Here is a 56,807-nt window from a genome sequence, read left to right as displayed (position 1 = left end):
GGTGTTGGCGAGCGGCTTCTCGCAGAGTATGTGCTTGCCGGCCTCGAGCGCCGCGATCGCGATCTCGGCGTGGGTGTTGCCCGGGGTCACGATGTCCACCAGGTCGATGTCGTCGCGTTCGATCACGCGGCGCCAGTCGGTCTCGCTCTCCCGCCAGCCCCATCTGTCAGCGGCTTCCGCGGCGGGCTCCGCGTTGCGGCCGACGACCACATCCATCGAGGGTCGCAGCGGAAGATCGAAGAAGCGCGGTGCCACCCGCCAGCCCTGCGAATGGGCCGCTCCCATGAAGCCGTGGCCGATCATCGCGACCCTGAGAGCCGGCGTGCTGTCGTTCATGTCTCTCCTCGGTGCTTTCCAGGTGATCGGTGCTTACCAGGTGCTCGGCGTCAGGCCGAATGGCACCGGCTTCGGGCGCTCGACGGTGCTGTCGAGCTCGATCACGCGATGCTCGTTGCCGGCGCGGATGATCGCGTCCATTATCTCGAGCACATGAAAGGCGAGTTCGCCCGAGGCGCGGTGCGGCCTGTCGGTCTCGATGGCGCGCGCCAGATCGGCGAGCCCGAAGCCCCGGGCCGCGTCCACGTAGCCGGCGGAATCCTCGACCGTCTGCCACTCCCTCTCATCCTTCGTCCACACTGCCACCGGATCGGAGAAACCGTTCGGGTCAGGCACCGCGATCGTGCCCTCCGTGCCGTAGACCTCGATGTTGGGGATGCGCGAGGCCCACACGTCGAAGCTCACGGTGAGGCTCGAGGCCACACCCGACGCGTGCTCCAGAGTCGCAGTCACGTGGGTGTCGACGGCGACGGTGATCGGCGCACCGGCATTCGGGCCGGTAGCGACTGTGCGCTCCCGATCGGACCGCCCGACGGCGCCGGAGACCCGAACGACCGGGCCGAGCATGGTGACGAGCGCCGTGAGGTAGTACGGCCCCATGTCGAAGAGCGGTCCGCCGCCCGGCTGGTAGTAGAACTGCGGAGCCGGATGCCACAACTCGTGTCCGGGCGAAACCCAAAAGGCAGTGGCGCCGACGGCGGTGCCGATCCGGCCGGAGTCCAACAGCTGGCGCGCGGTCTGTATCCCGGTGCCGAGCACGGTGTCGGGTGCGGAACCCACGCGGAGCCCGTTGCGTTCGGCGAGTGCGAGCATGTCCACGGCATCCGCGGGAGCGAGCGCGAGAGGCTTTTCGGCGTAGACATGTTTGCCCGCCTCCAGCGCCCGCGTACCCACCTCGACGTGGGCGGCAGGGATGGTGAGGTTGAGCACCGCATCGATACGAGGGTGAACGAGCAACTGGTCGACGGTCAGCGCTTCGACGCCCTGCTCTGCGGCAACCGTCGCGGCGCGTGCCTCATCGAGGTCGGCGACGGCGACGAGTTCGAGGCCCGGAAGCGAAGGGAAAGAAGCGAAGTATTGTTCGCTGATTTTGCCGACGCCGACGATGCCGATTCTCAACGGGCTGCCCACAGCAGTCCCCTTTCGATGATGGTACGAACGGTGGGGTTCTCAACGATCTCGATGCGGTGCCCGGGCGTCGATACGAAGATGCGGCCCCTCCCCCACAGCCGGGTCCAGATCGCCGGCGACGTCACCGGACGGTGCCACGGATCCCACGGCCGCACGGCCTGGGTGGTGGTGGCGAGCACGTCGTTCAGGTCATCGTGCAGCACCCAATACTGCTCGGTCACGAGCTCGAAGTCGTCGATGCCGGCGGTGATCGGGTGATCGGCCGCGGCCGGAAGCATGTGGATGATGTGCGGCACGTAGTTGTCCGAGGGCTCCCCGGTGCGCTTCTGGGGATCGTTGCCGGGATGCGCGGCGAACTGCCCGCCGATCAGCTGGAGGTAGTCGGAGTTGTTGCGATACGAGTCTGCGATGCCGCCATGCCATCCGCCGAGTCCTGTGCCGTTCTCGACGGCCGTACGGAGTCCCTCGAACTCCTCGCGCTCGATGGTGTTCATGGTGTTGGTCTGCACGATGAGATCGACCGTCGCCATGTGGTCGGCATCCGCATAGATCGCGGGTGACTCTTCGATGCGCACCGTGAAACCGTTCGCCTCGAGGAAGGGGAGGAAGAAGTCGGTGGTCTCGACGGGCTGGTGGCCCTCCCATCCGCCGCGTACGACGAGCGCCGTGCGGGATGACGGACCGGGCGGGGGTGCGGCTGGCATGCGATTCTCTCTGGTCGGTGGACTGTGGACTGCTTCGCCTGCGCATGTGCGTTGTTCGGCTGGCTGCCGATAGACATCGGTGACCTCTACCGCTGCCGGCTCGAGGGACGCGATCCCGCAATAGTTAACATGGGTCTCGAAGACTGGTCAAGTTTCAGCAGGACATACGAACCCTTTCGCGAGGTGGACGCGGAGATTGTCGCCCCGGTAACCGGGGCTCCTGATATGTTTTATGAAGCAACAAATCATCGATGATGCTGAAAGACAGGAACCTCATGGCAACGCAGCCCACGCGCGAAGACAAGTTCTCCTTCGGACTCTGGACGATCGGATACAACGGCAGCGACCCGTTTGGCGGCCCAACCAGACCGCCACTCGACGTCGTCGAGGCCGTCACCCGTCTCGCGGAGCTCGGCGCCTACGGCCTCACCTTCCATGACGACGACCTCTTCGCCTTCGGCTCGACCGACGCCGAGCGCCAGAAGCAGATCGACCGTCTCACGCAGGCGCTCTCTGACACCGGCCTGATCATCCCGATGGTGACCACCAACCTCTTCAGCGCACCGGTCTTCAAAGACGGCGGCTTCACCTCCAACGACCGTGATGTGCGTCGCTTCGCCATGCGCAAAGCCATGCGCCAACTCGAGCTCGGCGTCGAGCTCGGCGCGAAGACCTTCGTCATGTGGGGCGGACGCGAGGGCGCTGAGTATGACACGGCCAAAGACATCCGCGGGGCTCTCGATCGCTATCGCGAGGCCGTCAACTTCTTCGCACAGCACGTCGTCGACAAGGGCTACGACATCCGCTTCGCCATCGAGCCGAAGCCGAACGAGCCACGCGGCGACATCCTGCTCCCCACTGTCGGCCATGCCATCGCCTTCATCGAGACCCTCGAGCGCCCAGAGCTCTTCGGCGTAAACCCTGAGGTCGGTCACGAGCAGATGGCCGGACTCAACTTCACTGCGGGCATCGCCCAGGCGCTCTACCAGGGCAAACTCTTCCACATCGACCTCAACGGCCAGCGCGGAATCAAGTACGACCAGGATCTGGTCTTCGGTCACGGCGACCTGCAGAACGCGTTCTCGCTCGTCGACCTGCTGGAGAACGGCGGCCCGAACGGCGGCCCGTCCTATGATGGCCCGCGCCACTTCGACTACAAGCCCAGCCGCACCGAGGACATCTCCGGCGTCTGGGATTCCGCCGCCGCCAACATGCGCACCTACCTGCTGCTCAAGGAGCGTGCTGCCACCTTCCGCGCCGACCCCGAGGTGCAGGAGGCGCTCGCTGCGTCGCAGGTCGCTCGCATCAACGAGCCGACGCTGAAAGCCGGCGAGAGCTACGACGACCTGCTCGCCGACCGCAGCGCCTTCGAGGATTTCGATGCCGATTCCTACTTCGGGGCGAAGGGCTTCGGCTTCGTGCGCTTGAACCAGCTTGCCCTCGAGCACCTGCTCGGCGCCCGCTAACTCACGCTTTCATCATTCAGGACGTGGCGAAGGGAACACGGATGACGCTGGTCGCCGGAGTCGATTCGTCGACGCAGAGTTGCAAAGTCGTCATTCGCGACCTGGAGACAGGCGCCGTCGTGCGCACCGGACGCGCTTCGCACCCGGACGGCACGGAGGTCGATCCGGAGGCGTGGTGGAGCGCACTCCGGTCCGCGGTTTCGGATGCCGGCGGACTCGACGACGTCGCAGCTATCTCGGTCGGCGGCCAGCAGCACGGCATGGTGGTGCTCGATGACGGCGGGAGGGTCATCCGTCCCGCCCTGCTGTGGAACGACACCCGCTCGGCCAAGGCGGCACAGGACCTGATCGATGAGGTCGGCGCCGGGGCATTCGCAGAGCGCACCGGTTCGGTGCCGGTGGCGTCGTTCACGCTCACCAAGCTGCGCCGGCTGAGTGACGCCGAGCCGGAGAACGCAGCCCTCGTCGCTGCTGTCGCGCTCCCCCACGACTGGCTCACCTGGCGGTTGCGCGGCTTCGGTCCGGCGAATCCGGTACTCGACGAGCTCGTGACCGACCGCTCCGACGCGAGCGGCACCAGCTACTTCGACCCGGCCACCGACAGCTACGACCGTGAGCTGCTGAAGCTCACCCTCCGGCGTGATGTCGAAAATTCAGGACTCGTGCTTCCGACGGTGCTCGGCCCGGCCGATAAACGCCAGGTCGAGGTCGCATCTCCTGAGTTTCCGAAGGGACTGGTGGTCGGCGCCGGCGCCGGCGACAACGCCGGTGCGGCACTCGGGCTCGACGCTCGCGAAGGCGATGCCGTCGTGTCCATCGGCACGAGCGGCACTGTCTTCGCGGTCACCGACACCGCGACTCATGACGAGACGGGAACGGTCGCCGGGTTCGCGGATGCCGCGGGCGGCTTCCTCCCGCTGATCGCCACCCTGAACGCGGCCCGTATCCTCGATGCCACCGCCGCGCTGTTGGATGTCGATCACGACGAGTTCGCCCGGCTCGCGCTTTCGGCGGAACCGGGATCCTCAGGGCTCGTGCTCCTGCCGTACTTCGAGGGGGAACGAACCCCCAACCTGCCGGATGCCACCGGCTCCCTGTTCGGTCTCACCCTCGCCTCCGCGACCAGGGCCAACCTGGCCCGGGCCGCGATCGAGGGCCTGCTCTGCGGACTGGCCGACGGACTGGACGCTGTTCTCACGCAGGGCGTCGTCGCCCAGCGCCTGTTGCTGATCGGTGGTGCCGCACAAAACCCCGCGGTCAGTGCCATCGCCGCCCAGGTCTTCGAACTACCCGTCGTCGTGCCGGAACCTGCGGAGTACGTTGCCGCCGGAACGGCACGGCAGGCGGCATGGGCGCTCAGCGGCGAACGGCCGGACTGGCCCGTGGCGCTCAACGCCGAACCGGCCGTGGACTACCGGCCGGTCATCCGCGAGCAGTATCGCGCCGCGGCGTCCGGTCTCCGGTAGCTGTTCCGTTTCGGGACATTTGTTCCCGGTCGAGCGGGATCGGATGTTCCGAAAGGGAACAATCACGAACGCACCCGCGAGGCTCAGCCGAGCAGTTCGCGCAACCAGGCCAACCGCTCCACCTCGTGGTGTTCCTGGCCGCCCTCGTGCTCGTTGAACGGATAGACGGCGATGCTCTTCTCTCCGCCGTAACGGTTGTAGGCGGCGAACACTGTCGACGGAGGACAGGTTTGGTCCATCAGCGCCGTTGAGAACAGCGCGGGAGCCGTCGAGCGGGCCGCCAGAACAGCACCGTCGAAGTAGGACAGCGTGCGATAGGCCTGCTCGGCGTTGGGTCGATTGCGGCGGAGATACCGCACGATCTCCTGGTACGGGTCGTTGTTGGTCAGGGTGATGGCCCGCTCGAAGTGGCAGAGGAATGGCACGTCGACGAGAGCGCCGGTGAGTCCTTCGACGAGTGAGGAAACCGCGATCGTGATCCCGCCACCCTGGCTGACGCCGGCGACGACGACGCGATCGGCGTCGACGGCGGGGAAAGCTTTGGCGGCCTCGACAGCCCGCACGGCATCCGAGTACATCCGGCGGTAGTAATAGGTGTTCGGGTCGAGGATGCCGCGGGTCATCACCCCGGGAGCCGCGGCCAGTCCGCTCTCGACAACGCCGTCCGGGGTATCGGACGCCGCCCAGCCCCAGCCCTGGCCGCGGGAGTCCATCACGAAGTGGGCGTATCCGGCGAGCGCGTAGGTCACCCGCGTGTGCGCGAGTCCGCGGCCACCGCTGTATCCGACATACTCGACGACTACGGGCAGCGGACCGCTCGCTCCGGCCGGCACATGCAGCCAGCCCTTCACGCGCTGGCCGCCGAATCCTGAGAAGGTCACGTCGTAGCTGTCGACCAGCGTGTAGCCATTGTCGACGGGCTCGAAAGTCGGGTCGAGGTCGAAGGCGCGCGTCTCGGCCAGGGTGTTCTCCCAGAAGGCGTCGAGGTCATCCGGAACAGCGAGAACTGGTGAGTACTGGCGCAGTTCCGCCAGGGGGAGATCGAAGAAGGCCACGGGGAAAACTCCTGGGTGCTCTGGCGGATGGTCTCAGAACAGAATACGGCCGGGCGCCGAAGGAGGTCGGTGCCCGGCCGCCGTCGGCGCTTTTCGCAGTCAGCGCCCCGCTGCTCGACTCTTGTTGTAGACGTCGAACGCGACAGCACAGCATGATGGTTGAAGAGATATTCGTTCCCGCCAGCCCGCAATCATCGGAGATTTTGTGCCATTACACCTCCATCTCTCGGCAACATCTCTCCCATCGGAGCGAAAGATGGTCCTGACAAAGTGGGGCTCACGATGATCTCGTTCGCGGTGATCGGCAGCGGCTTCCGTGCCGAACTCTTCCTGAGGATCGCACGGGCGCTGCACGAACGGTTCACGATCGCCGGGGTCGTCGTCCGGAATGAAGCGCGCCGGCTCGAGGTGCAGCAAAGATGGGCCGTGCCGGTCTTCGCGAGTGTTTCCGAGCTCACCCGCTCATCGCCGCCCGACTTCGTGGTGGTCGCCGTCCGCCCGAGTGACGCCCTCGAGGTGATCACCGAGCTGACGAGCGCGAACCTGCCTGTGCTCACGGAGACGCCCGCGGCACCGGACATCCCGTCCCTGCTCGCGCTCCACCGGCTGCAGCGAGCCGGGGCGATTATCCAGGTGGCCGAGCAGTACCACCTGGAGCCGCTCATCTACTCGCAGATCGCCATCGCCCGCAGCGGCCTCCTCGGTGACGTCACCGAGGCCTTCGTCTCCGTGGCCCACGATTATCACGGGATGAGCGTGCTGAGGCGGATGCTGGGCATCGGCTTCGAGGACGCCGTCATCACCGCCCGAAGCCGGGAATTCGATGTGCAGGCCGGACCGGATCGCGGTGGCGACCCGCAGGCGGACTCGCAGGTGCGTTCCGCGCACACCACGGCCTGGCTCGATTTCGGGCAATTGTCGGCGACCTATGACTTCGACGATCAGCAGTATCGCTCCTTCATCCGCTCGTCGTCTGTCCTCGTGCGCGGCACTCGTGGCGAACTTCGCGACACGGATGTGCACTATCTCGCCGACTACCGTTCGCCGGTGCACGACTCGATCGAGCGAATCGCCGCTGGCAGCCCCGGCAACCACGAGGGGATGTTCCTCCGGGCGTTCCAACTCGGCGAGCACCAGCTGTACTCCAACGAGTTCCTGCCGGCCAGACTGGCGGATGACGAACTCGCCGTCGCGACGATGCTCGCACGCATGAACGAGCACGTCCACGGCGGCCCGCCGGTCTACGATCTCGCCGAGGCCGCGCAGGATCAGTATCTGCAGCTCATGATGCGGCAGGCGATCAACACCGGACGACCGGTGAACACCGAGCGGCAGGGCTGGGCCGTTCCCTGACCGTCAGTCGATGTCGTGCGCGCACTGATGCCCGCATGTCGCGAGGCTTCACCGATCAGCCTCATCGGCGCTCAGGTCATCGTCGCTCAAGTCATCGTCGCTCAGGTCATCGTCACCCAGGTCACCTCCGTGGGTTGTGTTCATGGAAACCTCCTACTCTCATCCACGACCTTCTCACGGTGTCGAGGTCAAGCGCGATCCAACGCCGCGCCGATCTCCTCTTTCGAAAACGCAGGACATCCGCCCCTCTTGCTCCCCAAAGTGCGCGTTCGAGCCACCGATCGCACGTATCTCCTGCGTTTTCAGCAGACCCGACGGAGGGGCGGATTCCGCGGCAGAACGCGAGCGGCGGTCTAGGCAGGCGCACCCGTCGACGCCCGCATGATCAGTCGGGGTTCGGTCTGCACGGGCTCGGCGACGTCGATGCCGTCGAGCACCACCAGCAGGGTCGCCATGATGTCGCGTCCCAGTTCGGCGAAGTCCTGCCGGATGGTGGTGAGCGGCGGAATAAAATGCGCAGCTTCGGGGATGTCGTCGAATCCGACGATGCTCAGATCCTGCGGCACCCGCACACCGGCGTTGCTCAGCGCGTGCAGCAGCCCGAGCGCCATCTGGTCGTTCGCGGAGAAGATCGCGGAGAAGCCATTCTCACGAGCGAGCCCCACGCCGATCTCATAGCCGCTCTCCGGCGACCAGTCCCCCACCAGCGGCTCGCGCACGGCGAGGCCGCGGCGCTCCAGCTCGCTGCGCCATCCTCGTGTGCGTTCTGCGGCATCCATCGACTCGGCGGGGCCCGCCAGGTGCAGGATGTCGCGGTGCCCGAGATCGGCCAGGTGCGCGGTGGCGAGTTCGGCCCCGCGGAACTGGTCGATCGACACACTGTGCAGCCCTGGCCGCCCGCTGCTCTCCGCCGTCACCAGCGGCACGCCGAGGGAGATGCCCTGGATCGCTTCGATCGCCTCGTAGTCGGCGGCGATGAGCACCACAGCCTCGACGTGTTGGCGAAGCAGCACATCGACGGCGTCGAGCATCGACGCCCGGTCCGCTGTGGCCATGCTCGCGATCGTGACCTGGTATCCGGCCTGGCGCGCCGCTTCGTTGAATCCGAGGGCGGTGCTCGATGGTCCGTAGAGCGGATTGCCGGTGCTGATCAGTCCGACAGTGCGCGTGCGCCGGGTCACCAGGGCACGCGCAACGAGACTCGGGCGGTAGTTCAGCTCGGCGATGGCCGCCTGGACGCGCTCGCGCGTAACCGGACGCACAGTGTCCTGGTTGTTGAGCACCCGGGATACTGTCTGGTGCGAAACTCCGGCGAGGCGCGCGACATCGGTGATGTTCGCCACGTGCCGGCTCTCCTAGAATCCCTGCGCGAGGCGGTAGTACGCCTGGTTCCATCGCAGTTCTCGACTGAACTGCCTCAACGTCGTATTCTTGTCTATCACCACGAGTTCGTTCTTCGCGATCTCGGCGAAGTCCTCGAACACATCGAGACCGACGGCTGTGCTCATCACCGTGTGATGGGCGGCGCCCGCGGTCAGCCAGGCGGCCGCACTGGTGGCGAAATCGGGTTCCGGTTTCCAGAGCGCGCGGGCCACCGGCAGTTTCGGAAGCGGATGCGGCAGGTCGACTACCTCGACCACGTTGGCCACGAGACGGAAGCGGTCGCGCATGTCGGAGAGCGCCACGACGATGCCCGGTCCGGCATCCGTGTCGAAAACCAGGCGCACCGGATCCTCGCGGCCGCCGATGCCGAGGGCGTGCACCTCGAGGCGAGGGCGTGAGGTGGTCAGCGACGGGCAGACCTCGAGCATGTGGGCACCAAGGATCGTCTCGTCGCCCGGCACGAGGTTGTAGGTGTAGTCCTCCATCAGGGATGCACCGCCGGGGAGCCCTGCGCCCATCACCTTCGCGGCGCGCACGAGTACGGCCGTCTTCCAGTCGCCCTCCGCACCGAAACCGTAGCCGTCCGCCATCAGGCGCTGCACCGCGAGGCCTGGCAGCTGGCGGAGTCCGCCGAGATCTTCGAAACTGGTGGTGAAAGCGCTGAAGTCACCGGCCTCGAGGAAGGTGCGCAGGCCGAGCTCGATCCGGGCGCCGTAGCGCAGGGAGTCGTGGCGTTCTGCCCCGTGACGGAGCTCTGGCGCGATGTCGTAGAGCTCTTCGTACTCGGCGATGAGCAGGTCGACATCCGTCTCCGATGCGGCGTCGACGGCGTCGACCAGTTCGTTCACACCCCAGGTGTTCACCTGCACGCCGAACTGCAGCTCCGCCTCGGTCTTGTCGCCCTCGGTGACAGCGACGAAGCGCATATTGTCACCGAAGCGGGCCAGCTTGAGCTCGTGGGTGGCGGCCCAACCGGCCGCGGCGCGCGTCCAGGTGGCCACCTTCGCGGTGACATCCGGGTTCGACACGTGGCCGACGACGGTTTTGCGGGCCACGCCGAGACGGGTCTGGATGTAGCCGAACTCCCGGTCGCCGTGCGCGGCCTGGTTGAGGTTCATGAAGTCCATGTCGATGTCCGCCCACGGCAGCTCGACATTGGCCTGGGTGTGCAGGTGCAGCAAAGGCTTCCGCAGCAGGTCGAGCCCGGTGATCCACATTTTGGCGGGGCTGAAGGTGTGCATCCAGGCGATCACGCCGATGACCCCGTCCTCGGCGTTGACGTCGAGGGCGAGGCGGCGGATCGAATCTGAGTCCTTGAGCACCGGCTTCCAGACCACCGTGACCGGGATGTCACTGGCGGCATCGAGGGCACGAGCAATCTCCTGTGACTGTTTGGCGACCTGCTTCAGGGTCTCCTCGCCGTACAGGTCCTGGCTGCCGGTGAGAAACCAGACCTCGTACTCCGCAAGGTCGGGGATGATGCTCGTGCTCACTTCAGTTCTCCTGTCGGGAGCTGTCCGTAGACGTTCTGGTAGCGGTCGAAGAGGGAATCGATCGTGTCCTGCGGAATCGGGATGACCTCGCCGAGCTGCCTGGCGATGTGCACGGTGCGCGCGACATCCTCCGCCATCACGGCGGCCTTCACCGCGTCGCGGGCGTTCGTGCCGATAGTGAACACCCCGTGGTTCTGCATGAGGACGGCGCGCGATCGGTGTCGGGTGAGGGTCGCCACGATGCCCCGCCCGATGGAGTCGTCGCCGATGATCGCGAACGGGCCGACCGGGATCTCGCCACCGAATTCATCCGCCTGGCCGGTAATCACGCATGGCACTGCCTCGCCGCGCGCCGCCCACGCTGTGGCATAGGTGGAGTGCGTGTGCACAACCCCGTTGACGGCGGGCATGTTGCGGTAGACGTAGGCGTGAGCGGCTGTGTCACTGGATGGCGCGTGCTCCCCCTCGACCACGGTGCCGTCGAGATCACAGAGAATCATGTTGTCCGCCGTGAGGTCGTCGTACTCGACGCCGCTCGGCTTGATCACGAACAGGTCCGCGCCTGGAACCCGCCCGGAGATGTTGCCACCCGTCCAGATCACCAGGTTGTAGCGCACCAGCATCCCGTGAAGCTCCGCAACATCCTCGCGTACCTCGAGGATCGCCTGGTTGAGGTCGGTCATGCGCTCGCCCCTTCTCTCTTCATCGCGCCCTCTCTCTTCATCGCGCGGAGCCTGTGCATCACGTCGTTCTCGCCGCGCCCGAAGTAGTCGTGCAGGGTCGAGTACTCCGCGTAAAGCCTGTCGTAGGCATCCGCGGCATCCGGGTTGGGGGTGTAGACCGCGCGATCGACCTTGCCCATCGCCTTTCCGGCGGCGAGCACGTCGGGGTAGGCGCCCGCGGCGACGGCGGCATGGATCGCGGACCCGAGCGCCGGACCTTGCTCGCTCGCGATGGTCGAGATGGGCATCCGCAGCACGTCGCTGTACACCTGCATGAGGAACGGATTGCGCAGCAGGCCTCCGGCCACGATGAATTCGGTCACCGGAACGCCGCTCGCGTTGAAGGTCTCCACGATCGCGCGGGTGCCGAAGGCCGTGGACTCCAGCAGCGCACGATAGATCTCTTCCGGCCTGGTGGTGAGAGTTGTGCCGACCACGACGCCGCTCAGCTCGTGGTCGACGAGCACCGAGCGGTTGCCGCTCTGCCAGTCGAGGGCGATGAGTCCGTGGCCGCCGACCGCCTGGTCTTTGGCGAGATTGGTGAGGTGCTCGTGCACGCTCAGTCCGGCTGCCGCGGCTGCCTCGTAGTAGCTGCCTGGCACCTGGTTCTTCACATACCAGGCGAAGATGTCGCCGACACCGGACTGCCCGGCCTCGTAGCCGTAGAGCCCTGCGACGATGCCGCCGTCCACCACGCCGCACATACCGGGCACCTCCTTGAGCACGTCGGAGTTCATCACGTGACAGGTCGAGGTGCCCATGATCGCCAGCATCTGGCCGGGCTCGACCGCCTGCGCTGTCGGCGCCGTCACGTGGGCGTCGACGTTGCCGACCGCCACCGCGATCCCCTCCGGAAGGCCGGTCCAGGCTGCGGCCTCGGCGCCCAGCCGACCAGCGGATGCCCCGAGTTGTCCGATCTCGTGTGCGACCTTGTCCTCCGCGAAGCCGCCGAACTCGGGGTTCAGCGCGGCCAGGAATTCACGGCTCGGGTACTTGCCATCCTGCAGGATCCCCTTGTACCCGGCTGTGCAGGCGTTGCGCACATAGACTCCGGTGAGCTGCCAGACGATCCAATCCGCCGCCTCCACCCAGTTGTCCATGCGGTCGTAGAGTTCGGGATCCTCCTCGAGCAGTTGCAATCCTTTGGCGAACTCCCACTCACTCGAAATGAGGCCGCCGTAGCGCGGCAGCCAGCTCTCGCCGCGGTCGGCCGCGACCTGGTTGATGCGGTCGGCCTGACCCTGGGCCGCGTGATGTTTCCAGAGTTTGACGTAGGCGTGCGGACGGTCAGCGTACTCCGGCAGCTCATTGAGCGGGGTACCGTCGGCGATCACCGGCAGCGGCGTGCTCGCCGTGAAGTCCGTGCCGATGCCGATGACCCGCGACGGATCGATGCCCGCCGCGGCGATTGCCGCAGGCACCGCGGTTTTGAGAACTTCGACATAGTCGGCAGGCACCTGAAGAGCCCAGTCCGGCGGCAGAGCCTTTCCGGTTGATGCCAGCACGGTGTCCATCACTGCGTGCTCGTAGTCGTGGGTGGCCGTTCCGAGTTCCGCCCCGTCGGAGACACGCACGACGAGGGCTCGTCCAGACAGGGTTCCGTAGTCGACGCCGATGACGAAACGATCGTCGGGTGCGAGGGGCGCGGTGGTGGTCACGCGTGACTCCTTTGTCCTGGTCAGTTGCGTTGTGCGGCGGGCCCGTCGCATGACGGATGCCTCAGCATCCGCAGAATGTGAGCGCTCACATTTCATGGCCCATGCTACAACGCCGCACTACCCCATGTGAAGCTACCCGCGTGAGCCCCAATCGACCGATCATCATGCCGAGTTGCGGCTTGTGGTCCTTCCGCCGTGCTGGGAAGCACCACAAACCGCAACTCAACGCTCCGAGTGCCTCGGCCATGATCACGGCGGCGAATGCACTCGCCCGTAGGCCACACGAAAAGATCGGCCCCCGCGAAACCGCGGGGGCCGATCTTTGTGACTCGCGAGCGGTGACTACTTGGTCAGAGCTTCGAGTTTCGCGTTGTTCTTGTAGGACTCTGCAGCATTGGCCTTCGTGACGAGCTCCGGCGGCAGCAGGTAGGTCGGAACGACCTTGACACCGTTGTTGTAGGCAGTGGAGTTGGTCTGCGGCTTCTTGCCTGCGGCGAGGTCCTTCACCATCTGTACTGCCTGGGCGACCAGCTTGGTCGTGTCCTTGTTGATGGTGGAGTACTGCTCGCCGGTCATGATGAGCGGGATGGACGCAGCTTCTGAGTCCTGTCCGGTGACGACTGGCATAACCGGGGTCGCCTTGCCAGCGGCCTTGATGGAGGTGATGATCGCGCGCGCGAGGGTGTCGTTCGGAGAGAGCACACCGTTCAGCTCAGTTCCCGAGTAGTTCGCTGCGAGCAGCGTGTCCATGCGGGTCTGTGCGTTCTCCGGCTTCCAGTCAGGAGTCGCCGTCTGGGTGATGGCGGTCTGTCCGGAAACGACCTTGAGGGTCTTGTCGTCGATCTTCGGCTGCAGAATCTTCATGGCGCCATCGAAGAACACCTTGGCGTTCGGGTCGGTGGCCGAGCCGGAGAACAGTTCGATGTTGTAGGACTTCGCGGCGGGGTAACGCTCCTTCATACCGGTGAGGAGTGCCTGACCCTGGAGCTCGCCGACCTTCTCGTTGTCGTACGCAACGTAGTAGTCCACGTTCTTCGTGTTCTCAATGAGACGGTCGTAGGCGATGACCGTCGCGCCGTTGTCCTTGGCGGTCTTGACCTGCGAGCCCAGCTGCTTACCGTCGTAGGCACCGATGATGAGCACCTTGGCGCCCTTGGTGTTCATCGAGGAGACCTGGTTGGCCTGCTCGGCGGCGGTTCCGGTCGCCGGCGCATACTGCACGTCGGCCTTGAAGCCGGCCTTGGTGATCGCGTCGGTGAACAGCTGTCCGGCGAGTACCCAGTTCTCCGAGGTCTTGTCCGGAAGTGAGACGCCGATGGTGGATCCGGCCTTAAACCCGGCTGCAGCGCCGGATCCGCTGGGCGTGGCTCCACGGGAGGAACAACCCGAGAGGGCCATGAGCGCGACCCCGGCGATTGCCACGGTCGTGATTGCGAATTTACGCATGTGATTTCACTTTCTCTTGTCTTGATTGGTGCAGTGGGAAAACTGGGGACACATCTTCGTCTCCAGGGACTACGCGAATGATCAGTTCGGCGTAGTGGATTGTGGGCGCGAACTCTCCTCCGCGCTGTCGGTCGGTGCTATGGAGGGACGATCTATGGGAGCATTCATCTGCGCATCGGTGAGTTTCTGCCGGTTGCGGCCCATCATTCCGATGATCGAGGGCCTACCCTGTTTTTTGCTGTAGACGTCGATGCCGACAGCGATAAGCAGTACGAGACCCTTGATGATCTGCACTCGGTCGATACCCACACCGAGAAGCTGCAGCCCGTTGTTGAGCACCGCGATCACGAGACCACCGACGATCGATCCGACGATGGTTCCGATACCTCCGGAAACCGCGGCACCACCGATGAAAACGGCAGCGATGGCGTCGAGCTCCCAGCCCACACCATCGGCGGGGCCGGAAGCGCCTGCACGAGCCACACCGATCATGCCGGCGATGGCTGCGATGATCGACATGTTCATCATCACCAGGAAGTTGATGCGCTTGATCTTCACGCCGGACAGTTCTGCGGCGTGCCAGTTGCCACCGACTGCGTAGATGTGCCGCCCGAAGGTGGTGTTACGGGTGATGAATGCGTAGCCGAGTACGAGCACGCCGAGGATGATGCCGGAGATCGGGAAACTCGTTCCGACGCGACCGGTCGCGAAGAGCACGGTGGCGTAGACGACGACGGCGACGAGGATCACCATCTTGACAACGCTGACCCAGAGCGGTGCCTTCTCCGAGCCCATGATCGACTGGGTACGCCGGGCCCGGAACTCCTGGTAGATCAGGGCGAGCACGACGAGTACACCGAGGATGAGCGTGCCATTGCTGTAGCCGAACTGCGGTCCGAAGTCGGGGAGGAAACCGGCGCCGATGAAGGTGTAGCTGTCGGGAACGGTCACGCTGATCGAGCTGCCGAAGAACTGGTTCGCCCCGCGGAAGATGAGCATGCCGGCGAGGGTCACGATGAACGCGGGAACACCGACATAGGCCACCCACCAGCCCTGCCAGGCGCCGATGACGACGCCCATCGCGAGTCCGATCAGAATCGCCACACCGGGCGGGAAGTGCCAACTCGCCATCGAGGTCGCGACCACGATACCGACGAAGGCGGCGATCGATCCGACCGAAAGGTCGATGTGCCCGGCGATGATCACCATGACCATGCCGATCGCCAGGATCAGAACGTAGGCGTTCGCGTTGATCAGGTTGATCAGGTTGGTGGGGTCGAGGGTGAGGCCGCCGGTGAAGATCTGGAAGAAGAGGATGATGACGACGAGGGCGCCGAGGATGCCCACCTGGCGTCCGCTCGATCCGGAGCCGAACATCTTGCCGAGATCGCGGAACCCGCCGGATTTCTTCTCCGGGGAGGGCACCGAGGTGATCGGCTGGCTGGACGCCGGGGGTGGAGGCGCTGAGCTCATGGCTGGGCAACTTTCTTCTTCGCGGAGGTCATGCTCTTCATCAGGGTTTCGGGATCGGCCAGTTCGATGGGGATGTCATTGGTGATGGAGCCTTCGAAGATCGTGTAGATCCGGTCGGAGACACCGAGCAGTTCCGGCAGCTCGGAGGAGATCATGATGATTCCCTTGCCCTGCGCGGCCAGGTCGCGGATGATGCCGTAGATCTCGGTCTTGGCACCCACGTCGATGCCGCGGGTGGGCTCGTCGAGAATCAGCAGGTCGGGGTCGGTGAACATCCACTTGGCCAGCACCACCTTCTGCTGGTTGCCGCCGGAGAGCTTGTTCACTCCCTCGTCGACGGTTGGGGTCTTGATGCGCAGGCTTTTGCGGTAGGCCTCGGCCTCCTTGTGCTGCTTGACCACGTTCACGACCTCAGCCGTCGAGATCTTGGAGAGCTTGGCCGAGACGATGGAGGTCTTGATGTCGTCGAGCAGGTTGAGGCCGAGGGCCTTGCGGTCCTCGCTCACGTAGGCGATGCCGTTGTCGATCGCATCCGTCACGTTGCGGAGCTGGATCTCTTTGCCGTCTTTGAAGATCTGCCCGGAGACGAAGGTGCCGTAGGAGCGGCCGAAGATGCTCATCGCGAGTTCTGTGCGCCCGGCACCCATCAATCCGGCGAATCCGACGACCTCTCCGCGGCGAACGGTGAAACTGGAGTTCTTCACCACCAGTCGCTCGGCGGTGAGCGGGTGCTGGACCGTCCAGTTCTTTACCTCGAAGAAGACCTCGCCGAGGTGAGGAGTGCGGTCAGGGAAGCGGTTCTCGAGCACCCGGCCGACCATGCCGCGGATGATGCGGTCCTCGTTCACGCCATCTTTCTGCACGTCGATCGTCTCGATCGTCTTGCCGTCGCGGATGATCGTGATCGAGTCGGAGACCTGCTCGATCTCGTTGAGTTTGTGCGAGATCATGATCGACGCGATGCCACGGCTCTTCAGCCCGCGGATCAGGTCGAGCAGGTGCTGCGACTCCGCCTCGTTCAGGGCGGCCGTCGGCTCGTCCAGGATGAGCAGCTTCACCGACTTGTTGAGCGCCTTGGCGATCTCGACCAGCTGCTGTTTGCCGACGCCGATGTTCTTGATCTGGGTGTCGGGGTCGTCCAGGAGACCGACGCGGGCGAGCAGGTCGCTGGCTCGCTTTTTGGCCTCGACCCAGTTGATGGTGCCGAAACGGCGCGGCTCGTTGCCCAGGAAGATGTTCTCGGTGATCGAGAGCTCGGGGATGAGCGCGAGTTCCTGGTGGATGATCACGATGCCGGCAAGCTCGCTGGAACGGATGTCTCTGAACCGGGACACCTCGCCCTGGAAGACGATGTCGCCGCCATAAGTGCCGTAGGGGTAGACGCCGGAGAGCACCTTCATGAGCGTGGACTTGCCCGCCCCGTTCTCACCACAGATCGAGTGGATCTCACCGGCTTTGACGGTCAACGAAACCTTGTCGAGGGCTTTGACACCGGGGAACTCTTTGGTGATCGATCGCATCTCGAGGATCGTCGGTTCATTTGCCATTGATGGCCTCCATGGCCGGGAGGAGCGCGATGTGTACGTTCACAACTGCTACGAGCACACGTGGTTTGAACACCGGACTACCTTGTCTCGTAAGGGGCGGAAATTTACCCGCTAACAGACTAAACCTTCTCGAGGGCCTTGTCGTCAAGTTGTGAACACAACAACTCAGTAACGACTCAGGAATTTCGGACGCCCGGCTGCTGAAGAACAAGTGCCGCAGCACCCAGCGCCTCGGCCCTGTCCCCCAGCGACGACATCACCAGGGCGGTCGCTCCGCCGACCGTCGGGACAGCGTGACGCACCAGTCCGCGCTCGATCGGCTGCAGCAGAATATCCCCGAGTCCGGCCAGGGGGCCACCAACCACCACGACCTCCGGGTTGATCAGATTGGCCACGCTGGCGAGAGCCCTTCCGATGGCCACGCCCGCGTCATCCAGCACCCGCAGTGTGGCCGAATCGCCGGCGAGAGCTTTGCGCACGATGTCCGATGTGCCGATCGGCTTGGCGCCCCGCGGCGTGAGCAGGTCGATCATCACCGAGGTCGAAGCGACGGTTTCTAGGCATCCGCGATTGCCGCAGTGACAGACGATTCCGTGGTCAGTCACCGTCTCGTGACCGATCTCGCCGGTCACTCCGACCGAGCCGTAGAACACCCGGCCGTTGAGCACGAGACCCGCTCCGATACCACTCCCGATCTTGATGAAGACCAGGTTCTCGACCGTGCTGTGCGGCCCCCAGGTCACCTCGGCGAGGGCACCCAGATTGGCGTCGTTATCGAAAACCACAGGGAAGTGCAGGCGTTCTTCAAGATCCTGCAGATGGATGCCCACCCACTCCGGCAGGATCGCGCCCTGCACGACGGTGCCGGTCCGCTGGTCGATCGGACCGGGAATGCCCACCCCGATTCCGAGCACGGATGTCGGCTTGACGCCGCTCTGCTCGAGAAGGTGATTAAGCACGGCCGCAGCCTTGTCGATGCCGTCAACGGCGCGGTGCCCAATCGGCAGTTCCACGAACTCCTCGGCGACCAGGTCGTAGCCGAGGGTGGTGAGGACGACCCTCAGATGGCGTCGACCGAAGTCGATTCCCACCGCGACGGCGCCGTTGTTCGAGAGCCGCACCAGGAGGGCACGACGACCGGAACTGGTCGTCGGCTCCGTCTCGACGGCACCCGCGATGGACATGGTCTTGACGATGTTCGACACCGTTGCGGTGGAGAGTCCGGTCTGCCTGGCGAGCTCCGCCTGGGTCAGCGGACCGCTCGCGAGGAGGGCATCGACGAGTCGCTGTTGGTTGAGTTCACGGAGCGCGGTCTGGGATCCGGGATTGCTCGCGCCACGGAATACGGACGGCGACGGTGCAGGCATGACATCGAGAGTGCAGCATGAGGACCCTTGTCGTCAAGAAGTTAACGCAACATGCGGCAACGGAATATGACCGCTCACATTGAGGCGAGACGTTCGCACAGGCGATCGGCGCGGCGTCACGCCAAAGCCGTGTGCGCTGTCGTGGGGGGGGGGGGGGGGGGGGGGGGGGGGGGGCCCCCCCCCCCCCCCCCCCCCCCCCCCCCACGACAGCGGTCGGGAATGGATGCACGGGGGCGAAAGTCGACGCGGGGCGGGGACGGATGCGGCGCTAGCGACGCGGGGGCGCCGTCGACTCCCGAACTATCAGTTCTGGAAGGATCTGGTCGTGGTTGCGATCGGCCTCTCCGCGAAGTTCCGCGAGCAGCAGCGCGACGGAACGGCGGCCGATCTCGGCGAAGTCCTGGCGCACGGTGGTGAGCGGCGGCCAGTAGTGCGCGGCCTCGGGGATGTCGTCGAATCCAACAACGCTGACATCGCGGGGAACATCGAGCCCAGCATCCCGGAAGGCATGGATGAGACCCAGAGCCATCTGGTCGTTCGCGGCGAAGACGGCGGTGAAATCCCGGTAGCCGGTGAGTTCCCGCCCGACGTGATAGCCGAAGTCCGCAGTCCAGTCACCGAGGATCGGCGGGTGGGTTCCGAGATCGGCGTCGTCGATCTCGTCGAGGAAACCGCGCATCCTGGCTTCCGCCTCGATCCAGTCCTGTGGGCCGGCGAGGTGCACGATCTCCCGATGGCCGAGCTCGATGAGGTGTCGCGTTGCCATGCGTGCGCCAGAGATCTGGTCGACCGAGAGGCTGCGCTGGTCATCGTGCTGTGTCGAGTCGAGGGTGACGAGAGGCAAGCGGATGTCCAGCTCGCGGATCGCGTCGAAGACTTTTACCTGCGGTGCGATCACCACGAGGCCCTCGACGGCCTGGCTGATCAGGTGCTCGAGGCGGTCGGTGATGGACTCGTACTCGCTGGTGGTGAGGCTGGTGGTACTCACCAGGTAGCCCTCTTCGCGGGCGGCATCCTCGATGGCATGAAGGCTGGTGGTCGGACCGTAATGCGCAGTCTGCGAGGTGAGCACGCCGATGGTTCGCGACCGGCTGGTGACCAGCGCCCTTGCTGCCTGGTTCGGCCGATAGCCCACCTGGTCGATTACTTCGAGCACACGTTCCTTGGTGCTCGGCTTGATACTTTCCGAGTTATTGAGCACTCGGGAAACCGTCTGGTAGGAGACCCCGGCCAGTCGTGCAACATCACGGATGTTGGGGGCGCGAACCTTCTCTGGTTCCATGGCTACTGGCTACCCGGCTTCGTCGACGACTATGTGTACGGTCACATTTCTCGTACAGCGTCACCATTATCGCCTACCACCTCTCTGGATCGACACAACCGTCGATCCACAGAGTGGTCACGGCAGGCGGGCGAAGGCGCGAACCGGGAAGGTGCCGAAGCCCTCGACCTTCGGCGGCACGACGGTCAGCGTCGCACCCGACGGAGGCAGCGCGGCCAGGTTGGTGAGGTGTTCCACGACGTGAATTCCCGCCGCGAGAAGCGCCGAATGTGCAGGACGTTCTCCCCCGGACTCGGTGTCGTCGATGTTGAGCGAGTCGATGCCGACCATTGTGACACCCTGCTGCACGAGATAGTCCGCTCCATGCCCGGTAAGGAATGGAGCACCTGTCAGGTACTCTTCAGTGCCGAAGTGGCGGCTCCAGCCGGTATCGAGGAGAACAGCTTTTGCGCGGAGGTCGCGGTCGAAGAACAGCTCCGCTCCTCTACCTCGACTCGATACATCCTGCAGATGGAATACTTCCACCGGCTGGTCGACGAGGGTCTCGAGTTGGAGACCGGCGAGATCCGTTCCTCCCTCGTATCGATGCCATGGGCTGTCGATGTAGGTGCCAGTGTTGCCGATCATGGTGATCATGTCCATCGCGAACTGGGTGCCGGGCGCGTACTTCGCCGTGGAGTCCTCGCGGGTGAGAAATGGCGTGATGACGGGCGCGGGAAGCCCGGGATAGGTCACGAGACCCTCGCGGATCGTGTGGCTCAGGTCGACGAGCGCGCCGCGTGCGATGCGGTCTTCGGTCATGGTGTTCTCCGGGAGTTGGTGCGACTTTTGACGAGGGCGACGATGAGGGCCGCCACCACGAGAATACCGGGCACGAGCAGGTTGGCGCCGGCGAGCACGAGGAGTCCGAGCACGAGCACACACGAGACGATCGCAAGCCACCAGCCGAGCGACCATCGGGCGAGGAGCTTGACCGCAGCAGCCATCCCCAGTGCGTAGACCCCGACCATGCAACTGGTGTGGATGAGGATGAACGGGGTGAGGTCGAGTCCGGTGACCACCAGCGCAGCCAGATAGACGAACGCCAGCACGGCGACGACGCCGAGACTCCGCCGCGGGATGCCGCCCGACTCTGCCCCTTTCGCGAGCCAGCGCGGCAGGTCGCCGTCGCGCCCCAGCGAAGCGCCGAGCTTCGCGAAGGCTCCGAGGTAGGCGTTCAGTACGCCGAGGGCAACGACCGCGGCGATCACGGCGACGAGGGCAGGCCCGATGCCGGGAGCCGTCGTCGCAACCAGGTCGAGCAGTGGCACAGCGCTCCGGGCCGCCGAGTCACCGAGCACGGCCACGGTCACCAGTTGCAGTGCGAGGTAGGCTACGCCCACCGCGGCGATGGCGATGGCTGTCGCGAGCGGGATGGTGCGGCGGGGATCACGAAACTCTCCTGCGATGTGGGTCACAGCCTCCCAACCCGCGAAAGCCCAGACGAAGAGGCTGATCGCCGCTCCGACACCGACCCAGCCGTGGGGAAGGAATGGGGTGAAATTCGTGGCCTTCGAGGCGGGTGCCGCTACCGCGACGACACCGACCACGATGACGACGAGCGCCCCGGTGAGCAGGAGTTGTACCCATCCGGAGACCCTGAGGCCGTAGGCGTTGGAGACGAGCGGTGGAACGAGGATGACCACGGCGACGAGCACCACCGCCCAGCGCGGCCCATCGAAGATTCCGACGACGTAGGAGGCGCCGAGCACGGCGACCACCGGGGAGCCGACGCAGACTCCGAAGAAGAAGAAATATCCGGCCATACGTGCCGCCGTGCGCCCGAGCGCGAGACGCACGAAGGTGGCGACCCCGCCCGCGTCCGGAAACCTGGCAGCAAGGGCGGCGAAGGTGCCAGCGAGCGGGATGGAGAGCAGCAGCACCGCGGCCACCGCGAGGATGGATGCCGGTCCGGCTTTCGTCACGGCAAGCGCTGGAAGTACCAGGATGCCGGTCCCCAGAACTGCGGCGATGTACAGTGCCGAGCCCTGCAACAGTCCGACGCTGCCGCTGTGGGCGGGCGGGGATGCGACATCGATACTGGCCATGGTCCCATCCTGTAGGTGGCAGGAACACTACGTCGATCGATTAACCGTCAGCACGGCGCGAGTTCGTGCCAACCTGTGCGATTCCGTGCCCAATGCTGGTGTCACTTACACAGCCACCAGGGAAAGCGGCACAAGTGTTTAGTTCGCGGGGACCCGCTCCAGGGCCGCGAGCACGTCGCCGACGAGATCGTCAGCGCCCTCGATGCCGACGGAGAGCCGCACGATGTTGACCGGGACCTCCAGTGCCGTTCCCTTGACCGAGGCGTGGGTCATCTCCGACGGGTAGCCGATGAGGGACTCGACGCCGCCCAGCGACTCGGCGAGCTGGAAGATCTCCGTCGACTCGGCGAAAGTGCGCGCCGCCACCGCGCCGCCGCGGAGTGACACCGAGATCATGCCGCCGAACCCACGCATCTGGCGCGCAGCCAGTTCGTGGCCGGGGTGTTCTGGCAGGCCGGGGTAATAAACCCGCTCGAGGGCCGGATGCCCGACCAGCGCCTGCGCGATGGCCTGCGCGTTCGAGTTGTGGCGCTCCATGCGCACAGCGAGCGTCTTGATTCCGCGAACGGTGAGCCAGGCATCCATCGGACCGGAGACCGGCCCCACGGCGAACTGCAGGAACCCGACCTTCTCCGCCAGCTCGTCGTCGTTCATGACGACGGCGCCACCGAGCACGTCTGAGTGCCCGCCGAGATATTTCGTGGTCGAATGCGTGACGACATCGGCGCCGAAACTCAACGGGTTCTGCAGGTAGGGCGAAGCGAAGGTGTTGTCCACCACCACGAGCACTCCGGCGGCGTGACCGATCTCGACCAGCGCTGCGATGTCGCTAATCTTCATCAGCGGATTGCTCGGGGTCTCGACCCAGAGTACCTTCGTGTTCGGCCGAATCGACGAGCGCACGGCGTCGAGGTCTGTCATTTCGACGGTGTCGAGTTGTACACCCCATGGCACGAACACGCGGTTCACGAGGCGATGGGTGCCGCCGTAGACGTCGTTGCTCATGATCACCTGATCACCCGGCGCGAGAATGGCACGCAGGAGGGTGTCCTCACCGGCGAGTCCTGAGGCGAAGCTGAAGCCGTGCTTTCCGCCCTCGAGATCCGCGATCAGCTCTTCGAGCGAGCTGCGTGTCGGGTTGGCCCCGCGGGCGTACTCGAAGCCGTTGCGGAAACCGCCAACACCGTCCTGCACGAAGGTGGAGGTCTGGTAGATCGGCGGGATGACCGCGCCTGTGGTCGGATCGAACCCCTGTCCCGTGTGGATGGCTCGGGTGGAGAAGTCGTACTCTTTCGGCACTGTGTTCTTTCTGTAGTGAGAAGTTGCGCCAACGGTGGCGCGGGTTATTCGGAGAGGAAGGTGAGCAGGTCGTGGCGGGTGACCACCGCGACAGGCTTGCCGTCCTCGATCACGAGCAGGGCATCCGTCTTCTCGAATGCGATACGCGCGGCGCCGACAGACTCATGTACACCGATCAAACCGAGCGGGGTGCCGATAAATTTCTCGACCGGGTCGGTCATGCTGGCGTCACCGCTGAAAACCTGTTCGAGTAGCGACCGCTCCTCGATCGCACCCACGACCTCGCCGATCACGACCGGGGGTTCGGCCGTGAGCACCGGAAGCTGCGAGACGCCGTACTTGGTCATGATCTGGATGGCGTCGCGCACCGTATCAGAGGGGTGCGCGTGCACCAGATCGGGCAGCGAACCCGTCTTGTGCCCAACGACGTCGGCCACCGTCTTCTCGTCGGAGACCTGGGTGAAGCCGTAGGACTGCATCCACTTCTCGCTGAAGACCTTGCCGAGGTAACCGCGCCCACCATCGGGAAGCAGAACGACGACGACGGCCTCTGCCGGGAGATCCCTGGCGGCTTTGAGAGCGGATGCCACGGCGAGCCCACTCGAGCCGCCGACGAGCAGCCCCTCCTCGCGCGCCAGCCGACGGGTCATGTCGAAGGATTCGGCGTCTGATGACGCGATGATCTCGTCGACGACCGATGCGTCGTAGGCCTCCGGCCAGAAGTCCTCGCCAACACCCTCGACGAGATACGGACGACCGGTGCCACCGGAGTAGACGGACCCCTCAGGATCGGCGCCGATGATGGTCACCATGCCATCCGAGACCTCCTTGAGGTATTTGCCGACGCCGCTGATCGTTCCACCGGTACCGACACCGGCCACGAAATGGGTGACCTGGCCATCGGTATCGCGCCAGATCTCTGGCCCCGTGGTCTCGTAATGGCTGAGCGGACCGTTCGGGTTGGAGTACTGGTTGGGCTTGAAGGCGCCCGGTATCTCGCGGGTGAGGCGATCGGAGACCGAGTAGTAGGACTCAGGGCTGTCCGGGGCTACCGCGGTGGGCGTGACCACGATCTCGGCGCCGTAGGCGAGAAGCACGTTGCGCTTCTCCTCCCCGACCTTGTCTGGAAGCACGAACACGCAGCGATAGCCGCGCTGCTGCGCGACGAGCGCGAGACCGATGCCGGTGTTGCCGGAGGTCGGCTCGACGATGGTGCCGCCGGGTTTCAGCAGGCCGTCCCGCTCCGCGGCATCGATGATGCGCGTCGCGATGCGGTCCTTCGACGAGCCGCCGGGGTTGAGGTACTCGACCTTCACCAGTACTGTCGCGGCGATGCCACCGGTCACCTCGTTGAGCTTCACGAGGGGTGTGTTGCCGATGAGATCGATGACGCTGTTGGCGTACTTCATAGTGACGCCAATCTACCAGCGGCAGGTTTCGCATTACGCGTGCGTCAAACGCTGACCCCGAGGGTTGGTAGCGCTCGAAGTCGGAGACGGCGACGAAGTCGACACCGTTGGAGTCGAGCGCCTTCTTATAGTTGGTAGCCAGGCTGATTCCCTTGTAGGGACCGGTGTTCACATTGGAGCCGAGGTCGACCCCCTTGTGGGCGGAGTAGACCACGTTGCCTCTCGTGTCGAGCAGCAACGCGTCGTCGAACCCTGCACGGGTCACTACCTCACGGAAGTAGTCGTGATACTCGGCGTTGGCCGCTGACCATGCGCTTCCATCGCCGGCATCGTCGTTGGCGAGCGCGTCGTCGAAGTTCTTGAACGGCACCGTGTACTTCGACTGCAGGTACTGCTGGGCGGGCGAGGTCGGCACGAAGGCCGCCGGATCGGAGGCCTGCCCTGTCGCCTTCTCGAGTTTGGGGGTGAAGGTGTCGCTGTAGTACTTGTCGAGGCTGGCCTCGTCTGCCGGGCTCCACGTGGTCGACTGCAGCGCGTCGAAGCCTGCCGTGAAGTCGGTCACCGCGTCGATCACTGTGCGCCCACGGGTGTAGACCACCAACGAATCGGCCGTCGTGGAGAAATAGTCGCTGATCGCGCTCGCCCGCGCCTCCCGCACCGCTGTGAGCTTCTGGTACGCAGCATCCCGCAGAGAGTCGGATCCGTTGATGTAGCCGATCACACCGACCACGACGGCAGAAAGCACAGTGACCGAGAGCAGCATGAGCAGCAGTTTCGACTGGATGCTCATCCCCGGCCTGAAGCGGCGCACAACACGACGGCTTCCGGCACCCGCCGATGCGGTCCCGTCCCCTGGATCCTGTCTTTCCGACACAGATCTCCCCACACGTGAATCGGCTGCACGATGCTTCGGGTGATTCACCTGTATCCAGGCCACGCCCAATCACAAGGGCCAGATTGCGGATGATGAGATCAGCGCTGGGTGACCTGCTCCGCGTAAAGACGCGCATAGACGCCACCGGTAGCGGTGAGCTCCTCATGGGTGCCGCGCTCTACGATCCGCCCGGCGTCCACCACGAAGATCACATCGGCCGACACCACCGTGGAAAGGCGGTGCGCGATCGCGATCGTCGTGCGCCCGCGGGACGCCATATCGAGGGCCTGCTGCACGACACGTTCGGAGATCGAATCGAGGGCGCTCGTTGCTTCATCGAGGATCAGCACTCGCGGATCTTTCAGTAGCACGCGGGCGATCGCGATGCGCTGTTTCTCGCCGCCGCTCAACCGATATCCGCGCTCCCCGACGATGGTGTCGTACCTGTCGGGGAAGGAGGCGATGGTGTCGTGGATGTTGGCCGCGCGCGCCGCCTCCTCGAGTTCGGCGTCGGAGGCATCCGGCCTGGCGTAGCGCAGGTTCTCACCGATCGTCGCGTGGAAGAGGTAGGTCTCCTGGCTCACGATGCCGATGTTGGCTACGAGGGACTGCTGCTCGATCTCACGCACATCGTCGCCCGCGAACAGGATGCGACCGCCAGAGACCTCGTGAAATCTCGGTATGAGATAGGAGACCGTGGTCTTGCCGGCGCCTGACGGTCCGACGAAGGCGGCGAACTGGCCGGGTTCGATCGAGAAGGAGACCCCCTTGAGCGTCGGCGGCGTACCGGCGCCGGCGTCGGGATAGGAGAATACGACGTTCTCGAACTCCACCCTGCCGAGGCGGTTGGCGTGCACCGGGCGAGCGTTCGGCGCGTCGACGATGGCGGGGCGCAGGTCGAGGTACTCGAAGATGCGGGCGAACAGCGCCTGCGAGGTCTGCAGGTCGAGCGCCACGCGCATCAGGCCGAGCAGCGGCCACATCAGCCTCGCCTGCACCGTGGTGAAGGCGACGATCGTTCCGGCAGTGACCGGCACGCTGTGCAACAGCAGCCACGCTGCGCAGATGTACACGACGGCCGGAATGATCGCGAGGAAGATCTGCACGACAGCGAAGAACCACTGGCCGCTCATCTGCTGCCGCACCTGCAGGCCGATCTGGGTCTGGTTCTCGTCGGAGTACCGGCCGATCTCGGTTGCCTGCTGGTTGAAACTCTTGGCCAGCAGGATGCCGGAGACCGACAGGGTCTCCTGCGTGATCGCCGTCATGTCGCTCAGCGACTCCTGCGTCTTCGTGGCGATCTTCGCCCGCACTTTGCCCACGCGACGCTGCGCGATCACCAGGATGGGCATGAGAATCACCGCCACGACTGTCAGCTGCCAGGAGAGCACCAGCATCGACACGAAGGCCGCGGCGACGGTGACTGTGTTGCCGAGCACGCTCGAGATCGTGTTGGTGAGCACACCCGCGACGCCGCCGACATCGTTCTGCAGCCGGGACTGGATGATGCCAGTCTTGGTGCGCGTGAAGAACGCGAGTTCCATCCTCTGCAGGTGACCGAACAGCCGCACCCGTAGGGCACCCATCACCCGGTTGCCGACGGTCGCGGTGAGCCAGGTCTGCCAAACGCCGAGCGCCGCCGAGGCGATGTAGATCAGGATCATCAGCGACACGACACCGATCAGCACCGGGAAGTTCGGGGTGCCGACCTTGGGAAACAGCCCGAGGTCGAAGGCTTCCCTGGTGAGCAATGGCGGGAGCACGCTGAGTCCTGCGCTCAGAACGACCAGTACGGCGGTGATGACGAGGGCAGTGCGATGCGGCGCGAAGAGTCCACCGATGCGTTTGAGGAGGTCGGGCACCTTGGGGGCGTCCGCGTTGGCCTCGCGCTGGGCATCCGTGTCTCCGCTGCTGACGCGATTGTGGCCTCCGCCTCCGCCGCCACGCATTCCGCTCACCTCCTCACTGTACGTCCCCCGTCTGACTTCCCCGTTGCGGTGGCACCGGTAGGCTCGGCGTCCCCAGTGCCAAATGAAGGACTTCCCGTCGGGAACCCCCGGGAACTCGGGAGCAGAACCGCCAGAACAGGCACGATCTCCTTCATTTGGCACAGCTCACGGCAACGGGATGATTCCCCGACGTGACGTCGTCAGCCTCGCGGCCGGATACCCAGCTTCATCAGACGCTCACTAACCCTTCGTGCTGCCCGCGAGCAGGCCGCGCACGAAGAAACGCTGCAGCGAGAAGAACACGATCAAGGGCACCAGGATCGAGATGAACGCCCCCGCCGTGAGAAGGTTCCAGTCCTGCCCACGGCTGCCGGTGATCTCCGCCAGCAGCTTAGTCATCGGAGCGACGTCGCCGTCGGCGAAGACCAGTGCGACCAGCAGGTCGTTCCAGACCCAGAGGAACTGGAAGATGGCGAAGGATGCGATGGCAGGAAGCGTGAGCGGCAGCACGATCCTGAAGAAAATCTGGCCGTGGCCCGCGCCATCCACTCTCGCCGCCTCGATCAACTCGCGAGGAATCTCGGAGATGAAGTTGTGCAGCAGGAAGATCGCCAGCGGAAGCGCGAAGATCGTGTGCGCGATCCAGACCTGGGAGTAGCCACCGGCATCCAGTCCGCTGAAGAGTTCGACGTTACCGATTTTGAGGCCGCGGGAGAACAGGCTGAGCAGCGGCACCAGTGCCATCTGCAGCGGCACGATCTGCAGGGCGAAGACGCCGATGAACATCCAGTTCTTGCCGCGGAAGTCCATCCAGGCGAAGCCGTAAGCTGCGAGGCTCGCGATCACGAGCGGGAAGACGGTGGCGGGAAGGGTGATCGCTATCGAGTTGATGAACGACCCGGCAAGGTTCAACTGGCTGTTGCCCGCCGCGAGCACACTCGTGTAGTTGTCGAGGGTGAACCCCGGGTTCTGGAAGATCGTCCACCAGCCAGTCGTGTTCACCAGAGCGGCTGGCCGCACCGACGAGACGAAGAGACCGAAGGTGGGAATGGTCCAGAGAACGGCGATGATGAGTGCGGCGATCGTGGCACCACGGCTGGTGAGCCGCTTCTTGGTGCGCCTGGTCGCGCTGCGCTCCGCTGTGCGTTCACCGCGTGCGAGCTGACGCCTGGTCGCGTCGGAAACCGGCAGGTCGACGGGGGTGACGGCGCTCATCGGATCTCCCTCTGCTTTTTGATCTGTCTCGCGTTGTACACCACGATGGGCAGCACCAGGATGAAGAGCACGAGAGCGAATGCCGCTGAGCGGCCGTTCTCGAAGCCCTTCCACTGGGTGTACATCTCGTTGGCGATGACGCTGGTGTCATTGGCGCCGGCGGTCATGGTGCGCACGATGTCGAAGACTTTGAGCGATGCAATCGAAATCGTGGTCAGCACGACGACGAGCGAACTGCGGATGCCGGGAACCGTCACGTTCACGAACCGCTGCCAGGCGTTTGTGCCGTCGAGCTCCGCCGCCTCGAGTTGCTCAGCCGGCACGCCCTTGATGGCGGCGGACAGCACCACCATCGCGAATCCGGTCTGGATCCAGATCAGCACCACGATGAGGAAGAAGGTGTTCCATGGTGAGTTCTGCAGGAACTCGACGGGCTGTCCGCCGAGCCAGACGATCACCTGGTTGAGCAGGCCGATCTGGTTCTGGCCCTCGGGACGCGCCGTATAGACGAAGCGCCAGATGATGCTCGCCCCGACGAACGAGATCGCCATCGGCATGAACACCAGGATTTTGAAGAACTTCTCACCGCGCGACTTGTCGATGAACACCGCATAGGCCAGTCCGAAGGCGGTGGAGACCGCCGGAACGATGAGCACCCAGACGATCGTGTTGAGGACGACGCGGATGCCGGTGGGCTGGGTGAAGATCCAGGCGAAGTTCTCCAGCCCGACGAAACGGTTGCCTCGGCTGTTCTGGAAGGCCGCAACGGCGGTGCTGATGGTCGGGAAGATGAGTCCGATCGCGAGCAGGATGATGGCGGGGCTCAGGAATCCGATCAGCTGGAAGAGATAGCCGACGCCCTGTTTCGAGCGGTAGTCGAGGAGGAAGAAAACGCCACCGAGGACGGCGGCGACCGCGGCGGCCCAGATGACGGAGCCGAGCACGAGGAAGGCGACGAGAGGCGCGAGCACACAGACCGCGAAACGGATGATCGTGTAGCGACGACCGGTGCGGGGCGCGATCTCGACGAAGAAGATGATGAGGGCCACCACTATGAGGAACGCGGCGATCACGAGCGGTATTTGCGCAATGGGGGGAAGCGCGGCTATCCAGGCCAGGAAGGCTGACATTGACACCCTTTCGAGTACGACGGTGGACTCAGAAGAAGACGGTTGCGTGCGTCGTTACGAAACCGTAGCAAAAGGGGGGAAAGGGCCGACGGATGGTTCTCCGCCGGCCCCCCGTGAGTGCTGCTAGTTAGACGGCCATGACGCATCGATGGTCTTCACGACCTGATCCGTCGGCGTTCCATTGACCCAGTCGACCATTCCCTTGAAGAACGATCCGGTTCCGACCACGCCGGGCATCAGGTCCGAGGCATCGAAACGGAAGGTGGTCTTCGGGTCGGTCAGCACCTTGATCGCGTCCTCGAGGATGGGGCTGGACGCGTTCTTCGGGTCGAGCCCGTTGTTCGCGCTGATCACACCGCCGAGCTTGACGCGGCTATTCGCCCACTCGGGGCTGGAGAGGTACTCCTGCACCTTCTGAGTGTCCGCATCGTTGGAGAAGGCTGCGACGATCTCGCCACCACCGGTGACGGCCTGCCCACCGCCCGCCTTGATCGGCGGGGTGAGGAAGGCCCAGACATCCGCATCCGGTCCGACTTTCGCGTTGCCGTTCTTCGGGTCGCTGAGGAACCCATCGAAGAACGACGCCTGGTGGGTCATGGCGCAGGTGCCGTCGCCGACGACCCGAGCCACGTCGCCGAAGGGGGTGGCGTTGATCGACTTCACGTCACCGAGACCGGCGTTCACGTACTTCGGGTTGAGCAGGATCTCGCCGACCGAGTCGAAGGCTTTCTTGATCGCCGGGTCGGTGAACTTGGTCTTGTGGCTCACCCAGTTGTCGTAGGTGGCGGGGCCCGCCTGGCGAAGCACGAGGTCTTCGACCCAGTCGGTTCCCGGCCAACCGGATGCCGCGTCAGAACCGAATCCGGCGCACCACGGTGCCTTGCCGGTCTTCTCCTGGATGGTCTTGGTCAGCGTGAGCATCTCGTCCCAGGTCTTGGGAACTTGGACACCCCAAGCCGCGAACTGCTTCGGCGAGTACCAGACGTAGCCCTTGACGCTCGCCATCAGCGGAGCGCCATAGAGGGTGCCGCCGGTGGTCGCGTAGGCCGACCAGTCCTTCGACCAGTACTTCTTCGCATTCGCCGCGACGGCCTTCGGAGCCGGCTGTACGAAGTCGCGTGAGGCGAGGTCGCCGAGGAGGCCGGGCTGCGGGAAGATCGCGAGGTCGGGGGCCTTGCCGCCCTGGGCGCGGATGCTGATCTGCGCCTCGAATTCCTTGCTGGATTCGTATTTGATGTTGATCTTGTTTTTCTTCTCCCAGCCCGCCCATGACTGTTCGAGAAGCTGCGCCTCGGTGTCGGCGATGGTGCCATAGATGGTGACGACACCGTCGGCCTTGCCGGCGTCGCCCGGACCCTTGTTTGACGATCCGCCGTCAGATGACGATGAGCATCCGGCGAGCGCGAGCCCGGCGATTGTCATAAAGACGAGTGGGGCTGTGATGCGGCGATGCAGGATGGAACTCATGTAACTCCTCCTCATTGAGGTCGTCCCGTCGAATGCTCATCGGACCGTTTGTCGATGAACGCGGGCTGGACAGTGCGGATGTCTCCGGCTCCAGCATGCAACGCGTGGTGATGGATCGGGAACCGGTTCCACCCACAAGTTACGGCAGTGCGCGGAGTTTATGCAACCGCTTGGCATGAACCATTGTCTAACGTTTGGGTCACGTGCGACCGCCACCGGTGCCCTCGCACCCCATCGCCGGAGCCCCCAGAAGTCCACCAATGTGGAACCGGTTCCATACCGGCGGGAAGATCGCTATGATTTCCCCCGCACTGTTGCTGCCAATGGAGGTGAGGGTTCTCGTGAGCGCTATCGCCGACGTCGCCCGCCTCGCCGGAGTGTCGAAGTCCACCGCGTCCCGGGCTCTCAGCGGTCACGGCTATGTCTCCAAGGAGACTCGCCTGCGCGTGCAGAAGGCCGCGGCCGACATCGGTTACGTGGTGTCATCCAACGCGTCCAGTCTCGTCACCGGGCAGACGCGCAACGTCGGCGTCGTCATCCCGTTCCTCAATCGCTGGTTTTTCGCCGAGGTTCTCGAGGGCATCGAGAGCGCCCTCATCGCGGCGGGATACGACCTCACCCTCTACCGCCTCAGCGAGGACGCCGACCAGCGCCGACGCATCTTCGACTACTTCCTGGTGCGCAAGCGAGTGGATGCCGTGATCGCTGTGAGCATCGCGCTCAATCGTCACGAGGTCGACCTGCTCCAGTCCCTCGGCAAGCCGATCGTGGGCATCGGCGGTCACGTGGACGGCATCTCGACCCTGAGCATCGACGACGTGCAGGCCGCCCGGTTCCTGACAGAACACCTGATCAGCCTCGGACACCGCCGCATCATGCATCTCGGCGGCGACCAGGAGGAGCAGATGGACTTCCTGGTGCACGGCCAGCGCCTCGCCGGCTTCCGGCAGGCTCTGGCAGAGGTCGGGTTCTCGCACGAGAACGACTTCCACGCTGTGCCCTATTCGATCCCGGGCGCCTACTCCGGCGCGCTCACCGCGCTCAGTGATCCACGCACCAGGCCGACAGCCATCATGGCCGGATGCGACGAGGTCGCGATCGGCGCGATGCTTGCCGCGCGACAGCTGGGCATCCAGGTGCCCGCCCAGCTCTCCGTGGTGGGGATCGACGGCCACAACCTGGGAGACATGTTCGAGCTCACCACGCTCGAGCAGCATCCGCTCGTGCAGGGCAGGCGAGCCGTGGAACTGATCATGGAGAGGCTCGCGGCCGCACCGGAAACCCTGGCCGACGAGCACATCACGATGCCGGTGACGCTGAGGGTGCGCCGCAGTTCCACCGCTCCGGCATCCGCGCGGCCGGCTCCCACCGAACTGGCAGACACAGAGCCGACATTCACAAAGGCAACACACACAGAAGTGGGTGCCCCCGATATTTCGAGAACACCCACCGCACTGTAATTGCAGGGTACAACCGGGATGGTGCACCATCCCGGCCAGATCGAGTTGTTTCCCTTCGCCACATGGAGTCCAGGGCTAGCCAGAAGGTAAGACTGTCTAGTACAGATGCCGATGGGGTACAACTCGAAAAAAACATGCTCTGATACCCAAGGTTCTGGGAGTCATCGCGTCCTCATTATGGTGGACACGGGCGCCTTCCCGCAAGTGCTCAGCAGTTCGTATTGGGCGGATGCTTGGCTCGCGACTCGCCGTCCGGCATCGTACCGCCGATGACGACGCCCCGATCCAGTCGACGACTCGTCGCCACTGTGATTTCTCCTGCATTGTGTGGTCCTTTTCCTGGGTGCGTAACCGCAACGCTGCGAACGCAGCACCAGGGGCCGGAACCTCGTGGGTCCATGACATCGACTGTTTCCAGTCGTTGCCTTAAACGCACGAGGGCGCCGCCCCGTTCAGGGGCGACGCCCTCCGAACGCGGATTTCTGGGTACAGGAATCCGCGATCAGACGTCGATCACACTGCAAGTACGAGCCCCGAAGGGCGCGAATTACTTGAGGGTGACAGTGGCGCCAGCTTCTTCGAGCTGAGCCTTAGCCTTCTCTGCGGTCTCCTTGTTGACGCCTTCGAGCACAACGCCCGGGGCGCCGTCAACGACGGCCTTCGCCTCGCCGAGCCCGAGGCTGGTGAGGGAGCGGACCTCCTTGATGACCTGGATCTTCTTGTCGCCGGCCGCCTCGAGAACGACGTCGAAGGAATCCTTCTCCTCGACCTCTTCAACGGGGGCGGCGGGTCCGCCGGCAGCGGCAGCCGCGACGGGCGCAGCTGCGGTGACCTCGAAGACCTCTTCGAACTTCTTGACGAACTCACTGAGCTCGATGAGCGTGAGTTCTTTGAATGCTGCGATCAGTTCATCGCTTGAGAGCTTTGCCATGATGTTTCTCCTTGTGTTTGTTGTTATCTACCGCGCTACCTGGGTTTCCTTGCGGAAATTAGGAGGCGGAATCCTGCTTCTCGCGCAACGCTTCGACGGTGCGAACCGCCTTCGCGAGCGGTGCGTTGAACAGATAGGCGGCGCCGAACAGCGAAGCCTTGAAGGCGCCGGCAAGTCTGCCAAGCAGCACCTCCCGGGTTTCGAGATCAGCGAGCTTGATGACCTCTTCTGGCGTCAGGGGGTTACCGTCGAAGTAACCGCCCTTGATCACGAGCAGAGGGTTTGCCTTGGCGAAGTCGCGAAGACCTTTGGCGACGGTGACAGGGTCACCGTGCACAAATGCGATAGCGGACGGACCCACGAGGTCGTCGTCGAAAGACGAGATCCCCGCAGCGTTGGCCGCGATCTTGGTCAGCGTGTTCTTCACCACGGCATACGTTGCATTCTCACTGAGGGAGGTGCGCAGCTGCTTGAGCTGGGCAACAGTGAGGCCGCGGTACTCGGTCAGCAGTACAGCGGTCGAGTCGCGGAATTTATCCGTGAGCTCGGCAACCGAAGCTTCCTTGTTCGCCATGTGGCTCCTTGTGTTGGTTTCGTGCGTCGAGGCCGACAGCAGGCCCGCGGAACGAAAAAAGCTCCGGCGCAGACGCACGGAGCGGAATCCCAAGGAGACTTCTCAATACACCTGCGCAGGTTTTCGCTCGAGCGAACCTTCGACTGGCGGGCATCTCTTGCGAGCGCACGCCAGTAACCGGCGGTCTTTGGCTTCGTCAAGACTAGGGGATGCGGATGCCGCGGCGCAACTGCGTCAGCGCGATGCCGCAGGCGCGCGACCTGCCGGTGCCGCTCTCGAAAACGCAGGAGAATCGGTAACACGCTTCGATTCTTGACCTTGCCATGCGGCATATGGCGGAATCTCCTGCGTTTTGTCGGCCTCGGACGGTGGCCTCGGTCAGACAGCCGGGTCAGTGGGAGGTGCCGCCGGAGTCGTTTTCGTGCGCGACGGGGTCTCAGGTTTTGGGCGCTGCTGGGATCGTGTGCCGACAGAAGCCGCAGAAGACTTCGAGGCCGTCGGTGCCGCACGGGGTTTCTTCGTGGCCGAGGTGCCGCTCACCGTAGTCTTCGCTGGAGCCTGTATCGTGGTCGTGGTCGGCTTCGCGGATCCGGAAACCTTGGCAGGCACTGCGGCCTTCTTCGGCGCCGCTGCCCTGACTGCTGCCGACGAATCTGGCGCAGCCTTGACTGCGGCGGGAGCGCGCGTCGCGGCGGGAGCGCGCGTCGCGGCGGGAGCGCGCGTCGCGGCGGGAGCGGCCGGCTTCCCCGTGGCAGACCGCTTGGCGGCGGTCGGATTCGTGGCTGCGGGTTTCCTGGTCACGCGCTTCGCAGTCGATGCCGGCCTCGACGTGACCGGAGCGATCGCCTCTGGCTCGGGTGTGACGACCGTGGTCATGGGCGATGCAGGTACGGCGGCGGACGCGGTCACGGGCTCCGCCGACGCAGCTGAATTGTCCGAGCCGTTGCTCGATCCAGCGGGCTCCGCCGCCTTGCGGGCTCGGCGGCGGCGATCCGGCAACAGGATGAACACGGCCAGGATCACGACGACGAGGCCGAGCACGATGCCAGCGACCAGCAGCCCCTTGGCTGGTGCTGCGGCATCCGGAGCCATCTTCTTCGCCGCGATGAGTGCTGCCTGGTAGGCGGGCGGCGTGATCGCCGAAGTCACACCGGAGGTACCGGCGACGAGCGGGGTGATGGTGGTGCCGTCGGTGGCGAACCATGCCGAATGTTCGTCGTCACGAATCAGAAGTGTGAAGGCCGACGCCTTGGCCAGAGCGTCGACCAGCGACGGTCCGGGTTCGAAGTCGGCGAGCTCCGGCAGGTCGTTGGCGGGATTGATCCACACGGTGGCGAGTCCGGCGACGACGCCGACCTTGATCGTGACGGGCGCCACCCAGTCATTGGTCAGCTCGGTCGGGGCGTCGGTCTTTGTGCCGGCGAGAAAACCGTCGGTCCAGGAGAGCACGCGACGGATGCCGCCCACCTTCGTCGTCGCATCGAAGTCGATACCCGTTCCCGCCTTCGCACCCGGGCCGTACAGGTCGGCGAGACGCGGCACGAGGCCGGTGGCGAAGTACGCTCCGACCTGCTCGGGAACTTTCGGCTCATCCAACGCCTGCGCGCCCTGGGTCGCAACGCCCGCCAGCCCGAGGGCGAGAACGATCGCTGCGACGATTCTCTGGAGCGCGGCCCGTTTAGGCATGGTCGCGCCACGAGTGCTGAGGATCGTAGCCCAGGATGCTCCTGGCCTTATCGATCGACAGCAGTGTCTCGTGTTCGCCGAGTTCCTTGCGTACGGTGACGTCCGGGAATATCTCAGCGGCCAGCGACGCGCTCGAACGGCTCATCACCGTGTCCGCCGCGGCGATGATGTACGCCTCGAAGCCCGGCTTGCCCAACAGGAGTGCTCGCTCGATGGCCTGGGCGCCGTCCCGATCATCGATGTAGCCCCAAAGATTCCAGCGACGAAAGCTGGCGTCGCTGTCGAATGCGGGGAACTTGGCGTAGTCCGCGACGTTCATCACGTTGGAGAAACGCAGGCCGGTGATGCTGAGTTCGACATCCCATCGGCAGAGCTTGATGGCGAGCTGCTCCTCGAGGTGTTTGGTCAGCGAATACATGCTCTCCGGCCGTGTCTCGTATTCCTCGTCGACGGGGAGGTAGGGCGGCGGTGTCTCGAACGGAAGGCCGAGCACGGTCTCGCTCGACGCGTAGACGATGGTCTTGATGCCTGCGCGACGCGCCCCCTGGAAGACGTTGAAGGTCGCGTTCATGTTGTTGTGGAAGGTCGCGGAGTCGGGCAGGATGCCGCCGGCCGGAGCCGCGGCGAGGTGCACGACCGCGTCGAGGCCGTCATGCCTGTCGTTGATGCTGAATAGGGCATCCGCCGTCTGACCGTAGTCGGTGAAGTCCACCCTGGTGAAGCCGGCACCGCGCTCACCGACCACATCGAGACCGATGACGGTGTGACCTGAGTCGCGCAGTCGCGTGACGACGGCCCTTCCCAGCTTTCCAGAGGCTCCAGTTACAGCAATACGCATTTCAGGGTTCCTTCGCTGATCGGGTGGGTTAAGTCTGCCACCTCAGCGCACGCCGAACGAGTGGCGCGCGCCAGTGGAACGCTAATCAGTGGGACACCGCTAGCGGCAGTTCGACTCTGAAGGTGGTGGAACCCGGCTCGCTCTCGACCGAGACCGCGCCGTGGTGGCCCTCCACTACCGCGCTCACGATGGCGAGACCGAGCCCGGTGCTGCCTGCCACCCGGGAGCGGGAGCTGTCACCGCGAGCGAAACGCTCGAACAGTATCGGCTTGACGTCGTCGGGGATGCCGGGGCCGTCATCCGACACCGTGATGACGGCGTTCTCCCCCTCGGTCACCAGTCCGACGACAACCCTGGTTCCGGCCGGGGTGTGCACCCTGGCGTTCGCGAGCAGGTTGGCGATTACCTGGTGCAGGCGAGGGGCATCGCCCTGGGCGATCACGGGTTCCTCCGGCAGATCGAGCGCCCATTCTTGGTCGGGGCCTGCGGCGTGGGCGTCGCTCACCGTGTCGATGAGAAGCGGAAAGAGGTCGAGCGGCTCGCTGTCGAGATCGCGGCCCTCGTCGAGGCGCGCGAGCAACAGCAGGTCTTCCACCAGCGAGGTCATGCGGGTGGCTTCCGACTCGACGCGTCCGATCGAGTGGACGACGTCATCCGGCAACTCGTAGTCACCGCGCCTGGTGAGTTCTGCATAGCCGCGGATCGAGGCGAGGGGCGTGCGCAGTTCGTGGCTCGCATCCGCCACGAACTGGCGCACCTTATTCTCGCTGGCCTGGCGGGCCGTGAGAGCGGATGCCACGTGCCCGAGCATGCGGTTGATGGCAGCACCCACCTGGCCGACCTCGGTGCTCGGGTCGGCGTCGGAGTCCGGCACACGCACGGCGAGAGCTACCTCGCCGCGGTCGAGCGGGAGTTCTGCGACGTTCGTGGCGGTGGCGACGACTCTCTGGAGCGGCCGTAGGGCGACCCGCACGATGTAGATCCCCACGAAGGCGGCGATGACCAGGCCGATGATGGTGATGCCGGCGATCACGGCCGCGAGCCGGAGAAGTACGGCTTGCACATCACCGAGGGGAAGGCCGGTGACTATCTGAATACCGCTCGACAGCTGGGTTGCGGTGACCCGGTAGTCACCGAGTCCGTCCGGCAGCGAGACCGTTGTCGATACACCGGTGGACGCCGCGAGGAGCGGGCCTGACTGCGCGACGGAAAGCGCTTGAAGGGTGCCGTTCTGAGACTTCACGGCAGCGGTCGCGACCGTGTCGGCAGACACGATGGCAATGACTGTGCCTGGGCCCTGGCGGCTTACGATCTGCTGAACGCGCTGGTTGAGAATCTCCTCCCGTGTCAGCAGCTGGCCCGGCGCAATCTGGCCGAACCCACCCTCCGATCTACCCGTCGCCTGGGTCAGCTGGCGATCGAGCCCTTGCATGAGAATCCCCTGCAGCGCGAGAACGCTGACCGCTCCGATGACGATTGATACCGCCGCGAGGAGCCCCACAACGGCCAGGACGAGCCTTCGACGCAGCGACCATGGGGCCCTGCGTGTCATCCGGTCGCCTTGATCATGTAGCCGACGCCGCGCACGGTGTGGATCATCGCCTCGGCTCCGGCATCGATCTTCTTGCGGAGGTAGGAGATGTAGATCTCGACGATGCTGGAGCGGCCGCCGAAGTCGTAGCTCCAGACGCGGTCGAGAATCTGCGCCTTGCTCATGACGCGTCGCGGGTTGCGCATCAGAAAGCGCAGCAGTTCGAACTCGGTGGCGGTGAGCTCGATGAGGCGGCCCTCGCGGCGCACCTCATAGCTCTCCTCGTCGAGCACGAGGTCTCCGACGCGCAGCAGCGGATCGCTGGAATCGGCGATCACGATGGATGACCGGCGGATGAGACCGCGAAGACGCGCCACGAGCTCCTCGAGGCTGAACGGCTTGGTGACGTAGTCGTCGCCGCCGGCGGTGAGCCCGGCGATCCGGTCGTCGAGTGCGTCCTTCGCGGTGAGGAAGAGGATGGGGGTGTCCTGCCCGTCCGCGCGTAGCCGCTTGAGCACCTGCAGGCCGTCGATATCAGGCAGCATTACGTCGAGCACGACGACATCCGGTTGGAACTCACGGATGAGGCCGATTGCCGCACGCCCCTCGGCCGCCGTGCGCACCTCCCAGCCCTCATAGCGAAGCGCCATGCTGAGCAGGTCACTCAGAGTCGCCTCGTCGTCGACCACGACGACCCGCACCGGCGAGCCGTCGGCACGGCGGAGTTTCGGGCCCGCGGTCGAGGCCGGGGAGCTTGTGCGGGTGTCTGCGTTCACAGTTAACAACTATCGCGAGTTTTCTATGAGAAACCTATGTTTCGCCCATGGCTTGCCTGAGCGCTCGCGGAGTGGCCAGAACTCTGGGGCTGCCCATTGCCCGTCCTTACGATTTGCATAGCTTCGATGGGCACCTTCGAAACATGAAGATATCCCGACCGGTCATGGTCAACAGCATTCTGGGCGTCGTGGCCGTCGGAGCCGTGGTCGGCGGCTATTTCCTGATCGCCGACCCCTTCGCTTCGAACAACAGCGCCTCCGCGAGCCAACTCACCTCAACGGTGCAGCAGGGCACGGTCTCGAGCAGCATCACGGCCAGCGGAGCGATCGCGGCCCTCAGCGACGTCGATGCCAACTTCTCAGTGGCCGGAACGATCGCCACCGTTAACACCTCGCTCGGCGCGACGGTGACGGCGGGTGACGTGCTCGGAACCCTCGACACTGCCGACCTGTCGAAGGCGCTCGCCAAGGCAAACACGACGCTGAGCAACGCCGTGTCGGCCATGACGATGACGGCCAACATCGCGGAGGCGGACATCGCCTCGGTGACGGTCGGTCAGGTGGCATCCGTCACCTTCCCGGCACTTGCCGGCACGACGGCGACGGCCAAGGTCACCGCAATCTCCCCGGTCGCCACGGCCAGCAACTCCGTCGTGACCTATGCGACGACCATCACGCTCGACGCGATCCCGAAGGGCCTGCGCCTCGGGCAGACAGCCGACGTCACGATCACCAGCGCCAGCTCCGCGGCTGATTCCCTCTACGTTCCAACGGCGGCCATCACGACTGCGGCCGACGGCACCTCGACGGTGAAGGTGGTCTCGGCCTCCGGCACGACCTCGACGAAGACGGTGAAGCTCGGAGTCGTCGGCGACACAGGAACCGAGGTGACGTCGGGCCTGAAGCTCGGCCAGACCGTCGTCATCGGCACTGTCGCCGCGACGACGGGTACCGGAACCGGAACGGGTACCGGAACCGGTACCGGCACCAGAGGCGGGTTCGGTGGAGGAGGTAGCAGCTTCACGAACCGTGGAACCGCTCCCACCCTCGGCACCCCGGCCGGCGGCAACCGATGAGCATCGAGACGGCGACCGCGGCCGTTCCGCTGGCCGACGATGCACCACCCGTGCTGCGGCTCGACGGCATCCACCAGGTCTACGGCGACGGGGAGGCGGCGGTATTCGCACTTCGAGGGATCGATCTCTCCGTGGCATCCGGCGACTACCTCGCGATCATGGGTCCCTCGGGCTCCGGCAAGTCGACGCTCATGAATCTGCTCGGATGCCTCGACATCGCCTCGGAGGGCGTCTACGAGCTGGCCGGCCACAGTGTGAGCGAGCTCACCGAGAAAGAGCTCGCGAGGGTGCGCAACCGGGAGATCGGCTTTGTGTTTCAGAGCTTCAACCTGGTGCCACGGATGTCGGCCCTTGCCAACGTCGAGCTTCCTCTGAGCTATGGCGGGGTGGGGCGAATCGAACGACACCGACGTGCCATGGAGGCGCTAGACATGGTGGGACTCGGGGACCGCGCCGACCACCAACCCCAACAACTCTCCGGCGGCCAGCAGCAAAGAGTGGCGATCGCCAGGGCGCTCGTGACCTCGCCGACCCTGCTGCTCGCCGACGAACCGACAGGAAACCTCGACAGCGCGTCGACCGAGGAGATCCTGTCGATCTTCGATCATCTCGCAGCCCAGGGTCGCACCATCGTCATCATCACGCATGAGGAGAACGTCGCGGAGCGCGCGCGTCGTGTGCTCACCATCCGCGACGGCCTTATCGTGACCGACCGACTCAACGAGGCGGCCGCGCGATGAGCGTCTTCGAGATCCTGCGCTCAGCGATGCGGGGCCTCACGGCCAACAAACTGCGGTCGATCCTGACCCTGCTCGGCGTGATGATCGGCGTCGCATCCGTCATCCTGCTGTTGGCGGTCGGCAACGGATCAGCCCAGACCGTGCAGAACGCGATCAGCACTCTCGGAACCAACACCATCACAGTGCGACCGAGCGGCGGCGGCAGCGGCGCCGGTGGCGGCACCCAGGCGGCCGACAGCACCGCGACAGCGACAAGCGTCAAGACGATCACCACGACGCTGAGCGACCAGCTGGCGAGCGCCGGGCTCGGCCACGTGAAGGAGGTCGTACCCCAGGTGACGACGAGCCTCACGATCTCGTCATCCACCACATCCTCCGAGAACATCTCGGTGATCGGGAGCACAGCGGGCTACTTCGACGTCTCGACGGCGAAGGTGGCCTCGGGCAGCGCCTTCACCGCAGCGGATGTCACCACCTCGGCCAAGGTGGCGGTGATCGGTTCCGAACTGGCGACGACCCTCTACCCCACCGGGTCGGCGCTCGGTCAGCAGGTCTCTGTCGATGGAACGCCATTCACCGTGGTCGGCATCCTCGCCACCCAGAGCAGCGCCGGATTCAACGACCCGAACACGGTGGTGATCGCCCCTCTCACGCGCGTGCAGAAGTCCTACACCGGCTACGGCGCGGTGAGCACACTGACCGTCGAGGCGACGGATTCCGACTCGGTCTCCGCTGCGGAGGGGGAGGTCGGCGTGATGCTCAACCAGTTGCTCGGAGTCACCGACACCACGAACCTGCCCTACACGATCACCAACCAGAGTTCCCTGCTGGAGACGGCCGCGGCGAGCGCCACGAGTTTCACTGTGCTGCTGGGAGCCGTCGCCGCGATCAGCCTGCTGGTCGGTGGTATCGGGGTGACCAACGTCATGCTCGTGACCGTCACCGAACGCACCCGTGAGATCGGCATCCGGAAGGCTCTCGGCGCGACTCGGGGCGCGATCCTCGGCCATTTCCTCGCCGAGGCTGCCACCCTCACTCTCATCGGCGGTGTGCTCGGCATCGTCGTGGCGCTGGTCGGTGCACGGTACGAGATCAACGGCACCCAGCCGGTGATCATCGGCTACTCCATACCGCTCGCCCTCGGCGTCTCCGTGGCGATCGGCGTGTTCTTCGGCGTGTATCCGGCGGCTCGCGCGGCAGCCATGCGTCCCATCCAGGCTCTTCGAGCCATCTGACCATCCAGGAGAGAGACATCATGACCGACCAGAACCCCACTCCCGTCGATTCGAGCGAGCCCGCGGGGGCTCCGACAACCCCGATCAAGAAGGCCGGCCGCAAACGGTGGATCACTCCTCTGCTCGGCGTGGTCGCCGCATTGGCCATCGGCCTTTTTGGCGGCATCCTCATCGGGCACAACACCGCAAGCGCCAACCAGGCGGGCGGTCCGGCCGGATTCCGTGGCGGAGCTGCAGGCGGCGGAACCGCCCAGGCCGCCAGGGCAAACTTCACCTCCGGCACCATCGAGTCGATCGAAGGCGACTCCATCACGCTCAAGCTCACCGACGGTTCCACCCTGAAAGTCACGACCGGCTCAGACACCGCAGTCTCGAAGACCGAGAAAAGCACCGTCGACGACCTGGCGAAGGGTGACAGGGTCGCTGTCGTGGGTAAGGCTGATGCGAACGGGGATGTCGCGGCGACATCCGTCTCCGAGGGTGCGACAGTCGGCGGCTTCGGCGGTGGAGGCAGAACCCCGCCGACGGGAACACCCACAGGCAACTAGAGCGTTTCTCCCCTCTCGGGCGTTACCCAGGATTAGGATCGGGCGCCATGGCGCTGCGACTCGTTCAGGTGAACTTCAAGGCTCGCGATGACTCAGCACTCGGCCGGTTTTGGGCGGAGGCTCTCGACTGGGGCGTTTCCAGCGAGGGCCCCGGTGTGACCAACGTCGAGCCCCGGGGATTCGTCATGCCGAACCCTGTTGCCGTCTGCATCGATGTCGTCTCAGTCCCGGACCCCGAAACAGTGGAATATCGCGCGCACATCGAGCTCGCCACCACCTCTGCCGCTCATCAGGCGGAACTGGTGGCGCGCCTGGGGGAGCTCGGTGCGACATCCGCCGAAGCGGCCAAGGGCGACGTGCCATGGACGGTCATGGCCGATCCGGAGGGCAACATGTTCTGCGTGCTGGAGCCTCGAGCGATCTACCAGGACACCGGGCCGATCGCCGCGGTGGTGGTCGACTGCGCAGATCCGCGAGCCATGGCCCGGTTCTGGAACCAGGCGATGGATTGGACCCTCCACGAGGTGACCGATGATCACGCAAGACTGCGCTCGGCCACGGGCGTCGGGCCGTATCTGGAGTTCCTTCGCGCGCCCGATGTGGAAGCCGTGCGCACACGCGTCCATCTCGACGTGAGGCCGTACCCTGGCGACGACCAGGCGGCTGAGGGTGCCCGGTTACGAGCGCTCGGCGCTACCGACGCCGACATCGGCCAGGGCGATGTGCCATGGATGGTACTCACCGACATCGAAGGCAACGAGTTCTGCGTGCTCGCACCGGGCTGACGCGTAACACGGCGCCCCGGCGGAGGGTATCTCCTTCATTTGGCACGCGGATGAACGCGATAGCCGGAGCGTCGACCGCGGGTCACAGCGTGGTGAGTAGCTCGTCCAGACGCTGATAACCCTCCGTCACGCCCTTCTCCATGTCGCTGGCGATCATGCCGTCCCGTGCCTCCAGGCTGGGATAGGCGCTGTGCACGACGACCCTGCAGCGATTGTCGCCCAGGTCTTCGAAGCGCGCCGACTCGATGCTCACGGTGTCGGGAAAGCCTTCGAATTCGAAGGTCTGAATGATGAGATCGTTCTCCCGCGCGACGTGGAAGACTCCGTTGAACGTGTATTTCTCACCCGTATCGCTGATGTGGACGTAACGATATCCACCGCCGGTGCGAACGTCGTAGCGCTCGATCTGCATCTCGTACCCCAGGGGTCCGAGCCACTGCTTCACGAGATCAGACTCGGAGTAGGCGCGATACACGGTCGAGATCGGAGCATCGAACTCGCGCACGATGTCGATGAAGGGAACGCCTTCCGGCGCGGTGATTGTTACGGAGTTGGTAGTCATTTCTCTTTCTCCTTCAGTGTGGCGAGCAGGGAGTCCAGCCGTCGAAACTGCTGTTCGTGGATCAACCGGTAGCGGTCGATCCACGCGGTGAGTGCTTCGAGTCGCGCGGCATTCAGGTGCACCGGCCGGCGCTGGGCGTCGCGTGTGCGCGTGACGAGTCCCGCCTGCTCGAGTACCTGGATGTGTTTCGAGACCGCCTGAATACTGATCGCGAATGGTTCCGCGAGCTCGTTGACGGTCGCCGGACCCCGACTGAGGCGTGCGACGATCTGCCGCCGTACGCCATCGCCGAGCGCGGTGAATGCGCGATCGAGCTGATCGTCCTCGCCCGATTCGATGGTCATCCCTGCTCCTGATTTATTGACAACCAATTAGTTGATCAACTAATCGATTGAATAAGAATAGATGACGAATGACAACCCCGTCAAGGCCTTCCGGAGAAAGGGCTGGATCAGTCCTGGTTACTGAATGCCGCGTCGAAGGATACCGTCGGTAGCTTCCAGAGCAGCGAGCGCACGAACCCCACAGCCTCGGCTGCGCCGTGCAGGCGATCCATGCCGGCGTCCTCCCACTCGACCGAGATCGGACCGGTGTAGCCGATCGACTCGAGCGCCCGGAACGAGTCCTCCCACGGCACATCGCCGTGACCGGTGGAGACGAAGTCCCAGCCGCGTTTCGGGTCACCCCAGGGGAGATGCGAACCGAGCACGCCGGCGCGACCGTTCTGCGGACGCATCCGGGTGTCCTTGCAGTCGACGTGGTAGATGCGGTCGGCGAAGTCGACGATGAAACCGACAGGGTCGATGTTCTGCCACATCATGTGGCTGGGGTCCCAATTGAGGCCGAAGGCCTCGCGGTGGTCGATAGCCTCGAGCGACCTGACGGTACTCCAGTAGTCGTAGGCGATCTCACTCGGGTGCACCTCGTGGGCGAACCGCACGCCCTCGCCGTCAAAGACGTCGAGGATCGGGTTCCAGCGGTTGGCGAAGTCCTGGTAGCCCGCGTCGATGACCGCGGCGGGCACCGGCGGGAACTGGGCAACGTAGGGCCAGATCTTCGATCCGGTGAAGCCGACCACGGTGTCAACGCCGAGCCTGCGGGCGACTTTAGCCGTGAGCTTCAGCTCCTCGGCTGCGCGCTGGCGCACCCCCTCCGCGTCGCCGTCACCCCAGACTTTGGAACCGACGATGGCCTGGTGACGGAAGTCGATCGGGTCGTCGCAGACCGCCTGACCCTTGAGGTGATTCGAGATCGCGTAGACCTTCAGTCCGTAGCGATCGAGGATGTCGAGGCGACCCTGCAAATAGGCGTCGTCCTCGGCGGCACGCCAGACGTCGAGGTGTTCGCCCGAGCAGGCGATCTCGAGGCCGTCGTAGCCCCACTCGCTGGCGTGCTTCGCGACCTCCTCCAGCGTCAGGTCGGCCCACTGTCCGGTGAACAGGGTGACGGGGTGGGTGGATTCAGTCATTCGTGTTCTCCTCTAATTCGACCCAGCGACCCTCGGCCGCCGACTCCAGTACTGCCTCGGTGAGTCGGGCAGCTCGTGCGCCGTCCTCGAATCTCGGGAGGCCATCCGGGGTCTCCCCCGCGACGGCCGCATAGCTGTCCTGCACGAAGGCGGTGAACGCGTCCTGGTAGCCGAGCGGATGTCCGGGCGGCAGCACAGACAGCCGGGCAGCATCAGGGCTGAGGCACGCACCATCGCGCATGATCAGTTGCGACCCTTCACGCCGCCCGAGCCACAGGCTCTCCGGCTGCTCCTGGTCGAAGGCGATGGACTCTGCGGTGCCGGCGATCTCGATCGCCAGGCGGTTCTTGCGTCCAGGAGCGACCTGCGAGACCAGAAGCGTGCCGATCGCACCGCCGCGGGTCTCGACGACGATGGCCACGGCATCCTCGGTGGTGATGTCCGTGCTGGTCGCCCGGGATGAGAAGAAAGTACGAGTGGTCGAGGTGAGACGTGTGATGCGATCACCGGTGACGAACTCGACCAGGTCGCAGAGGTGCGAGCCGATATCGGCGAACGCCCTCGACGGTCCGCCGAGCACGGAGTCGACCCGCCAGTTGTCATCCTCGGAAAGCAGCAGCCAGTCCTGCAGGTACGAGCCGTCGATGGTGAGCAGTGTGCCAAGCTCGCCGGCCGCGACTTTCGCCCGCGCCTCGCGCACCATCGGATGGAAGCGGTAGACGAATGGCACCGTCGCGGTGATCCCTGCAACGGCAACGGCAGCGACGAGTCGGTCAGCATCGGCAGCGGATGTCGCGAGCGGCTTCTCGCAGACGACGTGCTTGCCAGCCGCGATGGCCGCGAATGCGTAACCGGCGTGGGTGGTGTTGGGAGTGCAGATGTGCACCACGTCGATGTCGGGGTCCGCTATCAGCTCGTCAGGAGAGGCGTAAGACCTGGCGATGCCGAGGCGAGCGGCGGCATCGGCCGAACTCGCCGGGTTGGAAGACGCGACCCCGTAGGGCACTCCCCTCGCGGCTCGCACAGCGCGACTGTGCACCTCTGTCATGAATCCGCCACCGATAAAACCGGCGCGGACACCCCCTCCGGCGGCCTCATTGCTCATGCAGTCGATTCTGACACGAATCAGTCAACTTATGCCACCTCTCAGGCATAAGTGCACCATCGCTCGACGTTCCCTGTGATTGACTGTGCCCATGGTCGATGTAAGTCGTAATTCGGCGCTCGGTGCCAGCGGGGCCGGCGAGCTCTTCCAACTGCTGCGCGATGGCAAACCGCGCACCCGTGCCGAACTCGCCGAGACCACCGGCCTCGCCCGTTCGACGATCGCCCTGCGCGTCGATGCCCTCATGCATCTCGGCCTCATCGCCCCCGTCGGCGACGCCGTCTCGACCGGTGGGCGCCCCTCCTCGCGGTTCGCTCTCAACCCCGGCGCACGAGTGGTACTCGCCGCCGACCTTGGCGCCTCCCACGGCATGCTCGCCGTCACCGATCTCACCGGCGTCGTACTCGCCAAGCACCGTGGCGCCATCGACATCGGCCAGGGGCCGGAGGTCGTGCTCGGCTGGATGGTGGAGAAAGCCCGTGAGCTGCTGGCCGAACTGGACAGACAGCACGGAGAACTCATCGCCATCGGCATCGGACTGCCGGGTCCGGTGCAGCACAGCACCGGCCGGCCGGTGCATCCACCGATCATGCCGGGATGGGACGGCTTCGACGTTCCGGGTTGGGTACAACAGCATCTTCAGGTGCCCGTGCTTGTCGACAACGACGTCAACATCTCAGCGCTCGGCGAACGCGCCGCGGCCTGGCCCGATACCGAACACCTGCTCTTCGTGAAGGTCGCGACCGGCATCGGCGCCGGCGTGATCTCGGGCGGCCTGCTGCAGCGTGGTGCCGAGGGTATCGCCGGCGACATCGGCCACGTGCAGATCCCGCGGGGCGCTGGCGTGCCATGCCACTGCGGAAACCGCGGATGCCTCGAAGCCATGGCCTCCGGTCCCGCCATCGCCGCAGCGCTCAGGGCCGACGGGCTCGACACCCGGTCAGGCCAGGACGTCATCGACCTGGTGAAGCATGGCGACATCCAGGCCATCCAGGCGGTACGCCAGGCCGGGCGCGATCTCGGCGAGGTGCTGACCGCCTGTGTGAGTTTGGTGAATCCCTCGGTCATCGCGATCGGCGGATCGATGGCCCAGGCCGGAGAACACCTGATCGCCGGCGTGCGCGAACTCGTCTACGCCCGGTCGATGCCGCTCGCGACACAGCACCTCACCATCGTGCAGTCCGCGGCCGGCTCCGACGCAGCGGTGATCGGTGCGAGCATGCTCGCCATCCATCACGCACTGTCGCCGGAGTCGATCGCGGCGATGACGACCTGATCAGGGCCGTTGGCACAGCAGGGTCGCCGAAGCGGCCTGCTTAGAGAGTCGCCACCCGCGGGTCCCACTCCGCCGGCATGACCGGAGGGAGCACGACGCTGCTCACCACGTCGATCGACTCATCACGCTCCGCCGATTCGGCGATCGAGACCATGGCGTCGAGCACGTGATAGGCCAGCTCACCGGAGGCACGCTCCGGGCGGTCGGCACGGATCGCCTGCGCGAGCTCGGCCACACCGGTTCCACGACCGAGCATCGCACCCTCAGGTTCGAAGGTCTCGGAGTCGTCAGGGCCTCGCCAGACCACGGTATCGCCGTCAAAGATGTTCGGATCGGGCAGCACCGCGGTGCCATCCGTTCCGGCGATCTCCACGAACCCGGCGCGCTGGAGCTTCGACTCGAAACTGAACACGCTCTGCGCCGACTGGCCGCTCTCGAACTGGATGAGCACGCTGTAGTGGGTTGGCACCTCGACCGGGAAGACGTTCCCCGCCTTCGGTCCGGAGCCGATGACGCGCGTCGGAGTCGCGGTGGACGACGTCGCCGTCACCTTCGCGATCGGTCCGAAGATCTGCACGAGGGTCGTGAGGTAGTACGGGCCGATGTCGAACAGCGGGCCGCCGCCGACGGCGAAGAGGAACTCGGGGCTCGGATGCCACGACTCAGGCCCGGGGCTCTGAAACAGGGTGAGGCCGGTGAGCGCCGTGCCGATGGTGCCGGACTCGATGAGACGACGGGCGGACTGCAGGCCTCCGCCGAGGACTGTGTCGGGAGCGCAGGCGACGCGAACGCCGGCTGCTTTGGCTTTAGCGAGGAGCCCGAGGCCCGACTCGCGGTCCAGAGAGAACGGCTTCTCGGTCCAGACACTCTTTCCGGCCTCGACGGCGCGAGTGGCTACCTCGACATGCACCGCAGGAATCGTGAGGTTGACCACGATCTCGATGTCGGGGTTGGCGAGCAACTCATCGACGGTCCCGGAAGCGGCAATGCCGTACTTCGCCGCCTGTGCCGCCGCGCGGTCGAGATCGATGTCCGCGACGAACAGCGCCTTCAGGTCGGGGAAGGTGACAATGTTGCTCAGATACTGATCGCTGATGACACCGGCGCCGATGATGCCGACGCCGACCGGCCCGCTGCCGCTCACTTGAGACCCTTCGCGGTGAGCCATGCATAGCTGTCGGTGACAGCCGTGAAGACGTCGCCATCGAAGTCGTCGAGCTCGACGACCAAGAGCGCATCACTCGGAGCGGCGGCGATGACATTCGCGACGGGGACAGCACCGGCGCCAACGGCCACCTGAGCCTTGTCGTCTGTGGTGATCGGGCCGTCCTTCACGTGAAGGAAGCCCACGCGGTCACCGAGACGACCGAGCAGAGCCACGGGGTCCTGGCCGCCAACGGCGACCCAGTAGGTGTCGACCTCGAGCCGAACAGCGGGGTCGAGGTGCTCGGCGAGAATTTCGAGGCCCGAAACACCGTCGATCACGTTCTCCAGCTCGAAAGCGTGGTTGTGGTATCCAACGGCGAGTCCATGGTCTGCCGCCACCTTGGCGAAGCCATTGAGATCTGCGGCGACGCCGGCGATCAGTTCACGGCTGGTCCAGCGCTCTTCGGCGATGTGGGGGTCGATGACCGTCGTGACGCCGAGCTTCGTGGCCGCGGCGAAAATGGGTGCGAGGTCCTCGCCGACGAGCTTGGCATGGGCGCTCGGTGCGGTGAGGCCGGTCGCATCGAAGACGGCACGATACTCGTCGGCTCGCTCAATGAAGCCGTAGGGCTCCACCTGGGTGAAACCGATGGTGGAGAGACGCGTCACCGCCTCGGTCAGGTTTGCGGCGATAGCATCGCGCACCGTATAAAGCTGCACCGATAGGCGCGATTCAGACACAGGAACTCCTCGTAGAGGTTTTTTGGATTGGGTCTCGCGCCGGAAAACGGCGCAATCGACCGTGTTCCACTTTAGAGAGACTTCTGTCGGTCTGCAAGAATAAGTCGCCACATTGTCGATATATATCGACGGGTCGGCGCCATCATCGCGCGAACTGACGGAGGCTGTCAGCGTCCCGTGCGAAAGCGACGGGGTCGTCATCCCTCACGAACTCGAGGAAGGCATCAAGGCCCGGCTTGTTCACGCTGGTGATGTCGACGACCCGTTCCCAGAATGATGAGCGATAGGCCAACTCCCGACGCTTACGCCCCGGCCACCAGGAGAAAACATGGATGGCGCAGACGCGGTCGAGCACCCGGAGCAGGCCCTCGATGGCGCGGTCGTCGGAGTGACCGACCGGCGGCTGCCGGTAGGTGCGCACAGTCTCGATCTCCGCACAACGGCGGAGCACAGCCGTCACCGTGTCGCGATACTCCGGGCCAGCGGCATCCGACCCCATGGAGTTCCTTACATCTCGTCTTGTACCCTCGACAGGTTACCTGCGGTCACGCTTCCCCGCGCGTGTGCCCACCAAGCGCGGTGGTGCGGGAGAGAATGGCATGGTGCACGTACAACCGATGCTCTCCCTCTGGGATGAGCCAATCCCCGATCACCGGGACCGTATCGTGGCGCACTCCGCCGACCGGGTCGCCTGGCTTCGGGCACGCAGCCGTGGGATCACGGCCACCGACGTCGCGCGGCTGTCAGGCGCGGCATCGGTTCAGGCGGTCGCACTCGACAAGGTTTACGGCAACGGCTTCGGCGGCAACGCCTATACCGACCACGGTCGCGCCAGGGAACCGGAGATCGCCCGATGGGTGAAAGCCAGGTACGGCATCGAGTCGAGTGACGCACTCTTTCACGCGGCGGGGATGGCCGAGCACCTTGCGACGCCCGATGGTCTCGCAGTGGCGGCATCCGGCAACCTCGAACTGGCCGAGATCAAGACCACCAAGTCGCGGTGGCGGTCCATTCCTCGCTCCTACCTGCGCCAGGTCTGGTGGCAGCAGTACGTGCTCGGCGCTGAGCGCACGCTGCTGGTGTGGGAGCAGCACGACGACTTCGTTCCGGTGAATGCCGAACCGGAATGCCGGTGGATCGATCGCGACGAGAACGAGATCTATCTGCTGGTGCAGCTCGCCAACCGGGTGCTCGAGGTCGTGAGTCGCGAGCGCGTCCGCTAGCTCTTCATACCCCCGTGGCGCCCAGCTTCTGTCGCCGTGGCAGGCGGTCAGCGAGGGGAACGGCGGGCTCCGGATCAGCCGTGGGATTCTCGACAGGCACCAGGATCGGCACCTGCGGACTGGCCACAACACGCCCGACAGCGAGGCGACCGGCGATCACCGCACCGAGAACCAGAAGCCAGCCGAGCGCGATGGTGGTTGCGACGAGTTCGAGTCGGCTGCCGAAGTCCGACTGGAAACGCGCGAGCGACATGATGCCGCCCGCACCCGCGATGATGGCGACGGCGATACCCGCTGACAGTGAGACGACGGCGAGAGCGCGCTGGCCGCTGGCGAAGGAGATCTGCAGCATGGCCCAACAGGCGGCCCCGAACGCGAGTACCGCCACCAGGGTGTGCGCGAAATCCTGCCAGTCGAACGACGCTCCGACCGGCAGCGGGCATCCGGTCGTGCACGGCACCTGCGACGCCACAAGAAAGAAGGCGCATCCGATCCAGAGAGACAGTGCCGGCGTCCAGGCCCGCAGAACGGGCAGCCGGGAACGGATGCCGCGACCGGCATAAGCGATCAGGCTCCCACCCAGCACGATCAGCAGCAATGCCGCCTCAAACCACTTCGCCGTCGGTTCGCCCCGCGCCCCGAGCTCACTCACATAGACATCACGCGCTGTCGAGACCCGTGCGACCCAGATGATCAGCAAAGCGGCGAGCACGCAGACCGAACCGAAGACGGTCCCGACGAGCTCGACGGTTGCGCGCCTCGTGCGGGTGACGGCAACGATGCTCATTCCTGAATGTTAGGGGCTCTCATTGTTAGCCTCCAAGTGACACCGTCGTAACACCGGCGAATCATTGGACGGCTTTACTGAGGGCATGACCACGATGCGAGCAATGGTGATCGCGGCCACCGGGGATCCGGGGGTCCTGACGCTGTCCGAGGTGCCACGACCGACGAAAGTGAACTCGGAGGTCCTGGTCAGGGTGATGGCGGCCGGAGTCAACCCGATCGACGCGAAAACACGCGCGGGCGGAGGCGTCGCTGGCAGCATCGCGAGCTATCCGGCGATCCTCGGACGGGATTTCAGCGGCGTCGTCGTCGAGAGTCCCTATGAGGCCTACCAGTTCAAGCCCGGTGACGAGGTCTTCGGCATGGTGGCTGTGCCGCGTGCCGACGGAACCTATGCGGAGTACGTCACAGTTCCCACCATCAGCGTGGCCCGCAAACCGACACGGCTGTCGCACCTCGAAGCCGCGGGCATCCCCACCGCGGCCATGACCGCGTGGGGAGTGGTGGTCGAGATTGCCAAGGCGCACGAGGGACAGCGGATGCTGATCCACGCCGCCGCGGGAGGTGTCGGCCACTTCGCCGTGCAGTTCGCCTCCTACTTCGGCGCTCATGTCGTGGCGACCGGATCGCAACGCAACGCCAGCTGGCTGCGTGAGCTTGGGGCATCCGAAGTAATCGACTACAGCACCACCCGCTTCGAAGACCTACTCGACAACATCGACGTCGTGATCGACCTGGTGGGCAACGTGCACGACGACACCGGAACACGATCACTCTCCGTGCTGCGACCGGGCGGCCTGCTCATCAACGTGCCGAGCGGCAGCTGGCCGACGCTGATCGAGGATGCCGCGGCTGCCGGCATCCGTGCCACCACCTACAAGGTCTCCGCCGACGGTGCGATGCTCGCCATCATCGCTCGGCTGCTCGAGTCGGGCGACGTGCACGTGAACGTGGACCAGGTGTTCGACCTCGAGCAGGTCGCGGAGGCACACTCGGCGATCGAGGGCGGTCACACCCGCGGCAAGATCGTGCTGAAAGTTTCGAGCGAGACCTAGGGCGTGTGGCTAGAACACGCGCTCCCGCGTGTAGTCGTCGTGCCACTGGTCGCCGACCAGGAACTTCTTCGTGCCAACGACCTGGAATCCGTGCTTCTCGTAGAACCGGTTGGCGCGGCCGTTCTCCTGGTTCACGCCGAGCCAGACCGCGGCGACCCCGCGGCCGTGGGCGGCATCCATAGTGGCTGCCATAAGGGCGGATGACACCCCGGCGCCATGCTGGCTCGGGAGCACGTAGACCTTACTGAGCTCCACCGTCGGGCGCACCGTGAGGGCCGCCGCGACATCCGCGTCACTCGGTTCCGCGTACACCAGCATCGTGTAACCGAGGAAGTCGCCGTCGACGGCGACGAACAGCTCACGGTCGGCATCGCTGAGGTACTGCGCGAACCGTTCGATCGAGAGGTGGGTGCTGACGAAGTCGTTGATGTCGGCCTGGGTGGTGCCGGGAGGGCAGGCGAGTGCGAAGGTGGCCGCCGCCACATCGTGCAGGGCGCTCGCGTCATCCGCAGTCGCTGCTCGAACCGTCACGCTCATGTCGCGCTCCTCTTCTCTCGCCTTCCGCACCGAAAATGCAGGACATCCGCCGCGAATCGTCGCTTGCGGCGCTGTCTTGCGCAGATCACTTCGATTCTCCTGCATTTTCGGATGCTGCCCAGACGACGAAAAAGGAGGCCCGCGTGACGCGGACCCCCTTTTTCACACTGCTTAGAACGCGTTGACGTCCAGCGGGATGCCAGGACCGAAGGTGGTCGTGACGGTGCCCTTCTGGATGTAGCGGCCTTTCGCCGAGCTCGGCTTGGAGCGGATGATCTCGTCGAGCGCGACCTTGATGTTCTCCTCAAGCTGGGTGGCCTCGAAAGCCGCCTTGCCTACGATGAAGTGCACGTTGGAGTGCTTGTCGACGCGGAACTCGATCTTTCCGCCCTTGATCTCGTTGACAGCCTTCGCGACGTCGGGCGTCACTGTTCCGGTTTTCGGGTTGGGCATGAGGCCACGTGGGCCGAGTACCTTTCCGAGACGACCGACCTTACCCATGAGCTCCGGGGTCGAGACGGCGGAGTCGAACGAGGTGTAGCCAGCAGCCACCTTCTCGATCAGCTCGTCGCCACCGACCTCGTCGGCGCCGGCAGCGATCGCGGCGTCAGCGGCCGGACCAGTTGCGAACACGATGACGCGGGCGGTCTTGCCGGTGCCGTGAGGGAGGATAACCGTCCCGCGAACCATCTGGTCTGCCTTGCGGGGGTCGACACCGAGCTTCAGCGCGACCTCGACGGTCGAGTTGAAGTTCTTCGAGCCGGTCTCGCGAGCCAGGCCGACGGCCTCATTGGCGGTGTAGAACTTGCCCTCTTCGAGCTTCTCGACGGCGGCGCGGTAGTTTTTCGACTTCTTAGCCATTATACGTCCACCGTAATTCCCATCGAACGGGCGGTGCCCGCGATGATCTTCTCTGCGGCCTGCACGTCGTTCGCGTTCAGGTCGACCATCTTCTGCTCGGCGATCGTGCGGAGCTGGTCCTTGGTGAGCTTGCCCACCTTGGAGGTGTGCGGGGTGCCTGAGCCCTTGGCGACGCCTGCCGCCTTCTTGATGAGCTCGGCTGCCGGCGGGGTCTTGAGGATGAACGTGAACGAACGGTCCTCGTAGACGGTGATCTCCACCGGGATGACGTTGCCACGCTGCGACTCGGTCGCGGCGTTGTATGCCTTGCAGAACTCCATGATGTTCACGCCGTGCTGGCCCAGCGCGGGGCCGATTGGCGGCGCGGGGTTCGCGGCGCCGGCCTGGATCTGAAGCTTAATCAGACCCGTGACCTTCTTCTTCGGTGCCATTGTTTTTCCTTCGTGTCGTGCTGCTCGGATGAGCAGCGCTCCCGCCTCCCCGGCGAATCCGGGACGCGGTGATGTGCCTGGGTGGGCAACTTATACAGATTACACGGCCAAAGCGGATCAGTCGACTGCGACCACTGTGTCGTACAGGCCAACATTGCGGCGACCGCCGTTCGACTCGATCCCCGTGTAGGCCAGGGAGGCGTCCTCATACCGACGGAAAGCGAATACCGCCTGGTTCATGTGCGCGGCATTGAAGACATTGAGCGAGACGAGCAGGTTGAAGTCTTCGACGGTGAGGCCGGTCACAGTCTTGAACAACTCGGGTTCGAGCTTGGTGATGACATCCTGCAGGGTGTTCTCGCGGAAGTCGGTGAGATACATGAAAGCCGGGATGCGGGTGGCGAACTTGATCAGCTTCTCCTGGATCTGCTTCCGCTTGCTTTTGTACTCTTTCTCCTCCGCCGTCAGCTCCCGCTTTTCGGTCTGAGTCAGCTCGTCGCCTTTGTTTTTCTTGGTGTCGCGCACCGCCTCGGACTTGTTGACAACGGTTTCGAAGACGCTGGAGCCCAGTGCACGGAACCCCTCGATGTTCATGACCGCGTTCATCGCAGCCGGTGAGTCCATAATCTTGCGCAGAGTCTCGTTGTCGACATTGACGAGGATTGCCGATTCCCACTTTCGGGCGAGGAGGGTGGCCGAGGTGCCTGCCATGGCGATGTCGAGGATGCCGCCAGCATCCACCTGGGTCATGTGGGAGCCGTCGTAGGCGAGCACCGGTAGGAACTTCACCAGTTCTTCGACGGCTTTCTCGGGGTTCCGCATCTCGGGCGAGAGACCCGCACCGTATTCGGCGATCTGGCGCAACGCCCGGGTGGGTGCGAAGTCGAAGACGAAACAGACGGGTTTGAGGATCTCCTCGGCATTCGGATCATCACCGTTCGGGTTCGCGATGGTCCAGGGGGACTGAACGCGGAACGCTGCCTGAAAGTAGGTCTCCGGCGCCTTCAGGTTGCGCAGCATGAGGATCGACGACCACTGCTTCACCGTCACCCCGGTCGTCAGCTTGCCGACGGTCAGCGTGATCGTCTTGGTATCGTGTCCATTGCCGATCGCCGCGCGCACCGGCGGCAGCGCGTCGAGCCCGACTCCGACGTCGGGCGCCGAAACGTTCACCACCGAGTAGTCGTGCCAGAAGACGTTCTGCTTCTCCGCGAGGAGGTTGGCCATCGCGGCGCAGGACGCCGTGCGCGGCAGCATCCAGATCGAGTGCTGGAGGTACGGCAGCAGTCGCGAGTCGGAATAGGGGAAGGGCGGGCGCTGCCCCGCCTTCAGAGCGTCGACCTGCGTGGGGGCATACGATCCGCGGATGATGTCGAGCCACTTCTGCACGTCGTCCTTGTGCACGAATTCCGCGTCGACCCCCACATCCTTCGCTTCGAAGAACGCGTTGAGGTCGAACTCGTCGAATTCGCCCTGGGCGGCGATCGCGGTCAGTTCTTCGGGCATCTGGTACGTCAGCAGCCGCATCTCGGGAAGACCCGCATAGGGATTGCGCTCGCCCGGGTGCTGCTCGGTGAATTCTGCCTTGGCGCGCTGCTCGTCGGTGTAGGTCCAGTTGAAGATCTGCTCCTCGATGAACCGACCGGTGGCGAGCGCCTTGAACGGCGTGCCCGAGAGGTACAGATAGGCGCCCGCGCGCACCGGAACGAATGCATCCTCCACACTGCCGAGCACCTCGAGTTCTTCGGCAAAGGTCTCGAGAGCTCCGCCGAATTCGAGTTCGGTCTCCTTCTTGGTCGCGGTCTCGTCTTCGCCTTCGAACAGCTCTTTGGCCGTGTCACGCCACGCACCGAAGTGGTATTCGTCGAATACCACGAGGTCCCAACCCAGCTCGCTCAACCACCTGTGTCTCGCCTTGAAGTTGCCGGCGGCATCCCGGCCAAGCAGGTCCTGGAACGATCCGAAATAGACGAGCGGATGCTCGGGGTCGGCGCTCTCCGGATCGCCACCGGAGGCCCGCGACAGGTACTGCCACCGGTCGAAGTCGACATGCGATTCGAGATCGGTGCGCCAGGCATCCTCGACCGCTGGCTTGAAGGTCACCACCAGGATGCGCTTCGCTTC

General features: G+C 64.8%; 51 protein-coding genes (2 of these 51 running past the window's edge). 12 read left to right on the top strand and 39 right to left on the bottom strand.

The genetic code is table 11. The annotated features are described in order from the left end of the window. The 3 genes in view from ABIB56_RS05580 to ABIB56_RS05570 are tightly spaced (at most 33 nt apart) and all read right to left on the bottom strand, a layout consistent with a single transcriptional unit that may run on beyond the window. A protein-coding gene (locus ABIB56_RS05580) for a Gfo/Idh/MocA family protein (RefSeq protein WP_354568025.1) crosses the window boundary here: on the bottom strand, positions 1-336 show its beginning. Its footprint begins 843 nt before the window's first position; only the first 336 of its 1,179 coding nucleotides appear in the window; the start codon lies at positions 334-336; the stop codon falls past the left edge of the window. A gap of 33 nt (positions 337-369) precedes the next feature. Next, on the bottom strand, positions 370-1,467 hold the full coding sequence (locus ABIB56_RS05575) for a Gfo/Idh/MocA family protein (RefSeq protein ID WP_354568024.1): 1,098 nt from the start codon (positions 1,465-1,467) through the stop codon (positions 370-372). Further along, entirely contained in the window at positions 1,452-2,171 is a 720-nt protein-coding gene (locus ABIB56_RS05570; RefSeq protein ID WP_354568023.1) for a ThuA domain-containing protein, read from the bottom strand. The genes ABIB56_RS05575 and ABIB56_RS05570 overlap by 16 nt, the downstream gene beginning before the upstream one ends. A gap of 275 nt (positions 2,172-2,446) precedes the next feature. Between ABIB56_RS05570 and xylA the strand changes: the two genes are divergently transcribed. Next, positions 2,447-3,637, top strand: a complete 1,191-nt coding sequence (xylA, locus tag ABIB56_RS05565) for a xylose isomerase (protein ID WP_354568022.1) — start codon at positions 2,447-2,449, stop codon at positions 3,635-3,637. Positions 3,638-3,678: 41 nt separating this feature from the next. Then, positions 3,679-5,103: a xylulokinase gene (gene xylB, locus ABIB56_RS05560; protein ID WP_354568061.1), complete on the top strand. Its 1,425-nt coding sequence runs from the start codon at positions 3,679-3,681 to the stop codon at positions 5,101-5,103. Between the two features lie 83 nt (positions 5,104-5,186). On the opposite strand, the gene ABIB56_RS05555 is transcribed toward xylB, so the two are convergent. Then, the gene (locus tag ABIB56_RS05555; protein WP_354568021.1) at positions 5,187-6,158 is read right to left on the bottom strand and encodes an acetylxylan esterase; all 972 of its coding nucleotides are present in this window, start codon (positions 6,156-6,158) and stop codon (positions 5,187-5,189) included. Between the two features lie 282 nt (positions 6,159-6,440). On the opposite strand from ABIB56_RS05555, the gene ABIB56_RS05550 reads away from it, so the two are divergent. After that, the gene (locus ABIB56_RS05550; RefSeq protein WP_354568020.1) at positions 6,441-7,511 is read left to right on the top strand and encodes a Gfo/Idh/MocA family protein; all 1,071 of its coding nucleotides are present in this window, start codon (positions 6,441-6,443) and stop codon (positions 7,509-7,511) included. 353 nt (positions 7,512-7,864) lie between these two features. On the opposite strand, the gene ABIB56_RS05545 is transcribed toward ABIB56_RS05550, so the two are convergent. The 17 genes from ABIB56_RS05545 to ABIB56_RS05465 form a co-directional block, all read right to left on the bottom strand. Next, the gene (locus tag ABIB56_RS05545) at positions 7,865-8,854 is read right to left on the bottom strand and encodes a LacI family DNA-binding transcriptional regulator (RefSeq protein ID WP_354568019.1); all 990 of its coding nucleotides are present in this window, start codon (positions 8,852-8,854) and stop codon (positions 7,865-7,867) included. Positions 8,855-8,866: 12 nt separating this feature from the next. After that, positions 8,867-10,387, bottom strand: a complete 1,521-nt coding sequence (araA, locus tag ABIB56_RS05540; protein WP_502917559.1) for an L-arabinose isomerase — start codon at positions 10,385-10,387, stop codon at positions 8,867-8,869. Then, positions 10,384-11,070 carry an L-ribulose-5-phosphate 4-epimerase gene (locus tag ABIB56_RS05535; protein WP_354568018.1) on the bottom strand — a complete coding sequence of 229 codons (687 nt, stop codon included), beginning with the start codon at positions 11,068-11,070 and terminating at the stop codon, positions 10,384-10,386. Before ABIB56_RS05535 ends, araA begins: the two co-directional genes overlap by 4 nt. Beyond that, complete coding sequence (gene araB, locus ABIB56_RS05530; protein ID WP_354568017.1) at positions 11,067-12,767, bottom strand: ribulokinase; 1,701 nt, start codon at positions 12,765-12,767, stop codon at positions 11,067-11,069. The genes ABIB56_RS05535 and araB overlap by 4 nt, the downstream gene beginning before the upstream one ends. A gap of 342 nt (positions 12,768-13,109) precedes the next feature. After that, positions 13,110-14,213 carry a substrate-binding domain-containing protein gene (locus tag ABIB56_RS05525; protein ID WP_354568016.1) on the bottom strand — a complete coding sequence of 368 codons (1,104 nt, stop codon included), beginning with the start codon at positions 14,211-14,213 and terminating at the stop codon, positions 13,110-13,112. 81 nt (positions 14,214-14,294) lie between these two features. Beyond that, entirely contained in the window at positions 14,295-15,590 is a 1,296-nt protein-coding gene (gene mmsB / locus ABIB56_RS05520) for a multiple monosaccharide ABC transporter permease (protein WP_354568058.1), read from the bottom strand. A gap of 92 nt (positions 15,591-15,682) precedes the next feature. Then, complete coding sequence (mmsA, locus tag ABIB56_RS05515) at positions 15,683-17,233, bottom strand: multiple monosaccharide ABC transporter ATP-binding protein (protein ID WP_354568014.1); 1,551 nt, start codon at positions 17,231-17,233, stop codon at positions 15,683-15,685. Between the two features lie 176 nt (positions 17,234-17,409). Then, a complete protein-coding gene (locus ABIB56_RS05510; protein ID WP_354568013.1) occupies positions 17,410-18,600 on the bottom strand; it encodes an ROK family transcriptional regulator in 1,191 nt (396 codons plus the stop codon). A 268-nt stretch (positions 18,601-18,868) separates the two neighbouring features. Then, the gene (locus ABIB56_RS05505; RefSeq protein ID WP_354568012.1) at positions 18,869-19,882 is read right to left on the bottom strand and encodes a LacI family DNA-binding transcriptional regulator; all 1,014 of its coding nucleotides are present in this window, start codon (positions 19,880-19,882) and stop codon (positions 18,869-18,871) included. 117 nt (positions 19,883-19,999) lie between these two features. After that, positions 20,000-20,683: a cyclase family protein gene (locus tag ABIB56_RS05500; protein ID WP_354568011.1), complete on the bottom strand. Its 684-nt coding sequence runs from the start codon at positions 20,681-20,683 to the stop codon at positions 20,000-20,002. Continuing rightward, a complete protein-coding gene (locus tag ABIB56_RS05495) occupies positions 20,680-21,969 on the bottom strand; it encodes an APC family permease (protein ID WP_354568010.1) in 1,290 nt (429 codons plus the stop codon). The genes ABIB56_RS05500 and ABIB56_RS05495 overlap by 4 nt, the downstream gene beginning before the upstream one ends. A 138-nt stretch (positions 21,970-22,107) precedes the next feature. Continuing rightward, positions 22,108-23,268, bottom strand: coding sequence for a cystathionine gamma-synthase (locus ABIB56_RS05490; RefSeq protein ID WP_354568009.1), 1,161 nt, complete (start codon positions 23,266-23,268; stop codon positions 22,108-22,110). Positions 23,269-23,312: 44 nt separating this feature from the next. Further along, the gene (locus ABIB56_RS05485; protein WP_354568008.1) at positions 23,313-24,677 is read right to left on the bottom strand and encodes a cystathionine beta-synthase; all 1,365 of its coding nucleotides are present in this window, start codon (positions 24,675-24,677) and stop codon (positions 23,313-23,315) included. A 972-nt stretch (positions 24,678-25,649) separates the two neighbouring features. After that, positions 25,650-27,500: an ABC transporter ATP-binding protein gene (locus ABIB56_RS05480; RefSeq protein WP_354568057.1), complete on the bottom strand. Its 1,851-nt coding sequence runs from the start codon at positions 27,498-27,500 to the stop codon at positions 25,650-25,652. Between the two features lie 240 nt (positions 27,501-27,740). Beyond that, positions 27,741-28,715 carry a carbohydrate ABC transporter permease gene (locus ABIB56_RS05475; protein WP_354568007.1) on the bottom strand — a complete coding sequence of 325 codons (975 nt, stop codon included), beginning with the start codon at positions 28,713-28,715 and terminating at the stop codon, positions 27,741-27,743. Further along, positions 28,712-29,845, bottom strand: coding sequence for a carbohydrate ABC transporter permease (locus ABIB56_RS05470; RefSeq protein ID WP_354568006.1), 1,134 nt, complete (start codon positions 29,843-29,845; stop codon positions 28,712-28,714). The genes ABIB56_RS05475 and ABIB56_RS05470 overlap by 4 nt, the downstream gene beginning before the upstream one ends. A 123-nt stretch (positions 29,846-29,968) precedes the next feature. Beyond that, positions 29,969-31,312, bottom strand: coding sequence for an ABC transporter substrate-binding protein (locus ABIB56_RS05465; RefSeq protein ID WP_354568005.1), 1,344 nt, complete (start codon positions 31,310-31,312; stop codon positions 29,969-29,971). Positions 31,313-31,608: 296 nt separating this feature from the next. On the opposite strand from ABIB56_RS05465, the gene ABIB56_RS05460 reads away from it, so the two are divergent. Next, positions 31,609-32,772, top strand: a complete 1,164-nt coding sequence (locus tag ABIB56_RS05460) for a LacI family DNA-binding transcriptional regulator (RefSeq protein WP_354568004.1) — start codon at positions 31,609-31,611, stop codon at positions 32,770-32,772. Between the two features lie 547 nt (positions 32,773-33,319). Here the strand turns inward: ABIB56_RS05460 and rplL are convergent. The 6 genes from rplL to ABIB56_RS05430 all read right to left on the bottom strand — a co-directional run bounded on the left by rplL (position 33,320) and on the right by ABIB56_RS05430 (position 39,108). Continuing rightward, positions 33,320-33,703, bottom strand: a complete 384-nt coding sequence (gene rplL / locus ABIB56_RS05455) for a 50S ribosomal protein L7/L12 (protein WP_354568003.1) — start codon at positions 33,701-33,703, stop codon at positions 33,320-33,322. 58 nt (positions 33,704-33,761) lie between these two features. Then, positions 33,762-34,277 carry a 50S ribosomal protein L10 gene (rplJ, locus tag ABIB56_RS05450; protein ID WP_354568002.1) on the bottom strand — a complete coding sequence of 172 codons (516 nt, stop codon included), beginning with the start codon at positions 34,275-34,277 and terminating at the stop codon, positions 33,762-33,764. A gap of 378 nt (positions 34,278-34,655) precedes the next feature. Further along, on the bottom strand, positions 34,656-35,963 hold the full coding sequence (locus ABIB56_RS05445) for a superantigen-like protein SSL4 (RefSeq protein ID WP_354568001.1): 1,308 nt from the start codon (positions 35,961-35,963) through the stop codon (positions 34,656-34,658). After that, entirely contained in the window at positions 35,956-36,801 is an 846-nt protein-coding gene (locus ABIB56_RS05440) for an NAD-dependent epimerase/dehydratase family protein (RefSeq protein ID WP_354568000.1), read from the bottom strand. The genes ABIB56_RS05445 and ABIB56_RS05440 overlap by 8 nt, the downstream gene beginning before the upstream one ends. Before the next feature lie 85 nt (positions 36,802-36,886). Beyond that, entirely contained in the window at positions 36,887-38,353 is a 1,467-nt protein-coding gene (locus ABIB56_RS05435; protein WP_354567999.1) for a sensor histidine kinase, read from the bottom strand. Beyond that, complete coding sequence (locus ABIB56_RS05430) at positions 38,350-39,108, bottom strand: response regulator transcription factor (protein ID WP_354567998.1); 759 nt, start codon at positions 39,106-39,108, stop codon at positions 38,350-38,352. Before ABIB56_RS05430 ends, ABIB56_RS05435 begins: the two co-directional genes overlap by 4 nt. 143 nt (positions 39,109-39,251) lie before the next feature. On the opposite strand from ABIB56_RS05430, the gene ABIB56_RS05425 reads away from it, so the two are divergent. Genes ABIB56_RS05425 through ABIB56_RS05405 form a run of 5 tightly spaced genes read left to right on the top strand, consistent with a single transcriptional unit; the run spans position 39,252 to position 43,492 of the window. Beyond that, positions 39,252-40,184: an efflux RND transporter periplasmic adaptor subunit gene (locus tag ABIB56_RS05425; protein ID WP_354567997.1), complete on the top strand. Its 933-nt coding sequence runs from the start codon at positions 39,252-39,254 to the stop codon at positions 40,182-40,184. Continuing rightward, a complete protein-coding gene (locus ABIB56_RS05420; protein WP_354567996.1) occupies positions 40,181-40,924 on the top strand; it encodes an ABC transporter ATP-binding protein in 744 nt (247 codons plus the stop codon). The genes ABIB56_RS05425 and ABIB56_RS05420 overlap by 4 nt, the downstream gene beginning before the upstream one ends. Continuing rightward, positions 40,921-42,159: an ABC transporter permease gene (locus tag ABIB56_RS05415; RefSeq protein WP_354567994.1), complete on the top strand. Its 1,239-nt coding sequence runs from the start codon at positions 40,921-40,923 to the stop codon at positions 42,157-42,159. The genes ABIB56_RS05420 and ABIB56_RS05415 overlap by 4 nt, the downstream gene beginning before the upstream one ends. A gap of 20 nt (positions 42,160-42,179) precedes the next feature. Beyond that, complete coding sequence (locus tag ABIB56_RS05410) at positions 42,180-42,707, top strand: DUF5666 domain-containing protein (protein WP_354567992.1); 528 nt, start codon at positions 42,180-42,182, stop codon at positions 42,705-42,707. A gap of 47 nt (positions 42,708-42,754) precedes the next feature. Further along, the gene (locus ABIB56_RS05405; protein ID WP_354567991.1) at positions 42,755-43,492 is read left to right on the top strand and encodes a VOC family protein; all 738 of its coding nucleotides are present in this window, start codon (positions 42,755-42,757) and stop codon (positions 43,490-43,492) included. 82 nt (positions 43,493-43,574) lie between these two features. Here ABIB56_RS05405 and ABIB56_RS05400 read toward each other — a convergent pair whose 3' ends face one another. The 4 genes from ABIB56_RS05400 to ABIB56_RS05385 form a co-directional block, all read right to left on the bottom strand. Beyond that, the gene (locus tag ABIB56_RS05400; protein ID WP_354567989.1) at positions 43,575-44,054 is read right to left on the bottom strand and encodes an SRPBCC family protein; all 480 of its coding nucleotides are present in this window, start codon (positions 44,052-44,054) and stop codon (positions 43,575-43,577) included. After that, positions 44,051-44,398 (bottom strand): ArsR/SmtB family transcription factor, encoded by a 348-nt coding sequence (locus ABIB56_RS05395; protein ID WP_354567987.1) that lies wholly within the window; start codon positions 44,396-44,398, stop codon positions 44,051-44,053. The genes ABIB56_RS05400 and ABIB56_RS05395 overlap by 4 nt, the downstream gene beginning before the upstream one ends. A 107-nt stretch (positions 44,399-44,505) precedes the next feature. Then, positions 44,506-45,522, bottom strand: coding sequence for a sugar phosphate isomerase/epimerase family protein (locus ABIB56_RS05390; protein ID WP_354567986.1), 1,017 nt, complete (start codon positions 45,520-45,522; stop codon positions 44,506-44,508). Next, positions 45,515-46,627, bottom strand: a complete 1,113-nt coding sequence (locus ABIB56_RS05385) for a Gfo/Idh/MocA family protein (protein ID WP_354567984.1) — start codon at positions 46,625-46,627, stop codon at positions 45,515-45,517. The genes ABIB56_RS05390 and ABIB56_RS05385 overlap by 8 nt, the downstream gene beginning before the upstream one ends. Positions 46,628-46,718: 91 nt before the next feature. Between ABIB56_RS05385 and ABIB56_RS05380 the strand changes: the two genes are divergently transcribed. Further along, entirely contained in the window at positions 46,719-47,903 is a 1,185-nt protein-coding gene (locus tag ABIB56_RS05380) for an ROK family transcriptional regulator (RefSeq protein ID WP_354567983.1), read from the top strand. 40 nt (positions 47,904-47,943) lie between these two features. Here ABIB56_RS05380 and ABIB56_RS05375 read toward each other — a convergent pair whose 3' ends face one another. From ABIB56_RS05375 to ABIB56_RS05365, 3 genes are all read right to left on the bottom strand, one after another. Beyond that, positions 47,944-49,071, bottom strand: coding sequence for a Gfo/Idh/MocA family protein (locus ABIB56_RS05375; protein WP_354567982.1), 1,128 nt, complete (start codon positions 49,069-49,071; stop codon positions 47,944-47,946). Then, positions 49,044-49,790: a sugar phosphate isomerase/epimerase family protein gene (locus ABIB56_RS05370; protein WP_354567981.1), complete on the bottom strand. Its 747-nt coding sequence runs from the start codon at positions 49,788-49,790 to the stop codon at positions 49,044-49,046. The genes ABIB56_RS05375 and ABIB56_RS05370 overlap by 28 nt, the downstream gene beginning before the upstream one ends. Before the next feature lie 142 nt (positions 49,791-49,932). After that, positions 49,933-50,289 carry a hypothetical protein gene (locus ABIB56_RS05365; protein ID WP_354567980.1) on the bottom strand — a complete coding sequence of 119 codons (357 nt, stop codon included), beginning with the start codon at positions 50,287-50,289 and terminating at the stop codon, positions 49,933-49,935. A 100-nt stretch (positions 50,290-50,389) separates the two neighbouring features. Here ABIB56_RS05365 and ABIB56_RS05360 point away from each other — a divergent pair, with 100 nt between their 5' ends. After that, complete coding sequence (locus ABIB56_RS05360) at positions 50,390-51,013, top strand: YqaJ viral recombinase family protein (protein ID WP_354568056.1); 624 nt, start codon at positions 50,390-50,392, stop codon at positions 51,011-51,013. 4 nt (positions 51,014-51,017) lie between these two features. Here ABIB56_RS05360 and ABIB56_RS05355 read toward each other — a convergent pair whose 3' ends face one another. Continuing rightward, positions 51,018-51,800: a DUF998 domain-containing protein gene (locus ABIB56_RS05355; protein WP_354567979.1), complete on the bottom strand. Its 783-nt coding sequence runs from the start codon at positions 51,798-51,800 to the stop codon at positions 51,018-51,020. An 85-nt stretch (positions 51,801-51,885) separates the two neighbouring features. Between ABIB56_RS05355 and ABIB56_RS05350 the strand changes: the two genes are divergently transcribed. Beyond that, complete coding sequence (locus ABIB56_RS05350) at positions 51,886-52,854, top strand: NADP-dependent oxidoreductase (protein WP_502917557.1); 969 nt, start codon at positions 51,886-51,888, stop codon at positions 52,852-52,854. A gap of 9 nt (positions 52,855-52,863) precedes the next feature. Here the strand turns inward: ABIB56_RS05350 and ABIB56_RS05345 are convergent, their stop codons facing one another. The 4 genes from ABIB56_RS05345 to ABIB56_RS05330 all read right to left on the bottom strand — a co-directional run. Further along, positions 52,864-53,391, bottom strand: a complete 528-nt coding sequence (locus ABIB56_RS05345) for a GNAT family N-acetyltransferase (RefSeq protein WP_354567977.1) — start codon at positions 53,389-53,391, stop codon at positions 52,864-52,866. Positions 53,392-53,562: 171 nt separating this feature from the next. After that, positions 53,563-54,252, bottom strand: a complete 690-nt coding sequence (gene rplA, locus ABIB56_RS05340; protein ID WP_354567976.1) for a 50S ribosomal protein L1 — start codon at positions 54,250-54,252, stop codon at positions 53,563-53,565. Next, a complete protein-coding gene (rplK, locus tag ABIB56_RS05335) occupies positions 54,252-54,683 on the bottom strand; it encodes a 50S ribosomal protein L11 (RefSeq protein ID WP_354567975.1) in 432 nt (143 codons plus the stop codon). Before rplK ends, rplA begins: the two co-directional genes overlap by 1 nt. Positions 54,684-54,800: 117 nt before the next feature. Beyond that, a protein-coding gene (locus ABIB56_RS05330; protein WP_354567974.1) for a DEAD/DEAH box helicase family protein crosses the window boundary here: on the bottom strand, positions 54,801-56,807 show its 3' portion. It continues 528 nt past the right edge of the window; the window shows 2,007 of its 2,535 coding nt (coding positions 529-2,535); the start codon falls outside the window, past its right edge — the gene reads right to left on this strand; it ends in the stop codon at positions 54,801-54,803.

The sequence above is a fragment of the Glaciihabitans sp. UYNi722 genome (assembly GCF_040549465.1).
Classification (GTDB): Bacteria; Actinomycetota; Actinomycetes; order Actinomycetales; family Microbacteriaceae; genus Lacisediminihabitans.
Note: the sequence above shows the minus strand (reverse complement) of the source record. Positions and strands in the feature narration are given on the sequence as shown.

What these genes read in the sequence shown, in the direction of transcription:
- ABIB56_RS05570 (WP_354568023.1), bottom strand. Translation starts at nt 2,171, where the DNA reads ATGCCAGCCGCACCCCCGCCCGGTCCGTCATCCCGCACGGCGCTCGTC.
- xylA (WP_354568022.1), top strand. Translation starts at nt 2,447, where the DNA reads ATGGCAACGCAGCCCACGCGCGAAGACAAGTTCTCCTTCGGACTCTGG.
- xylB (WP_354568061.1), top strand. Translation starts at nt 3,679, where the DNA reads ATGACGCTGGTCGCCGGAGTCGATTCGTCGACGCAGAGTTGCAAAGTC.
- ABIB56_RS05550 (WP_354568020.1), top strand. Translation starts at nt 6,441, where the DNA reads ATGATCTCGTTCGCGGTGATCGGCAGCGGCTTCCGTGCCGAACTCTTC.
- ABIB56_RS05535 (WP_354568018.1), bottom strand. Translation starts at nt 11,070, where the DNA reads ATGACCGACCTCAACCAGGCGATCCTCGAGGTACGCGAGGATGTTGCG.
- ABIB56_RS05525 (WP_354568016.1), bottom strand. Translation starts at nt 14,213, where the DNA reads ATGCGTAAATTCGCAATCACGACCGTGGCAATCGCCGGGGTCGCGCTC.
- mmsB (WP_354568058.1), bottom strand. Translation starts at nt 15,590, where the DNA reads ATGTTCGGCTCCGGATCGAGCGGACGCCAGGTGGGCATCCTCGGCGCC.
- mmsA (WP_354568014.1), bottom strand. Translation starts at nt 17,233, where the DNA reads ATGGCAAATGAACCGACGATCCTCGAGATGCGATCGATCACCAAAGAG.
- ABIB56_RS05510 (WP_354568013.1), bottom strand. Translation starts at nt 18,600, where the DNA reads ATGCCTGCACCGTCGCCGTCCGTATTCCGTGGCGCGAGCAATCCCGGA.
- ABIB56_RS05505 (WP_354568012.1), bottom strand. Translation starts at nt 19,882, where the DNA reads ATGGAACCAGAGAAGGTTCGCGCCCCCAACATCCGTGATGTTGCACGA.
- ABIB56_RS05500 (WP_354568011.1), bottom strand. Translation starts at nt 20,683, where the DNA reads ATGACCGAAGACCGCATCGCACGCGGCGCGCTCGTCGACCTGAGCCAC.
- ABIB56_RS05495 (WP_354568010.1), bottom strand. Translation starts at nt 21,969, where the DNA reads ATGGCCAGTATCGATGTCGCATCCCCGCCCGCCCACAGCGGCAGCGTC.
- ABIB56_RS05485 (WP_354568008.1), bottom strand. Translation starts at nt 24,677, where the DNA reads ATGAAGTACGCCAACAGCGTCATCGATCTCATCGGCAACACACCCCTC.
- ABIB56_RS05480 (WP_354568057.1), bottom strand. Translation starts at nt 27,500, where the DNA reads ATGCGTGGCGGCGGAGGCGGAGGCCACAATCGCGTCAGCAGCGGAGAC.
- ABIB56_RS05475 (WP_354568007.1), bottom strand. Translation starts at nt 28,715, where the DNA reads ATGAGCGCCGTCACCCCCGTCGACCTGCCGGTTTCCGACGCGACCAGG.
- ABIB56_RS05470 (WP_354568006.1), bottom strand. Translation starts at nt 29,845, where the DNA reads ATGTCAGCCTTCCTGGCCTGGATAGCCGCGCTTCCCCCCATTGCGCAA.
- ABIB56_RS05465 (WP_354568005.1), bottom strand. Translation starts at nt 31,312, where the DNA reads ATGAGTTCCATCCTGCATCGCCGCATCACAGCCCCACTCGTCTTTATG.
- ABIB56_RS05460 (WP_354568004.1), top strand. Translation starts at nt 31,609, where the DNA reads ATGATTTCCCCCGCACTGTTGCTGCCAATGGAGGTGAGGGTTCTCGTG.
- rplL (WP_354568003.1), bottom strand. Translation starts at nt 33,703, where the DNA reads ATGGCAAAGCTCTCAAGCGATGAACTGATCGCAGCATTCAAAGAACTC.
- rplJ (WP_354568002.1), bottom strand. Translation starts at nt 34,277, where the DNA reads ATGGCGAACAAGGAAGCTTCGGTTGCCGAGCTCACGGATAAATTCCGC.
- ABIB56_RS05445 (WP_354568001.1), bottom strand. Translation starts at nt 35,963, where the DNA reads ATGCCTAAACGGGCCGCGCTCCAGAGAATCGTCGCAGCGATCGTTCTC.
- ABIB56_RS05440 (WP_354568000.1), bottom strand. Translation starts at nt 36,801, where the DNA reads ATGCGTATTGCTGTAACTGGAGCCTCTGGAAAGCTGGGAAGGGCCGTC.
- ABIB56_RS05435 (WP_354567999.1), bottom strand. Translation starts at nt 38,353, where the DNA reads ATGACACGCAGGGCCCCATGGTCGCTGCGTCGAAGGCTCGTCCTGGCC.
- ABIB56_RS05425 (WP_354567997.1), top strand. Translation starts at nt 39,252, where the DNA reads ATGAAGATATCCCGACCGGTCATGGTCAACAGCATTCTGGGCGTCGTG.
- ABIB56_RS05420 (WP_354567996.1), top strand. Translation starts at nt 40,181, where the DNA reads ATGAGCATCGAGACGGCGACCGCGGCCGTTCCGCTGGCCGACGATGCA.
- ABIB56_RS05415 (WP_354567994.1), top strand. Translation starts at nt 40,921, where the DNA reads ATGAGCGTCTTCGAGATCCTGCGCTCAGCGATGCGGGGCCTCACGGCC.
- ABIB56_RS05410 (WP_354567992.1), top strand. Translation starts at nt 42,180, where the DNA reads ATGACCGACCAGAACCCCACTCCCGTCGATTCGAGCGAGCCCGCGGGG.
- ABIB56_RS05405 (WP_354567991.1), top strand. Translation starts at nt 42,755, where the DNA reads ATGGCGCTGCGACTCGTTCAGGTGAACTTCAAGGCTCGCGATGACTCA.
- ABIB56_RS05400 (WP_354567989.1), bottom strand. Translation starts at nt 44,054, where the DNA reads ATGACTACCAACTCCGTAACAATCACCGCGCCGGAAGGCGTTCCCTTC.
- ABIB56_RS05395 (WP_354567987.1), bottom strand. Translation starts at nt 44,398, where the DNA reads ATGACCATCGAATCGGGCGAGGACGATCAGCTCGATCGCGCATTCACC.
- ABIB56_RS05390 (WP_354567986.1), bottom strand. Translation starts at nt 45,522, where the DNA reads ATGACTGAATCCACCCACCCCGTCACCCTGTTCACCGGACAGTGGGCC.
- ABIB56_RS05385 (WP_354567984.1), bottom strand. Translation starts at nt 46,627, where the DNA reads ATGAGCAATGAGGCCGCCGGAGGGGGTGTCCGCGCCGGTTTTATCGGT.
- ABIB56_RS05380 (WP_354567983.1), top strand. Translation starts at nt 46,719, where the DNA reads ATGGTCGATGTAAGTCGTAATTCGGCGCTCGGTGCCAGCGGGGCCGGC.
- ABIB56_RS05375 (WP_354567982.1), bottom strand. Translation starts at nt 49,071, where the DNA reads ATGGCTCACCGCGAAGGGTCTCAAGTGAGCGGCAGCGGGCCGGTCGGC.
- ABIB56_RS05365 (WP_354567980.1), bottom strand. Translation starts at nt 50,289, where the DNA reads ATGGGGTCGGATGCCGCTGGCCCGGAGTATCGCGACACGGTGACGGCT.
- ABIB56_RS05360 (WP_354568056.1), top strand. Translation starts at nt 50,390, where the DNA reads ATGGTGCACGTACAACCGATGCTCTCCCTCTGGGATGAGCCAATCCCC.
- ABIB56_RS05355 (WP_354567979.1), bottom strand. Translation starts at nt 51,800, where the DNA reads ATGAGCATCGTTGCCGTCACCCGCACGAGGCGCGCAACCGTCGAGCTC.
- ABIB56_RS05350 (WP_502917557.1), top strand. Translation starts at nt 51,886, where the DNA reads ATGACCACGATGCGAGCAATGGTGATCGCGGCCACCGGGGATCCGGGG.
- ABIB56_RS05345 (WP_354567977.1), bottom strand. Translation starts at nt 53,391, where the DNA reads ATGAGCGTGACGGTTCGAGCAGCGACTGCGGATGACGCGAGCGCCCTG.
- rplA (WP_354567976.1), bottom strand. Translation starts at nt 54,252, where the DNA reads ATGGCTAAGAAGTCGAAAAACTACCGCGCCGCCGTCGAGAAGCTCGAA.
- rplK (WP_354567975.1), bottom strand. Translation starts at nt 54,683, where the DNA reads ATGGCACCGAAGAAGAAGGTCACGGGTCTGATTAAGCTTCAGATCCAG.